Raw genomic sequence first — 57,671 nt, 5'->3', positions numbered from 1 at the left:
GTTGAGTTCGGCAAAGTGCGCAGTGACTGGATCGTCTGTCGCCGCCGGCGCGTTGGACGTAGCTTGCTCCTGCCCCAACAGGCTGCCGAGGCGTTCCTTGAGCTTGTCGACGCCGCCTTCGACCGGCACCCCCTTGGCGGCCAGTTGGCGTTCTTCGGCTTGCAGATCGGTTTCCTTGGCCACCGCCACCAGCAGTTTTTTCAGTGGTGACGTCGGGCCGGAGATCACCCGCAGCACGTCGGCGGCCTGGGCCACGCTGGTGATCGGCACAAAGTCGATGTCCGCCAGCAAGGCGTCCCATTGGCGCTGGTAGTCCTGGAAATACAGGCGCCGCACATCGGCGGCCAGGCTCACCACGTTCTGTTGATCGGCCTGTTCGTGGCCCAGCACCCACTGTTCTTCGGCGAGGGTGCCGGTCTGGTTGAGGCTGCTCAGCAGGAAGGCCTGACGATAACCCTTGGCGGTAAAGAACCCACTCAACGGCTCGCCCAGAGGCTTGCCGCTCTTGCGGCTGAACACCAGCGCGGCATCACGCCCGGCGGCTTCGTTGATGCGAAAGTCCGGGATACCGTCGGGCAGTTTCTGGCGCTTGACCCGGTCATACACACGCTGCGCCACCGGCAGTTGTTGCAATTGACGACGCAGGTCGTCGATCAGGCGCGGGTCCAGGCGTGCGTTCGGCGGATGGCGTTCGAACAGGGCCTGCAAGTGCCCGGTCAGCGCCTGGCGCTGATCGGCCGGCAGGTCCCGTGGCAGGTTGCGGTCCCAGTCCAGGGCAATCCACGCCTTGATGAAGTCCGGGTCGTAGTGCTCGCTGTCGGCGAGCATCAGGTAGGCCTTGAGGCCTTCGTAGAGGAAGTCGGAATTGCCGCCGCCGTGCAGTTGTTCCTCGATGCGCGTCACCAGTCGCGGGGCGAATACGGCAATCAACAATTTGCGGTAGACGCTGGCGGACTCGGCTTCGAGCATGTCGCCCTGATACAGCCCCAGGCCCTCGGACCAACTCGGCGAATCCCCCGCCAGGTTCTTCACCGCATTGAGCAGCGGCAGCACCGCAAGCACATCGCGCTGTGCCGGGCTGAGGTTTTGCACGGTCTGGCCCAAGGGCGCGACCTTCTGGTCGACCTGAGCGATATAAGCCTGGTTGGCGCGATAACTGACCCACCACAGGCCGCTGACCACCACCACCAGGGCCACGGTGGCCGCGAGGACACCGCGCGCGATCCACTTGCGACGCCGCTCGACCTTGGGATTGACGCCCACCAGGCCACGTTCGGCAAAGGCGACGGCGGTGAACAGTTTTTCGATGAAGTAGCTGCGCCCGGTGCCACTCTGGCGCGCCAAGTGCTGGCGGTCCAGGTTCATGCTCTGGGCCATGGCGCCGATCAGGCGGTCGATAGGGCTGCCTTCCTGGGTGCCGCTGGTGAAATACACGCCGCGCAGCAACACACGCTCTTCAAACGCGTTGGGTTTGAACACACCTTCGAGGAAGCTCTGCAGGCAATCCTTCAAGGCCCCGAATTGCTGCGGGAAGCCGTAGATCAGGTCGCGCCGCGCCGGATCGCGCTCCTGTTGCAGGCGTTCCACCAAGCGTTCGTTGAGGCGCTGTTCCAGGCCGGCGAACTCGCTTTGCAGATGCGCCAGCGGGCTGTCGGTGCTTTTGCCGTCGTCCAGGGCAAAGGTCATGCCCCAGACCTGGGCGCGCTCTTCCTTGCTCAGGTTGTCGAAAAACTCCATGAAACCAGGGACCAAATCGAGTTTGGTCAACATCAGGTAGATCGGGAACCGCACGCCCAATTGCGTGTACAGCTCCTGGATCCGCAGGCGAATCGCCGCCGCGTGGGCGGCGCGCTCGGCGTCGGTGCCGAGCAGCAAATCCGAAAGGCTGATCGCAATGAATGCGCCGTCGATGGGGCGGCGCGAGCGTTGTTTTTTCAGCAGGTCGAGAAAGCCCAGCCACGCGGCTTTATCCACCGTCGAGTTGCTGTCCTGGGTGGTGTAGCGGCCGGCGGTGTCGAGCAATACGGCCTGGTCGGTGAACCACCAGTCGCAGTTACGCGTACCGCCGACGCCACGCACCGCCCCGGCGCCCAGCTGCGCGGCCAGCGGAAAGTGCAGGCCGGAGTTGACCAGTGCGGTGGTCTTGCCCGAACCCGGCGGGCCGATGATCACGTACCACGGCAGTTCGTAGAGGTTGCGCCGCTCGTCGCCGCCAAGTTTGGCTTTCTTGAGCAGCGCCAGGGCCTCGTCCATGCGCTGGCGCAGGGTGGCGAGTTCTTCGGCGGTGGCCACGCTGTTGGGGTCCACCGGGGCGTCCGCCGCCAGGCTGCGCATCACTTCGGCGGCCTGACGGCGCGCCTGGATAATGCGGAACACGCGATAGGCGATCCACACCGCGAACATCAGGACGATCAACGCCCAGCGGCGCCCCTGCGGCACCAGCACGTCGAGCAACGGCCCGACAAACCAGATGATCAGACTCAGGGCGATCAGGCCCAGTACCGGGATCACCCAGCGAATCATAAAACTGAAAAACGCCTTCACTCGACGCCCTCCGCCAATACGGTGATTTCAACCCGACGATTGCGGGCACGGCCTTCGGCGGTGGCGTTGGTGGCCACCGGCTCAGTGTCGCTGCGGCCCTCGGCGCTGAAGCGCTCGCCCTGGCCGGTCTTGGCGGCGAGGATCTCCAGTACCGACTTGGCCCGTGCTTCAGACAGCGCCCAGTTGGATGGGAAGCGCAGCGTGGCAATCGGGCGGTTATCGCTGTGCCCGGTCACGCGCACCTGACCCTTGACCTTGCGGATGGCGTCGGCGATGCGCAGCATCAACGGCTGATAGTCATCGACGATGCTGGAACTGGCGGACGCAAAGAGTTCGTCACCACGGATCGTCACCACCGAGCGGTCGACGGCATCTTCCACCGCCACCCGGCCAGCCTTGATGTCGTCCACCAGGAAGCCGGCCAGGCGCGGGCGTTCGATGACCTTGGGCTGCGCCACAGGGCGATCGATGCTCTGCACCGGGATCTCGCCCAGGGCATGGATATTCTTGAACACCGGTTCGGCCTGCCCCGCCAGTAGCATGCGCAAGACGAACAGCAGCGCCAGCAGCAGCGCCAGGCCGATGGCCACGGCGATCCACGGCGGCATAAATTGCGCCAGGCGATCTCGCGCCACGGTCACGCCGCGCCAATGCGGCGACAACTCGCGCTCGTGCTCGCCACGGGCGCTGCGAATCGCCGCAGCGGTGCGCTCGCGCAAGGCTTCCAACTGGCTGCGGCCGTCGTTCATCACGCGGTAGCGACCTTCGAAACCCAGGCACATGCACAGGTACAACAGCTCCAACAGGTACAAGCGTTCCCGTGGGCTTTGCAGGCAATGGTCGAGCAACTGGAAGACCTTTTCGCCGCCCCAGGCTTCGTTATGCACGGTGATCAACAGGCTCTGCTTGCCCCACTCGCTGGTGCTGCCCCACGGCGTGCTCAGCACCGCCTCATCCAGGGCGGTACACAGCGCATAGCGCGCCAGCAGCACTTCGTTGCGCGCCACGCCGGCGGCCTCGGCACGCTCTTCGAACTGGCGCAGGTAGGCCAACAGTTGCGCGCGCAGGCTGGCCGGCGCCGGGTGGGCGATGGTGTTGCGCAGCCGCGTCAGCAATGCCAGCAGCGGGCCGGCGGCGCTTTCCAGCGGGTTGAGGCCCTGGCTCTTGCCGGTGAGCATCGGCGCGGCGGGCACTGACAAAGGCGCGGGCTCTGCACGCGCGGGTTCCGGCGCACGGCCACCCGGGCGCGGCATGAACTGGGTGCGGTCGTCATCATTGGGATGCATCGCGGATTATCCTCGGATCGCCCAGAAGGCCAGGTTCAAGCCCGGGAACTGCCCGGCGATATGGAAGGCAAAACCACCGGAATTGCTCAGTTGCTGCCAGTGCTCGCTGCCCCGGTCCAGTTCGTAGTAGGTCGAGCCTGCGTGGTACGGCAGTTGGCGCGGCGCCACCGGCAACGGCACCAGGCCGATGCCCGGCAGTTGCAGGTTGACCATGTCGCGGATGTGCTCCACCGAACCCACTTTGCTCTGCTGGCCGAAGCGCGCGCGCAGGGTTTCGCCAGGCACATCGGCACGTACCACCAGGATGAAACTGGCGTTGTCGAGCAGGGTCTTGTCGGCCAGCATCGCCACGTGGATGCCGTAGGCTTTTTCCACAATCGGGATCGGCGTGGCTTTGCTGTCGATCAGCATCGACAACGCCTCGCGCAACGCCGCCATCACCGGGGCGAAGCTCACGGCCAGGTCGTCGTGCTGGTACTGCGGGTATTCCTGAGGGCGCCGGCCCGAGGTGGAGAACGTGGAAAACTCCCCGGCCAGGCTTACCAGTTCACTGAAGAAACGCTCCGGGTGCAGCGGGCTCAACTGGCTGAAATGCTGGATCAGCGGCTGGGCGCGGTTGACCAGTTGCAGCAGCATGAAGTCGGCGATTTCCGACGCGCCGCCAGCGCCCGAGGCCACCACGCGGCCGGCCAGAGCTTCGCCACGCTGGTGCAACAGGCCCAGCAGTTCGCTGCGAAATGCCGTAAGCGGTTTGCTTGCGGCCACGTCCAGCACGGGTGGGATGTAGCTGTCGTCGAGCACCAGCGCGCGGTCGGCGCGTTTTTCCTTGATGCGTACCACACCGATGGCCGCGTAATCACTGATGCCATCCTGGGCGGTCAACAGGCGCAAAGCGCGGGAGCCTACGGCCACCGGCGCGCGATTTTCGAACGGCGCGTTGTCGTCGCGCACTTCACGCACTTGGCTCACGTAACGCGCGGCTTCCAGGGCCTCGCCTTCGTCGACGGTGTCGCGCACGCCGGCACGCTTGAGCGGCAGGGCCAGGTACACCAGGCCGTCACGCAGGCTGTCATCGATGTTCAGCGGGCTCGGCGCCAGGTCGTCCTGAGGGATATTGAACGGCGTGCCATCCGGCAACAGGCCCCGCGCCGTGACGATGGCCAGCTTGCCCTGGGCCAACAGGCCCTGGTCGATCAGCAACTCGGAAAAGCCCCAGGCACCGGCGGACAACGGGCGGCTGCGGGCGTCGATCAGGTTTTCCAGGTAACGGTCATGCTGCTGGAAGTGCTGCGTTCCGATGAACATGCCTTCCGACCAGACCACGCGATTGTTCCAGGACATGGGGGCTCCGATTGCTTATTGGGCAGGGCTGGATGGGGTAACCACGACGTCGGCGCGCACCGCACGCACATCGAGGCTGATCTGGTATTCGGTGTACTGACGCGCCGGCACGTTGATCACCGTGCGCCACTGCGCGCGGTCGAGTTCGCGGTAGCCCACCAGCAAACCGATCTGGCGCGTGGACGGGTCGAGGTCGCGCTGAATGCTCAACTGCTGGCCGGGCTGGACCGTCACTTCGTCCTGGTCCAGCAGGTCCAGGCCCAGGGTCGATTGCGCGCGGTCGGCCAGGGAGAAATAGTCGGAACGGGCAAAGGTGGCGGCGTTCTTCAGTTCGAAAATCCGCACCCGTACCGGCGCGGCCTGGCCATTGGCGCTGGGGTTGAGCCCGGCAATCGCATGGAAGTGCAGCTCGACCGCCGCGGTATCGGCGTCAGCCTCGGCGGCGGTGTCGGGTTTGGCGGCATCTTTGGCACACGCCGTCAGCAGCAGCGCGGTGGCGACTGCGAGTAAAAACCTGGGAATCATCCTGCGTCCTCAATGACGTACTTAGCTATCCGTTAATCCGTGGGTGGCGGTCAGCGCCGCTGTCGGGCGCTGTGTTCTTCGTAGGCCCGGCTGAATTCGCGGCCGAACAGGTCCTGGAAATCCTCCTGGGCCTCACGGGAAATATTGCTGTAAAGCTCGGTGAACTGCTGCCAGTACTGGGCCTGGCGCGAACCGCTGAAAATACCCGAGAGCCCGCCGGGCTTGCCCATGCGCTCTTCGAGTTGCGCCGGTTCGAAGCGCTTGAGCAGGTGTTTGATCGCCGCTTCCACACCCGCCATCACCGCCAACTGGTGGGCGCGCAGGTCGTCGAAACTTTCCCGCACGGCGACATCCGGCGCCATAAACGCTTGGTTGCCGTGACGCAGCAACAGCAGTAACGCTTCATCGGCATTCGGTGCGAATTTCAACGGATTGTTTTCAGCCGGCTGGATCATGGTCTGCTGCATGCGGAACTCGCCCTTGAGGCTGGCCCGGGCGCGCAGGACATCGATCAGACCTTCGACCATCAGCCGGTAGCTGCGGCCGATGCTTTCCATCTGCGCGCAAGCGTCGGCCTTGTCCAGGCGCAGCTGGTCCAGGCCAGCGCCACGTAGGAAGGCTTGCAGCAGGTCCGGCTGCCCGGCGCTGGCCACCGGCGGTGCAACGTCGGGCGCAGGGGCGGACGGAGTCAGCGGCGGTGACGGCGGTGGCGGTGGCGGCGATGGGATCGGTGCCGGTGCCGGTGCGCTGATAATCGGCGGCGGCGCGTCGCTGAGCAGGTCCCAGTCTTCGGGGATCACCGAAGCGGACACCAGCGGCGGTTCTGCCACCGGCACACTGACCGGCGTCGGCGGGCGGAAATCGTGTTGTTCGCTGGGGACGTGGTCGGCCACGGTGGGCGGCGGCACGGCGGTGGGGCTGAGGAAGTCAAACAGGTCCGGCAGCGTGTCCATCGACGAGGCGCCCTGGAACTGCGGCGCAATCACCGGCGTCGGCATGGGCGCGGGCACCGAGGGGCTGGCAACGGCCCCCATCAGCGCTTCGAAGCTGTTCGGCGACTCACCGGCAAAGGGTTGGCTTTCAACCGCTTGCACGCTGAAATCAATGCGTGCCTGGATTTCGTAGTCGCCGATGCGGATCAGCTCGCCGTCCTGCAGAGGTTCGCTATTGCCACGGCGCATACGAATACCGGCGTTAACCAACTCCACACCGTTTGTACTGTTATCGGTTAAATAATAACGGCCGTCTTTGTATTGAATAACGCAATGTTGGGAAGACACGAGGCGCTCGGGATCAGGCAATACCCAGTCATTATCCGAGCTGCGGCCGATCGCCATCGAGCCCTTATTCATGGACTTTTCGGGACATTGCCCGGGGGTAATCTTGTGATAACTAGTGATAGTCAAACACAGCGACATCTTGCCTCCTTGCTGATACTTCGCGCGCGGTCGATTCCCGGGCCGAACATTCCCGGGAAATCCCCATCGGGTCGTGCAATCGACCCTTCACAACCCGCAGTTGCCAGCATGATCGCTGATCTTAACTGGGCCGCATGACAAAAATCCTGCCTCGGTACGTGCTTCGACCCGTCAGTCGCACAGGTTGTTAAGCACCGCACATCTGTCACAGAGGGCGAATAGCTTACCTTGACAAGGCATAAGTACTACACCAAAAATGCACAACTTCTTGAACACCAATGATGGCACATTAATACCATCGTGCTTATATGACCAAGAAAACATGCAAAGTTCCTCGCGCAACTAATGCATGAATTGCCCGGCATTTAACGGGCCGATAGGGAGATCGATTTCAGTGGATGTGCCTTTGCTGCTCGCCGCCGTTTCCGCGAACTCGCCATGTGGCGAAGACATGGAATATGACGCGGATTTTCTCCAGCTAGAGCGTGATGCCAAGGGCCAACCCGAGCGCAGCATGGGCGACGCTATTCTGCCCGCCGAACCGCCGGAATGGCGCAGCATCCAGCAGCAGAGCCTCGACTTGCTGCAGCGCAGCAAAGACCTGCGCATCACCCATTTTCTATTGCAAAGCTCCCTGGCCCTGCAGGGCGTGGCCGGTCTGGCCGAAGTTCTCACGCTGATCGACGCACTGCTGCGCGAATACTGGGCCGACCTGCACCCGCGCCTGGACGCCGACGACGATAACGACCCCACCGTGCGCATCAATGCACTGGCCGGCCTGACCAGCGACGCGACCATCCGCCTACTGCGCGAAAGCATCCTGACGCGCTCGCGCACCTTCGGCCCCGTGAGCCTGCGCGCCGCGCTCAATGCCAGCGGCCTGATGCACTTTCCGGATGAACAACTGGGCGCCCAGCAGCTCAACGCGGCGTTCCTCGACAGCGACCCCGACCATCTGCAAGCCACCCGCGACGCCTTGAGCACCGCGCGAGCGGCCTGCGAAGCCATTGAACAGCAGGTCAACGAACAAGTCGGTTCCGCCCAGGGCGTGGACCTGAGCGCATTGAAGCAGCCACTCAAGCAAGCGCTGCAAGTCCTCAATCAGGCGGTACCCGGTACCGACAGCAGCAGCGAACCCGAGGCCGTCAGTGAAGACAGTGCCCCCTCGGTCGACTTCGCCCCTGCTCCAGCGGCGCCACGCCCGGTTGGCGATATAGCCAGCCGCGACGACGTGCTGCGCAGCCTCGACAAAATCCTTGCGTATTACACCCGGCACGAGCCTTCGAGCCCGCTGCCGGTGTTGTTGAACCGGGCCAAAAATCTGGTCCATGCCGATTTCGAAGCGATCGTGCGCAACCTGATCCCCGACGGCATGTCCCAATTTGAAAACCTGCGCGGCCCGGACGGCGAGTAAGCCGCCCGGCTGTGCAGTAACAACACCGTCGCTCAAGCGACCAGGAGCAGCAACGTGGCGAAGCAAAGTTCTCAGAAATTCATCGCGCGCAACCGCGCGCCTCGAGTGCAGATCGAGTACGACGTCGAGCTCTACGGCGCCGAGAAAAAGGTCCAGCTGCCCTTCGTGATGGGTGTGATGGCCGACCTCGCCGGCAAGCCTGCCGAGCCGCTGGCGCCCGTGGCCGACCGCAAGTTCCTTGAAGTGGATGTCGACAACTTCGACTCGCGCCTCAAGGCCATGCAGCCGCGCGTGGCATTCCATGTGCCGAACGAACTGACCGGCGAAGGCAACCTGAGCCTGGACATGACCTTCGAAAGCATGGACGACTTCAGCCCGGCCGCCGTGGCCCGCAAAGTCGACGCGCTGAACCAGTTGCTCGAAGCCCGCACCCAGCTGGCCAATCTGCTGACCTACATGGACGGCAAGACCGGCGCTGAAGAAATCATCATGAAGGCAATCAAGGACCCGGCACTGCTTCAGGCACTTGCCAGCGCGCCGAAGCCTGCAGGGGATCAGTAATCATGACCGACAACACCGCACGCGAAGGCGTCCAGAGCCTGGGCGCCACTGAAGAAACCAGCGAATTCGCATCCTTGCTGATGCAGGAATTCAAGCCCAAGACCGAACGTGCCCGCGAAGCCGTGGAAACCGCCGTGCGCACCTTGGCCGAACAAGCCCTGGCGCAGACCGATCTGGTGTCCAACGACGCGATCAAGTCGATCGAATCGATCATCGCTGCCATCGACGCCAAGTTGACCGCCCAGGTCAACCAGATCATCCACCACCCGGACTTCCAGCAGCTGGAAAGCGCCTGGCGTGGCCTGCACTACTTGGTCAACAACACCGAGACCGATGAGCAGCTCAAGATCCGTGTGCTCAATATCTCCAAGCCGGACCTGCACAAGACCCTGAAGAAATTCAAGGGCACCGCGTGGGACCAGAGCCCGATCTTCAAGAAAATGTACGAAGAAGAATACGGCCAGTTCGGCGGCGAGCCGTACGGCTGCCTGGTGGGCGACTACTACTTCGACCAGTCGCCACCGGACGTCGAGCTGCTGGGCGAGCTGTCGAAAGTCTGCGCCGCCATGCACTCCCCCTTCATCGCTGCGGCATCGCCGACCGTGATGGGCATGGGCTCGTGGCAGGAACTGTCGAACCCGCGCGACCTGACCAAGATCTTCACCACCCCGGAATACGCCGGCTGGCGTTCGTTGCGTGAATCGGAAGACTCGCGCTACATCGGCCTGACCATGCCGCGCTTCCTGGCGCGCCTGCCGTATGGCGCCAAGACCGATCCGGTGGAAGCCTTCGCGTTCGAAGAAAACACCGACGGCGCCGACAGCTCCAAGTACACCTGGGCCAACGCCGCTTACGCCATGGCGGTGAACATCAACCGTTCGTTCAAACACTACGGCTGGTGCTCGCGCATCCGTGGTGTGGAGTCCGGCGGTGAAGTGGAAAACCTGCCGGCCCACACGTTCCCTACCGACGACGGTGGCGTGGACATGAAGTGCCCGACCGAGATCGCCATCAGCGACCGTCGCGAAGCGGAGCTGGCGAAGAACGGTTTCATGCCGCTGCTGCACAAGAAAAACACCGATTTCGCCGCCTTCATCGGCGCGCAATCGTTGCAGAAACCCGCCGAATACGACGATCCGGACGCCACCGCCAACGCCAACCTGGCCGCGCGTCTGCCGTATTTGTTCGCCACCTGCCGTTTCGCCCACTACTTGAAGTGCATCGTGCGCGACAAGATCGGTTCCTTCAAAGAGAAGGACGAGATGCAGCGCTGGTTGCAGGACTGGATCCTCAACTACGTGGACGGCGATCCGGCGCACTCCACCGAAACCACCAAGGCCCAGCACCCGTTGGCGGCCGCCGAGGTGATCGTGGAAGAAGTGGAAGGCAACCCGGGTTACTACAACTCCAAGTTCTACCTGCGCCCGCACTACCAGCTCGAAGGGCTGACCGTGTCGTTGCGCCTGGTGTCGAAGCTGCCTTCGGCGAAAAGCGCCTAACAACAGATGAGCCGGCTCTTGTGCAGGAGTGGGTGTGCCCCCTCCCACACAAAAGCACTGCCCATTTGGAGTGACTCAAATATCAGTGGCAAGCGCCACACAGGGAGAAAACATGGCTGTTGATATTTTCATCAAGATCGGCGACATCAAGGGCGAGTCCATGGACAAAGCCCACAAAGACGAAATCGACGTGCTGAACTGGAGCTGGGGCATGTCCCAGTCCGGCAACATGCACGTTGGCGGTGGCGGCGGTGCGGGCAAGGTGAACATCCAGGACCTGTCGCTGACCAAGTACGTCGACAAAGCGTCGCCTAACCTGATGATGCTGTGCGCCAGCGGCAAGCACATCGACAAGGTCAAGCTGACCGTGCGCAAAGCCGGTGGTGAAAGCCAGGTCGAGTACATGGTGATCAACCTGGAAGAAGTGTTGGTGACGTCGCTGAGCACCGGCGGTTCGGGCACCGATGACCGTCTGACCGAGAACGTCACCCTGAACTTCGCCCAAGTGATGGTGGACTACCAGCCACAGAAAGCCGACGGCACCAAAGACGGCGGCGCGGTCAAGTTTGGCTGGAACATCCGTTCCAACACCAAGCGCTGATAGCCCTGGTGCCGTGGCCCTGCGCCACGGCACTACGGCCTCAAGCGCAGCCTCTTGTTCCTCTCGCAATCCGTCCGTGGAGCTGCTTTGGTGGTAACTGAAATCGCTTCCCGCGACCGTCTGCAACCGTCCCTGTTGGACCGGTTGACCGACGAAGACCCAACCAATCCCAAGGAAAGCGCCGACAAACGCGTGCTGTCCCTGACCCAATTGAAAGCCTCGGTGCTGCGTGACCTGGCGTGGCTGCTCAATACCACGTCGTTGCTCGATGCCGATGCGACGCTGCACACCCCGGCCGGTACGTCGGTGATCAATTACGGCCTGCCGGCGCTGGCGGGCAACAGCGTGTCCAGCGTGGACATCAAAGCGCTGGAGGCCCTGATCTATCAGGCCATCGCCACCTTCGAGCCGCGCATCCTGCGCCACACCCTGCGCGTCAAAGCCCGGGTCGGCCACGGCGAGATGAACCACAACGCCTTGAGCTTCGAGATCGAAGGCGACTTGTGGGCACAGCCGGTGCCGTTGCGCCTGCTGCTGCAAACCGACCTGGACCTGGAATCCGGCCATGTGCGCGTGGTCAACGCTGACCAACGGAGGCGCTTATGAACCCGCGCCTGCTGGAGCTGTACAACCAGGAACTGCACCACGTGCGCGAAAGCGCCGCCGAGTTCGCCAAGGAATACCCGAAGATCGCCAGTCGGCTGACCCTGTCCGGTATGGACTGCGCCGACCCGTACGTCGAACGCCTGCTCGAAGGCTTTGCCTACCTGACCGCCCGCGTGCAGCTCAAGCTCGACGCCGAGTACCCGACCTTCACCCACAATTTGCTGGAAATCGCCTACCCGCATTACCTGGCGCCGACCCCGTCGATGACCGTGGTGCAATTGCAGACCGACCCCGACGAAGGTTCGCTGGTCGGCGGTTTCCCGTTGCCGCGCGACACCGTCCTGCGCGCCGCCCTCGGCCGCGAGACCCAAACCTGCTGCGAGTACCGCACCGCGCACCCGGTGACGCTGTGGCCGCTGCAGGTGAGCAATGCCGAGTACTTCGGCAACCCGGCCACCGTACTCGGGCGCCTGGCCGCCAGCGAACCGAAGGCCAAGGCCGGCCTGCGCCTGACCCTGCGCACCGGCGCCGAGCTGCCATTCAACAGCCTCGATCTTGACAGCCTGCCGCTGTACCTCAGCGGCGCCGACGAGCAACCGTTCCGCCTTTACGAGCAACTGCTGGGCAACGCCTGCGCGGTGTTCGCGCGCAAGCCCGGTGGCGATTGGGTCGAGCGCCTACCGCAAGACGCACTGCGTTCACGCGGGTTCGACGACGCGGACGCGGCCATGCCGGTAGTGGCGCGGGCGTTCCAGGGTTATCGGTTGTTGCAGGAGTACTTCGCCCTGCCCCAGCGGTTCCTGTTCGTGGAGTTCGCCGAGCTGAGCCGGGCGGTCAAGCGCTGCGACGGCCAGGAGCTGGAATTGATCGTGCTGTTCGACCGTCACGAGCCGAGCCTGGAAGGCAGTGTCGGTGCGGCGCAGTTCCTGCCGTTCTGCACCCCGGCGATCAACCTGTTCCCCAAACGCCTGGACCGTATTCACCTGTCCGACCGCGTCAATGAACACCATGTGATCGCCGACCGCACCCGGCCGATGGATTTCGAGGTGCATTCCCTCACCGGCCTGACCGGCCATGGCACCGGACCGGAGCAGCCGTTTCTGCCGTTCTACGCGGTGCGCGACCCGTCGCGCTACGGGCGGGACAAGGCCTACTACACGGTGCGCCGCGAGCCTCGCGTGCTGTCCAGCGACCAACGCCGCAACGGCCCGCGTTCCACCTACGTGGGCAGCGAAACCTTTGTGAGCCTGGTGGACAGCCAGCAAGCGCCGTACCGTCACGACCTGCGCCAACTCGGCGTAACCGCCCTGTGCACCAACCGCGATCTGCCGCTGTTCATGAGCGTGGGCAATGGCAAGACCGACTTCACCCTGGCCGACAGCGCCCCGGTGCTGGCCGTGCGCTGCGTAGCCGGCCCGAGCCGCCCGCGCGCCAGCCATGCCCATGACGCCAAGGCTTGGCGCCTGATCAGCCAGCTGTCGCTCAATTACCTGTCCCTGAGCGAACAGGGCCAGGGCGCCGGCGCCTTGCGCGAGCTGCTGCGGCTGTATGGCGACAGCAACGATGCCGCGCTGCAATTGCAGATCGAGGGCTTGCGCGAAGTCTGCAGTAAAGCCGTGACCCGGCGCCTGCCGATGCCCGGCCCGATCGTGTTTGGCCGGGGCCTGGAAATCACCCTGGAATTCGATGAAAACGCGTTTCGCGGCACCGGCGTGTTCCTGCTCGGTGCGGTGTTGGAACGCTTCCTGGCACGCTACGTGTCGATCAACAGCTTTACCGAGACGGTGATCCGTACCACCGAACGCGGCGAGATCATGCGATGGAAAGCCAAGCCCGGACGTCGTCCGACCCTGTGAGTACCCTGGAAGCGATGCACCAGGAGCCCTGGGAATACGATTTCTTCCAGGCCCTGCGGCGCATCGAATGCGAGTCGCCGCAGCTGCCGCGCCTGGGCCATTCCCTGCGCCTGGCGGACGACCCGTTGCGCCTCGGGCAACAGGCCGACTGCACGTTCGCCCCGGCCACCCTGGCGTCGCTGGAGCCTGGCGGTGACGGCCGGCCGGCGCGGCTGGAGCAATTCTTCTTCGGCCTGGGCGGCCCCAACGGCCCGCTGCCGTTGCACATCACCGAATACGTGCGCGAGCGTCAACGCAACAACGCCGACAGCACCAGCAAACAGTTTCTGGACGTGTTCCACCATCGTCTGCTCAGCCTGTTCTACCGAGCCTGGGCCGAGGCGCGGCCGACGGTCAGCCACGACCGCCCCGACGATGACTACTGGTCCGCGCGCCTCGCCGCGTTGAGCGGTCGCGGCATGCCGAGCCTGCTCAACCAGGGGCTGATTCCCGACACGGCCAAGCTGCATTACAGCGGCCACCTGTCGGCACAGACCCGCTATCCGGACGGTCTCAAAGCCATCCTCAGCGAGTACTTCGGCCTGCCGGTAGAGATCGAGGAATACGTCGGCCAATGGCTCGAACTGCCCGAACGCAGCCGCGTGGGCGTCAACGCCAACCGGCTGGGCGTGGACCTGTGCCTGGGCAGCCATGTGTGGGACCGCCAGCATAAATTCCGTATCCGCCTGGGCCCGCTCACGCTCGATGACTACATGGGCATGCTGCCCGGCCACCAGCCGTTCAACGAACTGGTGGCGTGGGTAGCCGAGTATCTGGGCCACGAATTGGACTGGGACTTGAACCTGGTCCTGCAACAACCCGAAGTACCGGCGCTGCGGCTTAACGGCCAGTTTCGCCTGGGCTTCAACACGTGGCTCGGCCAACCTGCGCACGACGCCAACGACCTAATCCTGGCCCGGCATTACGCCGATCAAGCCACCACCTCAAGGAATCCAGAGCATGGGTGAAATCAGTCGCGCCGCACTGTTCGGCAAACTCAACAGCGTGGCCTACAAAGCCATCGAAGCCGCCACCGTGTTCTGCAAGTTGCGGGGCAATCCTTACGTGGAACTGGCCCACTGGTTCCACCAGTTGCTGCAACTGCAGGACTCGGACCTGCACCGCATCATCCGCCAGTTCAACGTCGAGCCGGCGCGCCTGGCCCGCGACCTGACCGAAGCCTTGGACCGTCTGCCGCGCGGCTCGACTTCCATCACCGACCTGTCGTCCCACGTAGAAGAAGCAGTGGAACGTGGCTGGGTCTACGGCAGCCTGATGTTCGGCGAAAGCCAAGTGCGCACCGGTTACCTGGTGCTGGGCATTCTCAAGACTCCGAGCCTGCGCCATGCGTTGTTAGGCTTGTCCGGCGAGTTCGACAAGATCAAGGCCGAGGCCCTGAGCGAGCGTTTTGACGAATACGTCGGCGACTCGCCGGAAAACGCCTTGACCGCCAGCGACGGTTTCAACGCCGGCGCCGTTCCGGGCGAAGCCAGCGGCGCCATGGCGCCCAGCGCGATGGGCAAGCAGGAAGCCCTCAAGCGCTTCACTGTGGACCTGACCGAACAGGCGCGCAGCGGCAAGCTCGACCCGATCGTGGGGCGTGACGAAGAGATCCGCCAGTTGGTCGATATCCTTATGCGTCGGCGCCAGAACAACCCGATCCTCACCGGTGAAGCCGGGGTGGGTAAAACCGCCGTGGTCGAAGGGTTTGCCCTGCGCATCGTCGCCGGCGATGTGCCGCCGTCGCTCAAGGATGTAGAACTGCGCAGCCTGGATGTGGGCTTGCTGCAAGCCGGCGCCAGCATGAAAGGCGAGTTCGAACAGCGTCTGCGCCAGGTAATTGAAGACGTGCAGGCCTCGCCCAAGCCGATCATCCTGTTTATCGACGAAGCCCATACGCTGGTGGGCGCTGGTGGCGCCGCCGGCACCGGCGATGCGGCCAACCTGCTCAAGCCTGCGCTGGCCCGCGGCACCCTGCGCACCGTGGCCGCCACCACCTGGGCCGAGTACAAGAAGCACATCGAGAAAGACCCGGCCCTGACCCGCCGCTTCCAAGTGGTGCAAGTGGCCGAGCCCTCCGAAGACAAAGCCCTGTTGATGATGCGCGGCGTGGCCTCGACCATGGAACAGCACCACCAGGTGCAGATCCTCGACGAAGCCCTGGAAGCCTCAGTGAAGCTGTCGCACCGCTACATTCCGGCGCGCCAGTTGCCGGACAAATCCGTGAGTCTGCTGGACACCGCCTGCGCCCGCGTGGCCATCAGCCTGCACGCGGTGCCGGCCGAAGTAGACGACAGCCGCCGTCGCATCGAGGCCCTGGGAACCGAGCTGCAGATCATTGCCCGCGAGCATGCCATTGGCATTGACACCGGCGCGCGCCAGAGCAACAGCGAAGCCCTGTTGGCCGCCGAACGCGAGCGCCTGGCCACCCTCGAAAGCCGTTGGGCCGAAGAGAAAGCCCTGGTGGACGAGCTGCTCGCAACCCGTGCCACCCTGCGCGAAAAGGCCGGGGTGGTGGACAGTGGCAACGACGAATTGCGCACTCAATTGGTCGACCTGCAACAACGCCTCACCGCGCTGCAAGGCGAAACCCCGCTGATCCTGCCGACCGTGGATTACCAGGCCGTGGCCTCGGTGGTCGCCGACTGGACCGGCATCCCGGTGGGCCGCATGGCCCGCAACGAATTGGAAACCGTGCTGAACCTGGATCAGCACCTGAAAAAACGCATCATCGGCCAGGACCATGCCTTGCAGATGATCGCCAAGCGCATCCAGACCTCTCGCGCCGGCCTCGACAACCCGAGCAAGCCGATCGGTGTATTCATGCTGGCCGGCACCTCCGGCGTGGGCAAGACCGAAACCGCCCTGGCCCTGGCCGAAGCCATGTACGGCGGTGAGCAGAACGTCATCACCATCAACATGAGCGAGTTCCAGGAAGCCCACACCGTGTCGACCCTCAAGGGCGCGCCACCAGGCTACATCGGCTACGGCGAGGGCGGTGTGCTGACCGAAGCGGTACGGCGCAAGCCCTACAGCGTGGTGCTGCTGGACGAGGTGGAAAAAGCCCACCCGGACGTGCACGAGATTTTCTTCCAAGTGTTCGACAAAGGCGTAATGGAAGACGGCGAAGGCCGGGTGATCGACTTCAAGAACACCTTGATTCTGCTGACCACCAACGCCGGCACCGAGCTGATTTCCCAGGTCTGCAAAGACCCGGCGAACATCCCCGAGCCCGAGGAGATTGCCAAGGCCCTGCGCCAGCCGCTGCTGGAGATCTTCCCACCGGCCCTGCTCGGCCGCCTGGTGACGATCCCTTACTACCCGCTGAGCGACGAGATGCTCAAGGCGATCACCCGCTTGCAGCTCAACCGCATCAAAAAACGTGTGGAGAACACCCACAAGGTCGCCTTCGACTACGACGACGCGGTGGTCGACCTGATCGTCTCGCGTTGCACCGAAACCGAAAGCGGCGGACGCATGATCGACACCATCCTTACCAACAGCCTGCTGCCGGACATGAGCCGTGAATTCCTCACGCGCATGCTTGAGGGCAAGGCGCTGGCGGGTGTGCGGATCAGCAGTCGGGATAATGAGCTGCACTACGACTTCAACGACGCCGAATAACGACTGTTGAAATAAGGTTTAAATGTGGGAGGGGGCTTGCCCCCGATAGCGGTGAATCAGGCACTGCATGCATCAACTGACACACTGCTATCGGGGGCAAGCCCCCTCCCACATTTGGACTGGGTTCCTTCAGTTATTAGGGTACTTCGATGCTATTCAACCAAGCCTCACGCCTGGCCAAAATCACCAGCCCCCTCGGGCCGGATGTGCTGCTGCTCAATGAAATGGGCGGTGGTGAAGAGTTGGGGCGCCTGTTCAATTACGAGCTGCAACTGACGTCCCTGGACGCCAACATCGACCTCAACCAGTTGCTCGGCAAACCCATGAGCGTCGGCCTGCAATTGGCGGACGGCGGCGAGCGGCACTTCCACGGCATCGTCGCGCGGTGCAGCCAGAACATTGATCAAGGCCAGTTCGCCAGTTACCAAGTGACGCTGCGCCCGTGGTTCTGGCTGCTGACTCGGACCTCGGACTGCCGGATTTTCCAGAACCTGAGCATCCCGCAGATCATCAAGCAGGTGTTCCGCGACCTGGGCTTTTCCGACTTCGAAGACGCCCTGAGCCGGCCGTATCGCGAGTGGGAATACTGCGTGCAGTACCGCGAAACCAGCTTCGATTTCGTCAGCCGCTTGATGGAACAGGAAGGCATCTACTACTTCTTCCGCCATGAGCAGGACCGCCATGTGCTGGTACTGGCCGATGCCTATGGCGCCCACACCACCGTGCCGGGCTACGCGTCGGTGCCGTACTACCCCAAGGATGAGCAACAGCGCGAACGCGACCATATGCACAACTGGCATTTGGCGCAGGAGGTGCAGCCGGGCTCCCTGGAACTCAACGACTACGACTTCCAGCGCCCCAGCGCCAGCATCGACGTGCGCTCGGCCATGCCGCGCCCACATACCGCCGGCGACTACCCGCTCTACGACTACCCCGGCACCTATGTGCAAAGCGAAGACGGCGAGCACTACGCGCGCACCCGCATCGAAGCGCTGCAAACCCTGCACGAACAGATCGAGTTTGCCGGCAATGCACGCGGCCTGGGATCGGGCCATCTGTTCAGCCTCACCGGCTTCAGCCGCCAGGACCAGAATCGCGAATACCTGATCGTTGGCATCCGCTACTACATCGTCCAGGAAAACCTCGAAAGCGGCGGCGGTTCGGCCTCGGCGCAGTTCGAAAGCAGCCTGACCTGCATCGACGCACAGCAAAGCTTCCGCCCGTTGGCCACCACTCACCGGCCCATCGTCAAAGGCCCGCAAACCGCACTGGTGGTCGGCCCCAAAGGCGAGGAAATCTGGACCGACCAGTACGGCCGCGTAAAGGTGCATTTCTATTGGGACCGTCACGACCAATCCAACGAAAACAGCTCGTGCTGGATTCGTGTGTCGCAGTCCTGGGCCGGCAAGAACTGGGGCTCGATGCAGATTCCGCGGATCGGCCAGGAGGTGATTGTGAGCTTTCTGGAAGGCGACCCGGACCGACCGATCATCACCGGGCGGGTGTACAACGCCGAGCAGACCGTGCCCTACGACCTGCCCGAGAACGCAACCCAGAGCGGCATGAAAAGCCGCTCCAGCAAGGGCGGCACGCCGGCCAACTTCAATGAAATCCGCATGGAGGACAAGAAGGGCCTGGAGCAGCTGTATATCCATGCCGAGCGCAACCAGGACATCGTGGTGGAGGTGGATGAGAGCCACTCCGTCGGGCACGACCGCAACAAGAGCATTGGCCATAACGAGACGGTAACCATCGGCAACAACCGCCTGCGCATCGTCAAGCAGGAAGACATCCTTTCGGTGGGCCAGCGCAAGACCGACAGCATCAGCCAGAGTTACGTGATCGAAGTGGGCGAAAACCTGCGCCTGGTCTGCGGCGAAAGCATCCTGGAGTTGAATGCCAGCGGGCAGATCAACCTCACCGGCGTAAACATCAGCTTCTATGCCAGCGGCGATGCCGAGATCAATACCAAAGGCGTGCTGCACCTCAATAACGGCGGCGGCCCTGGCGCCACGCCCGATGGACAGGGCCAGAAAACCAGCATCGACGCCAATATCAAAGCCGCGTTCCCCGCGCCGAAAAGCTCCTGACGAGACCCGTTTGCCATGACGTACCGAATCAACGAATTCCAGTTCCAACTGCCGGCGAGCGAGCTGCAGGATGCGACGATCAACATCCTCAAGTTCCCGGAGCTGGGCACATCCCTGATCGTCAGCCGCAGCCAACTGGCCGACGGCGAAACCCTGCACAGCAACTTCAACGACCAGCTCCAGCGCCTGGAAAAACAGGTGCAGGATCTGCGCTATCAACCGGGCGTTGACGTGCGCTTGGGCGCCGCGCAGGAAGTGGAAGGCATCGAGCTGCGCAGCCAGTTCAACAAGGGCAACGACAAGGTGTTCCAATACCAGCTGGCGCTGGTGATACCGGGCACGCGCAAGATGCTCGCCTTGAGTTATGTGAAGGCCGAGAAGCTTGGGGAGGCCGAAGCGGCGCATTGGGCGCTGATCAAGAACTCGCTGTCGTTCGACGCCATTTCCTAATGAGCTGCCTGCATGTCTGACGCGCTTTGGGCGGCCCGCATGGGCGATGCACTCTCCCACACTTCGATGATGGCCGACATCCTCGGCGGTGTGCTGGAAGTGGCGGCCAACATCGCGATCACGGCGGTGGCGACGGCGGCGGTGGTTGCCGCCACCGGGATTACCGTGGCCACTGGCGGGCTCGGTTGCTTCCTGTTGGGCGCCGTGGTGGGCACGGTTGTCGGCCTGGCCATGAGCAAGACCGGCGCGGACAAAGGCTTATCGAATTTATGCGAGAGCTTCAGCAACGCCCTGTTTCCGCCCACGGTGCAGGCGAACATCCTCACCGGTTCCACCAACACCCTGACCAACAACATTCCGGCCGCACGCGCCGCCGGGGCGATCACCTCTCACGTCGCACCCGCCGGCACTGAGCTGGAAGAGCCCGCGCCCGAGCCAGAAGCCAGCTTTCTGGACATGGCCGAGAGTTTCTTCTCGCAGATGTGGCGCCCTACGGTTGCCACGCCCGCCCCCGGCGCCGAACCCAAGCCGCTGGACCTGGTGACGTGCATGAAGCACCCACCGATGCCGCCGCAGTTTCTGGCCGAGGGTTCGGAAAAAGTCACCATCAATGGCCAACCGGCGGTGCGCAGCGGTGACCGCAGCACCTGCGATGCAACGGTGGTGTCGTCGGGGCTGATCTCCTCCAATGTGACCATTGGCGGCGGCTCGGTGGTGGTGCGCGAGATTCGCAGCGGCAAGACACCGGGCGTCGGGCTGGCGGTGACGGCGTTGCTGATGCTCAAGGGCGGCAAGGGCAAGTTCTTCAGCAAGTTGCCCTGCATGTTGATCGGCGGCGCGGCCTCGATGGCCGTTAGCAGTGCGATGGGGGCAATGGCCAACGCGGCGATGGGCTCGTCGAACCCGGTGCACGCGGCCACCGGCGCCAAGGTGCTGGGCGGTGACGAAGAGCTGGATTTCGTCCTGCCCGGCATCCTGCCGATTGATTGGCAGCGGTTCTACAACAGCCGTGACGAACGCACGGGCAGCCTGTTCGGCCCAGGCTGGAGCGTGCCGTATGAAGTCTGCGTCGCCATCCAGCCTCACCCCGACGGCGGTGAAACGCTGATCTACACCGATGAACAGGGCCGGCCTATCGACATGGGCAGCATCCCCCTGGGCGGCGCGGTGTTCAGCGCCGGTGAAGGGCTGGCCGTGCGCCGACACCTCAACGGTGAGCTGCTGATTGAAAGCGATGACGGCCTGTATCGCTTGTTCGAACCCTCCGCCAACCCGGCATTGCTGCGCCTCAGCCAACTCGGCGACCGCAACGACAACCGCATCCATGTCGATTATGACGACGCCGGGCGCCTGGTCCGACTGCGCGATACCTTCGATCTGGTGCAAGTGGAGTTGATCCGTGATCAAGGTCACGTGGTACGACTCGAACGGCTGTACCCCGACCAGCGCCGCGAAGTGCTGGTCAGCTATGGCTATGACGCTATCGGCAACCTGGCTGAGGTCCGCGATGCAACTGGCCAAGTGCAGCGCCGCTTCAGCTACGATGCTGGCCGGCGCATGGTGGAGCACCAGCTACCGACCGGGTTGCGCTGTTTTTACGAGTGGGCCTTGGTTGAAAACGCGGAATGGCGCGTGGTCCGGCACTGGACCGACGAAGGCGACGCCTACCAGTTCGACTATGACTTGCAGGCCGGTATCACGCGGATTACCGACGGCTTGCAACGCGTCAGTACCCGTCACTGGAACACCCAGCACCAGATCGTTCGGTACAGCGACAACCTCGGGCAAACCTGGCTGTTCGAGTGGAACGACGAACGCCAATTGCTCAGCGCCACCGATCCGCTGGGCGGGCGCTATGCGTACAGCTACGACGATGCCGGCAACCTGATCGGCGAGACTGACCCGCTGGGCCGCAGCGACTCGACCTTGTGGCTTGAGCATTGGGCACTGCCGCTGGTGGAGACCGACGCCGCCGACAATAGCTGGGCGTATCGCTACGATCAGCGCGGCAACTGCATCGCCGAAACCGACCCGCTGGGCTATGTCACTCGCTATCGCTATGACGATCACGGCCAGCCCGTAGAAATCATCGACGCCACTGGCAAAAGCAAGAAGCTGCGCTGGAACCCGTTCGGGCAGTTAGTCGAGCATGTGGATTGCTCCGGCTATCCCACCCGCTTCAGCTACGACGAACGCGGCAATTTGCAGGTCATCACCGACGCCCTTGGCGAGCGCACCCTGTTCAGCTATGACGCCCAGGGGCGCCTGCTCAGCAGCCAATTGCCGGACGGGCGCACCGAGCAATACCAACGCAACACCAGCGGCCAACTGGTGGGTTACACCGACCCGGCCGGGCATACCACCCTGTATCAGCACAACCGTCGCGGCCAGGTGCGCCAGCGCATCGACGCCCATGGTCGGCAGGTGCAGTTCGGCTATGACAGCTATGGGCGCCTGCAAGCGCTGATCAACGAAAACGGCGAGCGTTATCGGTTTGCCTGGGACGCCGGCGATCGGTTGACCGAGCAGCAGGACCTGGATGGCAGCGCCAAGCGCTACCGCTACGATCCGCTGGACAATGTGATTGCGGTGAGCGCTGTACCGGCCCCGTATGGCAGTGGCTTGGCCGTCGTCCCCGAGACAGCGCCCGCGCCCATCGTCCATCGATTGGAGCGCGACGCCGTTGGCCGCCTGATCGCCAAGACCACCGACGATGGCCGCACGGACTACAGCTACGACGCCGTGGATCAGCTTACGGCGGTGACGTTCACCGACTTGCACGGCAACACCCAGGCCCTGAGCTTCGCCTACGACGCCCTTGGCCAGTTACTCACCGAACAGAGCTCGGCGGGCAGCCTGCACCACCACTACGACGAACTCGGCAACCTGATCCAGACCCAACTGCCCGACGGCCGCTGGCTCAACCGCCTGTACTACGGCAGCGGCCACCTGCATCAGATCAACCTCGATGGCCAGGTGATCAGCGACTTCGAACGCGACCGCCTGCACCGCGAAGTGCTGCGCACCCAAGGTCAGCTCAGCACCCGCAGCGAATACGACCGCAGCGGCCGCCTGCGCGCACGTCAACGTCGCCTGGCGGGCCAACCATCGCTGTTACCGGCAGCCGCACAAAAACAATTCGAATACGACCCCGCCGACAACCTGATCGGCAAACTCGACCAGCAGCCCGCCACACAACACCGCCAACTGCTGCACTACGACGCCACCGGCCGCATCATCGCCAGCCAGGACAACCTGCACGGCCAACGCGAAACCTTCGCCTACGACGCCGCCGCCAACCTGCTCGACGGCCCGCAACCCGGCGCCGGGCTGGTGGTGCACAACAAGCTGCTGACTTATCAGGACAAGCGTTATCGCTATGACGCCTTCGGCCGCACAATCGAAAAACGCAGCACCGCGCGCGGCCTGCAACGCTTTGCCTACGACGCCGAAAGCCGTCTGATCGAAGTACGCAATGAAAACGGCAGCGTGGTCCGGATGACCTACGACCCGCTGGGCCGACGCATCGCGAAAACCGAGCACGGCGGTGACGGGTATCCGCTGGGGGAAACCCGGTTTATGTGGGATGGCCTGCGGTTGTTACAGGAACACCGCCACAGCCAAACCAGCCTGTACGTCTACGAAAACGAAGGCTACGAACCCCTGGCCCGCATTGACGGCAGCGGGCCTCTGCAAAAAATCCGCTACTACCACAACGACCTGAACGGCTTGCCGGAACAACTCACCGAAGCGGATGGGCACACAGTTTGGCAGGCGACGTATCGGGTGTGGGGCAACACACTGGAAGAGGTGCGCGAGCCTTATTACATTGAAGAGCAGAACCTGAGGTTTCAGGGGCAGTATCTGGATCGGGAGATTGGGCTGCACTACAACACGTTCAGGTTTTATGATCCGGATGTGGGGCGGTTTACTACGCCGGATCCGATTGGGTTGCACGGCGGTTTGAATTTCTACGTCTACGCGAAAAACCCATTTGGGTGGGTCGACCCATTGGGGCTATCTTGCCGCCTGAATTCTGTGGGCAGAACACCAGGCAAAAACAGCCGCACGGGGAAAGCGGTAATCGCACGGATGAGAGCCGAGGGCAAAATCATCGGTACAGGCAAAAATATGAGATTCCAGAGCACCGATAAAAAATGGTACTCGATTAAAGACGCTGATATGGCCCATAAGACCGATGCCGTCAAATACTGGAACAGCAAGGGCGGTTTTCACGGCGCCAAATCAAAAGAGGTCAGAGGATGGATGCGCGACTCTGACAACTATGAGCTGGAATATTATTCTCACAACCGATCAAAAGGCGCTTTACTTACGGATCGATATAAAGATCCCGCCGACTTTATCGGGCCGGCTGAGCAGCCTAAATATTAGTAAGGATTATTGTATGAAAGACTTGGCAGATGAGAATCCCGACCTCGCAGAAAAGATCATGAACATTATGGCGTCAGGTAATGATCTCGATGACCAGAACAAAAAATCTGAAGCCCAGGCTATGTATCAGCAGGCATGGGATTTACTTCCTGAGCCAAAGCTTGAGTGGACGCCTCTGTCATCATGGGTCACAGGTTCTTTTTTCAATCTTTACTTTGACAGCGGTGATTTCACGGCAGCTGAACAGTGGGCGCAGAAAACGTTGGATGGGCGCGAGTCCGATATTGATACGGGTCCATTGATCAATTTGGGAATGGCATTTCTAGAGTTAGAAAGAAAGGCCGATGCATTTAAGTGCTTTGATGAAGCTTATAGCTTTGGTAAAGCACGAGCTTTTCAAGACCGCCCCAAAAAATATCTGAATTTCTATTTGGATGAGAAAAAGAAGGGCCATTGATTTAACCCCACAAAAAATGGGCACCCAACCCCGTCGGCGTGCCCACTTTTCCTATCACCCCGCCTCCCTTCGGACGGTACTGCGCTTACGGGTTGACGCTGTCTTTGAGCGACTTGCCCGGCTTGAACGCAACGGTATTGCTCGCCTTGATCTTCACAGGCTCGCCGGTTTGCGGGTTTTTGCCGGTGCGGGCGCCGCGGTGGCGTTGTAGGAAGGTGCCGAAGCCCACCAGGGTGACGCTGTCCTTGCGGTGCAGGGCGCCGGTGATTTCTTCGAGAATGGCGTTGAGGACGCGGTTGGCCTGCTCTTTGGTGAGATCCGCTTTTTCAGCGATGGCGGCTGCGAGTTCGGGTTTACGCATAAGTGAAGCCTCTTTGACGGTTTTTTGTTGTTATGTCCGTGCCGCTCTCTGACGGAGCGGCGCCCAAAGCGCCGCAGGCTCTACTCTGCGGCAGACGGGAGTGAGGATGGCATGCCCTCGCACGCTCCGCCAGTCTCGCGGCGACCTTTCTAGAGGGAAAAATGTGCTTATTCCGACAGAACGACCGGTATTTACGCCAGCAACGGCGGAAGTTCTTTGTTGAGCGCGAGTTTTTCCATCACGGCGGTGCCCGTCAGCGCATAGCCCAGCAGGCGGCCACTGGCGTCGCGGCACAGCGCCTTGATATCGCCACCCTGCCCTTCGACATTCCAGACCCCTTCGGTGCCGCGTGGCGGTGGGGAAACCACCAACGGGCACACCGGTGTTTTTACGGTGACCGGCATCGGGCCATAGCTGACGGCGGTGGCGTTGCCGGCCAGCGTCTGGGCCAGGGCGCGCGCGCAGGTCATCAGAGGCATGACGTACAACAGATTGAGGCCGTCGACCTCGGCGCAGTCGCCCAGGGCGTAGATGTTGGCGTGGGAGGTCTTGAGGTGGCGGTCCACCATGATTCCACGGTTGACCTGCAGGCCCGCCGCGGCTGCCAGGTCGATGCGCGGGCGCAGACCGATGGCCGAAACCACCAGGTCGCAACGGATCACTTCACCGTCCGACAGATGCGCTTCCAGGCCGTCGGCCGTGCGTTGCAGGCGGTTGAGCACCGGCCCCAGATGGAAGCGTGCGCCAAGGCTTTCCAGGCCGGCTTGCACCGCCGCAGCCGCAGCCGGGTGCAGCAGAGTGGGCATGACTTGCTCGCACGGCGCGACCAGATCGATCTCATAACCACCCAGGATCAGATCATTGGCGAACTCGCAGCCAATAAGGCCGGCGCCGAGCAGCAGTACGCGGCGCTTGCCGGCGGCGGCGGCGCGAAAACGTGCATAGTCTTCCAGGTCGTTGATCGGGAAGATCAGCTCGGCAGCGTCGCCCTCGACCGGTACGCGTACGGTTTCGGCGCCCCAGGCCAGGATCAGGTCACGGTAAGCCACCGCTTCCTCGCCGATCCACAGGCGCTTGTGGCCAGGGTCGATGCCGCTGACGCGGGTGTGGGTGCGCACCTCGGCCTTGAGTTGCTCGGCCATGGCGCCCGGTTCAGCCATGCTCAGGCCATCGGCTTCCTTATTCTTGCCAAAGCCGGTGGAGAGCATGGGCTTGGAGTAGGAGCGCCCGTCATCCGCGGTGATCAGCAGCAATGGGGTTTCGCTGTCGAGCTTGCGAAACTCCCGGGCCACGTTGTAGCCGGCCAATCCTGTGCCGATGATCACGACAGGTGCGTTCATTCCTTTCTCCTTGTAGTACGTTTCTTAAATTTCAGATCAGCCGATTTGGATCATTTCGAAATCCATTTTGCCCACGCCGCAATCCGGGCACAGCCAGTCTTGCGGGACGTCCTCCCAACGCGTGCCCGGCGCGATGCCATCATCAGGCCAGCCGTCTGCTTCGTTGTAGATAAGGCCGCAGACGATACATTGCCACTTCTTCATTACTTACTTCCTCAAGGTCCAGGCAAATTGGCCGGCGGTCGATGGATCCAGCATTGCCACGCGGCTCAGGGCGTTTTGTACTGACCGGGGCGTGCAGATGCAAGCGTCATCGACTCAACGGGCCGGTTGAGCCCGGCAAAAGACCGGGACGCCATGGTAAGCTCGCCGCCTCTTTTACTGCCCATACCGACTCGCCGTGCCGCACTCACTCGCCCGCCCCGCTGCTTGCCAATGGCTGCCCCAGAGCCTTCTGAACCCTGCGCCCGCGCCGTTGACCCTCGACTGGTTGTTCGACGAAGGCTCACTGACGCGGCGACTGACCGAGCTGTCCAACGAGGGCTTCAGCGTCACGCCGCTGTTCGAAGGCTGGCAGCCGCTACGCGAGGATGAGTGTGTTGCGCTGCAGCTGGCGCCGGCCAGTATCGGCTGGGTACGCGAGGTGTATTTGCGCGGGCACGGCCAACCCTGGGTGTTTGCCCGCAGCGTGGCGGCGCGCAGCGCCTTGCAGGGCGATGGGCTGCAGATGGACGAATTGGGCAGCCGTTCGCTGGGTGAGTTGCTGTTCTGCGACCGCGCGTTCACCCGCCAGGCCATTGAAGTGTGCCGCTACCCCCTGCACTGGCTGCCCGCGGCGGATCAGGCCGATGGGTTGTGGGCCCGCCGCTCACGTTTCGACCGCGGCACATTGAGCGTGCTGGTGGCGGAAATCTTCCTGCCGAGCTTCTGGCATGCGCTGCATGATCCTTCGGAGAACCGCTGATGTATCAACGCCTGCTCCAATCCTTCAACCGCCTGAATCCCAGGGCCTGGGACTTCATTCAATTAACCCGCATGGACAAGCCCATCGGCATTTACCTGCTGCTGTGGCCGACGCTATGGGCGCTGTGGATTGCCGGCGAGGGCTCGCCGTCCTTGGCCAATATCGTGATTTTCGTGCTGGGCGTGACGCTGACGCGCGCTGCCGGCTGCGTGATCAATGACTGGGCCGACCGCAAGGTTGACGGGCACGTGAAACGCACCGCGCAACGCCCGTTGGCCAGCGGCAAAATCAGTTCCAAAGAAGCGCTGGTGTTCTTTGCGGTCCTGATGCTGATCAGTTTCCTGCTGGTATTGCTGACCAATGCCACAACCATCTGGCTGTCCCTTGGCGGCCTGGCGCTTGCGGTCAGCTACCCCTTTATGAAGCGTTACACCTATTACCCGCAGGTGGTGCTGGGGGCCGCGTTTTCCTGGGGCATGCCGATGGCATTCACCGCCGAAACCGGCCATCTGCCCGCCACGGCTTGGCTGCTGTATATCGCCAACCTGCTGTGGACGGTGGCCTATGACACTTATTACGCCATGACTGACCGCGATGACGATCTGAAAATCGGCGTTAAATCCACCGCGATTCTGTTTGGCGATGCCGACCGCGTGATCATCCTGACCTTGCAAGGTCTTTCACTGGCGTGCCTGCTGCTGGCCGGCGCGCGCTTCGAATTGGGCGGCTGGTTCCACTTGGGGCTGCTGGCGGCTGCGGGATGTTTTGCCTGGGAGTTCTGGTACACCCGCGATCGCGATCGCCTCAAATGCTTCAAGGCGTTTTTGCACAACCACTGGGCGGGGTTGGCGATTTTTGTCGGGATTGTGGCGGATTACGGGTTTCGCTGAGTTTTTGCAGTGTCTGGCCGGGACTCATCGGGGGCAAGCCCCCTCCCACCTTTTGATGTGTGAATACAGTCAAATGTGGGAGGGGGCTTGCCCCCGATGGCTTGAGCAGCACCCAACGATCAGGGCTTGATCACATGCCACGCGCCACCCTTGCCATCGCCGGTCTTGTCACCGGCCTTTTTGTCATCCTTGTAGGTGTACACCGGCTTGCCTTTGTAGGCCCACTGGCTGGTCTGGTCGTCGCGGGTGATGACCTTCCAATCGCCCGTCGCCGTGTCGGTGGACTCAGCCTTCAGCGGTGGCCAATTGGTCGCGCACGTGTCATTGCACACTGAATTGCCGTCGGCGTCCTTGTCGAAGGTATAGAGAGTCATGCCTTTGTGATCCACCAACATCCCACCTTGGGTCATCGCCGGCTCCGCCGCGAATGCTAGGCCGGGCAGGGTCAACGCCGCCGCTACCAACAGGGCTTTCCAGGAAACAGTGCTGTGAGTCATCGGAACCTTCCTTTTGTGGTTGTCAGGATTCGGACTCAAAGGGTAGTCCAGAGTGCCGTGAATTGCCCAAGCGACTAAATTACTGTCACACGACTGCAATAATTCCGTTATCTAATGCGGCGCAAGACAGTTAAATGACAAGAGGATTTTTGAGCATGGTTGGCAGGAGCATTCTGATTGTTGACGACGAAGCGCCCATTCGCGAAATGATCGCCGTTGCGTTGGAAATGGCCGGCTATGACTGCCTGGAGGCCGAGAACTCCCAGCAGGCCCATGCCATTATCGTCGACCGCAAGCCGGACCTGATCCTGCTCGACTGGATGCTACCCGGCACCTCCGGCATCGAGCTGGCCCGCCGCCTCAAGCGCGATGAGCTGACCGGGGATATCCCGATCATCATGCTTACCGCCAAGGGCGAAGAGGACAACAAGATCCAGGGCCTGGAAGTCGGTGCCGATGACTACATCACCAAACCCTTTTCCCCACGGGAACTGGTCGCCCGACTCAAGGCTGTGTTGCGCCGTGCCGGCCCTACCGACGGCGAAGCGCCTATTGAAGTCGGTGGCCTGCTGCTGGACCCGATCAGCCACCGCGTGACCATCGATGGCAAACCGGCCGAGATGGGCCCTACCGAATACCGTCTGCTGCAATTTTTCATGACTCACCAAGAGCGCGCCTACACCCGCGGCCAACTGTTGGACCAAGTGTGGGGCGGCAACGTATACGTGGAGGAGCGCACCGTGGACGTGCATATCCGCCGCCTGCGCAAAGCCTTGGGCGATGCTTACGAGAATCTGGTACAAACCGTGCGCGGTACCGGCTATCGGTTTTCAACCAAGGGTTGAACCGCAAGCGGTCAGCTACAAGCGGCAAGAGATGCCGCATCGCTCTAACTTGAAGCTTGCAGCTTGAAACTTGAAGCTGCCCCCCAAGGACGTATTTTCAAGTGAATTCGAATTGGCATGGCACCTTGATCCGCCACATGCTCCTGTTGGTCACCGGCTGCCTGTTGGTGGGCCTGATCAGTGGCTATTACGGCTGGAGCCTGGCCATCGGCATCGGCTTGTACTTGGGCTGGACCCTCAAACAACTCCTTCGCCTGCATGAATGGCTGCGCCAGCACAAACCCGACGAAGCGCCACCCGACGGCTATGGCCTGTGGGGCGAGGTGTTCGACAGCATCTACCACCTGCAACGCCGCGACCAGCGGGTGCGCGGGCGTCTGCAAGCGGTGATCGACCGCGTGCAGGAGTCCACCGCCGCGTTGAAAGACGCGGTAATCATGCTCGACAGCGATGGCAACCTGGAATGGTGGAACCGCGCCGCCGAGACCCTGCTGGGCCTCAAGACGCCCCAGGACAGCGGCCAGCCGGTGACCAACCTGGTGCGCCACCCGCGCTTCAAGGAATATTTCGAGCAGGACAATTACGACGAAGCGCTGGAAATCCCCTCGCCCACCAACGACCGGGTGCGCATCCAGCTATACCTGACGCGCTATGGCAACAACGAACACCTGATGCTGGTACGCGATGTCACGCGCATCCATCAGCTGGAACAGATGCGCAAGGACTTCGTCGCCAACGTCTCCCACGAGTTGCGCACACCATTGACGGTGATCTGCGGATACCTGGAGACGCTGTTGGACAACGTCGACGAGATCAATCCGCGCTGGGGCCGCGCCTTGCAACAGATGCAGCAGCAGGGCTCACGCATGCAGACCCTGCTCAACGACCTGCTGCTGCTGGCCAAGTTGGAAGCCACCGATTACCCCTCGGACAACCAGCCCGTGGCGGTCCCGAGCCTGTTGAAAACCATCAAGAATGACGCTCTGGCCCTGTCGGGCGAGCGCGGGCAGCAGATCAGCCTGGAGGCCGACCCGGCGGTGCTGCTCAAGGGCAGCGAGGGCGAGTTGCGCAGCGCGTTCTCCAACCTGGTGTTCAACGCGGTGAAATACACCCAGGACCAGGGCACCATTCGCATCCGTTGGTGGGCCGATGAGCAAGGCGCACACCTGAGCGTGCAGGACTCCGGCATCGGCATCGACGCTAAGCACCTGCCGCGCCTGACCGAACGTTTCTACCGTGTCGACTCCAGCCGCAACTCCAATACCGGCGGCACCGGGCTCGGCCTGGCGATCGTCAAACACGTTCTGCTGCGCCACCGCGCGCGCCTGGAGATCAGCAGCGTGCTGGGGCATGGCAGTACGTTCACCTGCCACTTTCCACCCGCTCAGATGACCCGTTCGCGGGCCATCGGCCTAGATGAATAACCCAAAAACGCCATAAGACTAATGTGGGAGGGGGCTTGCCCCGATGACCACAGGTATCTACACATCTTCGGCGTAAACATAACGCGAGAAAATAAGGTTGTTGTGGTGAGCAGGCTTGCCCTGCGCTGGGCTGCGAAGCAGCCCCATTCCAGGCGATGTGGTTTTATCTGGCAAAGCGAGGCGCCTGGGTTTGGGGCCGCTTCGCAGCCCAGCGCGGGGCAAGCCCGCTCTCCACAGAGTTATCTGTGAGCCTTTTAGATTTGTGTAGATACCTATGCCCCGAGGGCGGGAAGACAGTCAACTTATCCATAACTGATCCACCGCCATCGGGGGCAAGCCCCCTCACACAATGGATCTTCAGTGCCTTGGGAAGTAGATTCCACGCCCCGCCCGGCACCGAGCACTAGGCAAGCGCCCCGTCAGCCGCTACATTGGCCGACTTGCGCCTGCCTTTCAGGCCCGCCTGACACCCCTTACTGAACACACGGAACCTGCACAACTCCATCATGGACCCTTCCCCTGGTATCACCCTCGCGACACTCTTCGCCGATTTCGGCATGATCCTCTTTGCACTGATCCTGGTACTGCTCAACGGTTTCTTCGTTGCGGCCGAGTTCGCCATGGTCAAACTGCGAGCCACCCGGGTCGAGGCCATCGCCCACACGAACGGCTGGCGCGGGCAGATCCTGCGCACCGTACACAGCCAGCTCGACGCGTACCTGTCGGCCTGCCAGCTGGGTATCACCCTCGCCTCCCTGGGCCTGGGCTGGGTCGGTGAGCCGGCGTTTGCGCACATCCTGGAGCCGTTGCTGGGCGCGGTGGGCGTTGAGTCGCCGGAAGTGATCAAGGGCGTGTCGTTCTTTGCGGCATTTTTCGTGATTTCCTACCTGCACATCGTGGTCGGCGAGCTGGCGCCCAAGTCTTGGGCCATTCGCAAGCCCGAGTTGCTGTCGCTGTGGACGGCCGTGCCGCTGTATCTGTTTTACTGGGCCATGTACCCGGCTATCTATCTGCTCAACGCCAGCGCCAACGCGATCCTGCGTATCGCCGGCCAAGGCGAGCCTGGCCCGCACCACGAACACCATTACAGCCGCGAAGAACTCAAGCTGATCCTGCATTCCAGCCGTGGCCAGGACCCGAGCGACCAAGGCATGCGAGTGCTGGCCTCGGCCGTGGAAATGGGCGAGTTGGAAGTGGTGGACTGGGCCAATTCCCGCGAAGACCTGGTGACTCTGGACTTCAACGCGCCGCTCAAGGAAATCCTCGCGCAGTTCCGCCGCCACAAATTCAGCCGCTACCCGGTGTATGACGCCGAGCGCAATGAGTTCGTCGGCCTGCTGCATATCAAGGATCTGCTGCTGGAGCTGGCGGCGCTGGACCATATCCCCGAATCGTTCAACCTGGCCGAGCTGACCCGCCCGCTGGAGCGCGTATCCCGGCACATGCCGCTGTCTCAGTTGCTGGAGCAGTTCCGCAAAGGCGGCGCACACTTTGCGCTGGTGGAAGAAGCCGACGGCAAGGTCATTGGCTACCTGACCATGGAAGACGTGCTGGAAGTGCTGGTCGGCGATATCCAGGACGAACACCGCAAGGCCGAACGCGGCATCCTCGCGTATCAGCCGGGCAAGCTGCTGGTACGCGGCGATACCCCGCTGTTCAAGGTGGAACGCCTGCTGGGCGTGGACCTGGACCACATCGAAGCCGAGACCCTGGCCGGGCTGATCTACGACACGCTCAAGCGCGTGCCGGAGGAAGAGGAAGTGCTGGAGGTCGAAGGGCTGCGGATCATCATCAAGAAGATGAAAGGTCCGAAGATCGTACTGGCCAAGGTGCTGCTGCTGGATTGACCGTCAGTTGCCCAACGCAAAGTTGGGCAACGCGCCCACCGGCTGGTTGAACTCATACGGGATCGACACCAGCCCCGCTTCGGTGGCGCGTTGAACCACAAAATGCAGATGAGGCCCGCTGCTGTTGCCGGTATTGCCGGACAACCCCAGCGGGCTGCCAACCACCACACGCTGACCCACCTTCACACTGACCGAACCCTGCCGTAGATGCAGATAGACACCCTGGGTGCCGTCGTCGTGCTGGACGCGCACGAAATTGCCCGACGCATCACCGCCCCGCCCCGCCTGCTGATTTTCGGTCTTCACCACCACACCGCCCCGCGCGGCAATGATCGGCGTGCCCTCGGGCATGGCGATGTCCATGGCGTAGCGGCTCTTGGGATCGGTATGGCTGAAGCTGCCGTTAGGTCCCTGGGTCAAACGGAACGGCCCGCCACGCCACGGCAACGGGTAGCGATAAGCATGCGGGGTGTCACGAGGTATGGGCTCCTGCGGTAGCGGCCTGTGTACGCGCTCAACGCTGCGCTGCTGAATCACGAACGCCTGGGCGCCGGGGGTATGCCAGTCGCTGTAAATCACCACGCCATTGGCATCGATGGACTTATACAGCGTCATGGCCAGGGTCGACGGCGCGGCCGTTACCAGCGCGCCGCACAACAGCAGGCGAATGAACATGGCGTGCACCTGTCGGGATGACTGAACGGCAGGCTAACAAGGGTTCATGACAATCTTGTAGCCCGCTTACGACAGGTATTGCGCTGGTCCTACGGGTTACGCACCCGGCACAAAGTGCTTCTGCGCCGTGCCCCGTGCGATCAGGCGCGAGATGTAGTCCATCTTCTGCGCGTCCTGATCGATGAAGCGGAAAGTCAGTTGCAGCCAGTCGCTGTCCGGCCTCGGCTCAAAGGCGACGACGGCGTGCAGGTAGCCGTTAAGGCGCGCCACTTCCGCGTTGTCGCCTTGCTCCAGGTCCAGCACCGCGCTTTCCAGCACTTGCGGCAGGACTTCACCACGGCGCACCACCAACAGCGCTTCCTTGATGCTCAGCGCCTTGATGACGCATTGCTGGGTGCCGCTGGACAGCCGCAGCTGGCCCTGGCCACGGCCCGCTTGGGCAGATGCAGATGCAGCCGGGGCTTTTACCGGCTGCGTATTGAGCAGGCCGCGATTGGGCGTCGCAGCGGCCGCGGGGGCAGCCTTGATGGCTTCGGGCTTGCCGCCGGTCAGGGCGCTGAGGGAGTCGTTACCGAAAGCCGAATTCATCTTGGTTGGCGCACTGGCGACCAACGCATCGAGGCGACCGACTTTGTGCAGGGCCTGCTTGACCTTGTTCAGCAACTGCTCGTTGGTGAACGGTTTGCTGACGTACCCGGACACACCGGCCTGGATCGCCTGGACCACGTTTTCCTTATCGCCACGGCTGGTCACCATCACGAACGGCATGGCTTTGAGATGGGTCTGTTCGCGGCACCAGGTCAGCAGCTCCAAGCCGGACATTTCCGGCATTTCCCAGTCGCACAGCACCAGGTCGAAGGTCTCGCGCATCAGAATGGCCTGGGCCTTTTTGCCGTTCACCGCATCTTCAATCTTGATCCCAGGGAAGTAGTTGCGCAGGCACTTCTTCACCAGGTCGCGAATAAACGAGGCGTCATCCACCACCAATACACTGACTTTACTCATCGACCCTTTATCCTATAAAAACCGCGGCACGCAGAACGCCTAACTGATGGCATTTTGCCAAAACTCTGTAGTCACGTCGGGACTTTCTTTCACCCGCCGCGCAAATAATTCAGCTGCCACAAACAAAAACGCCCGACCAAAGGCCGGGCGTTAATTTCTCGGGCAACCTTACTTATCGTCAGTTTCGCCCGGAACATTAGGTATTTGATCGGTTGAGCCTTCAACTTCGGCTTTCATGCGTTTGAGCCCCATGTGCCGCACGTCGGTACCGCGCACCAGGTAAATCACCAGCTCCGAGATGTTGCGCGCGTGGTCGCCGATGCGCTCCAGCGAACGCAGCACCCAGATAATGCTCAAGACCCTCGAGATAGAGCGCGGGTCTTCCATCATGTAGGTGGCCAGCTCACGCAGCGCGGTTTTGTACTCGCGGTCGATGACTTTGTCGTACTGGGCCACGGACAGCGCCAGCTCGGCGTCGAAACGGGCAAAGGCGTCGAGGGCATCACGCACCATGTTGCGCACCTGGTCGCCAATGTGGCGAACTTCCACGTAACCGCGCGGCGCTTCGCCTTCTTCGCAGAGTTGGATGGCACGGCGCGCGATCTTGGTGGCTTCGTCGCCGATCCGCTCAAGATCGATCACGGATTTGGAAATGCTGATGATCAATCGCAGGTCGGATGCCGCCGGCTGTCGACGGGCCAGAATGCGCAGGCATTCTTCGTCGATGTTGCGCTCCATCTGGTTGATCTGGTCGTCGATTTCACGCACTTGCTGGGCCAGGCCCGAGTCGGCCTCGATCAGGGCGGTGACGGCGTCGTTGACTTGCTTCTCCACCAGCCCGCCCATCGCCAGGAGGTGGCTGCGCACTTCCTCAAGCTCGGCGTTGAACTGCGCGGAGATGTGATGGGTAAGGCCTTCTTTGCTAATCATGCGTTTGCTCCGCAAAAGCTGTAAGCCGCAAGCTACAAGCCGCAAGCTGATGTGTGTCGTTCCGTTGAACTGCTTTTACTTGCCGCTTGAAACTGGCGGCTTGCAGCTTCCCCAACTAGCCATAGCGACCGGTGATGTAGTCTTCGGTCTGTTTCTTTGCCGGATTGGTGAACAGGGTATCGGTGTCGCCGAACTCCACCAGCTTGCCCATGTACATGAACGCGGTGTAATCGGAAACCCGCGCCGCCTGCTGCATGTTGTGGGTCACGATGACGATGGTGAACTTGGATTTAAGCTCGTAGATCAGTTCTTCCACTTTCAGCGTCGAGATCGGGTCCAGAGCCGAGCAGGGTTCGTCGAGCAACAACACTTCCGGCTCCACGGCGATGGTCCGCGCGATCACCAGACGTTGTTGCTGGCCGCCGGACAAACCGAGCGCCGAATCGTGCAGGCGGTCCTTGACCTCATCCCACAGCGCCGCGCCCTTGAGTGCCCACTCGACCGCTTCGTCGAGGATGCGCTTCTTGTTGATGCCCTGGATGCGCAGGCCGTAGACCACGTTTTCGTAGATGGTCTTGGGGAACGGGTTGGGCTTCTGGAATACCATGCCCACCCGGCGACGCAGCTCGGCCACGTCCTCGCCCTTGCGGTAGATGTTGCTGCCATAGAGGTTAATGGCACCTTCCACGCGGCAGCCGTCCACCAGGTCGTTCATGCGGTTGAAGGTGCGCAGCAGCGTGGACTTGCCGCAGCCCGACGGGCCGATGAAGGCGGTCACGCGCTGCTTGGGAATGTTCATGCTGACGTCGAACAGCGCCTGCTTTTCACCGTAGTACAGGCTCAGGCCCGGCACTTCGATGGCCACGGTTTCTTGAGCCAGGCTCAGGCTCTGCTTGTCGCGACCCAAGGCAGACATGTTGATGCCGTGGGAATGGGTTTCATGTTGCATGGTCTCACTCCGTTCGAAGCTGCAAGCTTTTAGCTGCAAGCTGCAAGATTTGAGCAAAAGCGGCTTGTAGCTTGCCGCTTGTGGCTAATAGATTCAGCTGTCCAACGCCTTGTACTTCTCGCGCAGGTGGTTACGAATCCACACCGCCGACAGGTTGAGCGTGGCGATCACCAGCACCAGCAGCAGCGCGGTGGCGTACACCAGCGGTCGCGCGGCTTCGACGTTGGGGCTCTGGAAGCCGACGTCATAAATATGGAAGCCCAGGTGCATGATCTTTTGATCCAGGTGCAAGTACGGGTAGTTGCCGTCCAGCGGCAGCGACGGCGCCAGTTTCACCACACCGACCAGCATCAGCGGTGCCACTTCACCGGCGGCACGGGCCACGGCGAGGATCATGCCGGTCATCATGGCCGGGCTGGCCATCGGCAGTACGATTTTCCACAGCGTTTCCGCCTTCGTCGCGCCCAGGGCCAGGGACCCTTCGCGCACTGTCCGCGGGATCCGCGCCAGGCCTTCCTCGGTGGCTACGATCACCACCGGCACCGCCAGCAGCGCCAGGGTCAGCGAGGCCCACAACAGGCCCGGGGTGCCGAAGGTCGGCGCCGGCAGGGCTTCGGCGAAGAACAGCCGGTCAACCGAACCCCCCAATACATACACGAAGAAGCCCAGGCCGAACACGCCGTAGACGATGGCCGGTACACCGGCCAGGTTGTTCACGGCGATCCGGATAATGCGGGTCAGGGTGTTCTGCTTGGCGTACTCGCGCAGATACACCGCTGCCAGCACACCGAACGGGGTCACGATCATCGCCATGATCAGCGTCATCATCACGGTGCCGAAGATAGCCGGGAAGATCCCGCCTTCGGTGTTGGCTTCCCGTGGGTCATCGCTGAGGAATTCCCAGACCTTGCTGAAGTAGAAGCCGATCTTGGTCATGGTGCCCATGGCGTTCGGCTGGTAAGCGTGCACCACTTTGCCGATGCCGATTTCCACTTCCTTGCCGTTGGCGTCACGGGCCGTCAGCGCATCGCGGTTGAACTGGGCGTGCAGGTCGGCCAGGCGTGCTTCGATGTCTTGGTAGCGCGCATTCAGCTCGGCGCGGTCGGCGTCCATGTCGGCCTGGGCGGCGGCGTCGAGCTTGCCTTCCAGTTCCAGTTTACGGCCGTGCAGGCGGATACGTTCCAGGCCGGCGTTGATTGCGCCGATGTCGGTTTTTTCCAGGCTCTTGAGCTGAGCGGCCAGCTTGTTGACGCGGTCGACCCGGGCCTGCAGCTCCGGCCACGCGGCCTCGCCTTCTGCGATGACCTTGCCGTCCTGCTTGACGTTGACCAGGGTGCCGTAGAAGTTGCCCCACTCACGACGCTCAATCGCCATCAGCTCTTTAGGCTTGGTCTGGTCCTTCAACCACTCGCCGACGATCCAGGTGAAGTCGTTGCCGTTCAGGTCGCGGTTACCGACCTTGATCAGCTCGCGGGTCATGAACTCCGGGCCTTCGTCGGGCACCGGCAGACCGGCGCTTTTAAGGCGCTCGCGCGGCACTTCTTCTTTCTGCACCACTTCGCCTATGACGATGTGGTTGGCCTGGCCAGGCACGCTGTAGTTGGCCTGGATCAGGTCGGCCGGCCAGAAGTGGCCCAGGCCCCGCACCGCGATCACGGCCAACAGGCCAATGGTCATGATGACCGCGATGGACACCGCGCCACCGCTGATCCAGACGCCAGGGGCGCCGCTCTTGAACCATCCATTCAGGGAGTTCTGTTTCACAGACTTCTACCTTTCTTAAAGCGACGAGTATTTCTTGCGCAGACGCTGACGAATCAGCTCCGCGAGGGTGTTCATGATGAAGGTGAACAGCAGCAGTACCAGCGCCGAGAGGAACAGCACACGGTAGTGACTGCCGCCCACTTCCGACTCGGGCATTTCCACCGCGACGTTGGCCGCCAGGGTGCGCAGGCCTTCGAACAGGTTCATCTCCATCACCGGGGTGTTGCCGGTGGCCATCAGCACGATCATGGTCTCGCCGACGGCGCGGCCCATGCCGATCATCAGCGCCGAGAAGATGCCCGGGCTAGCGGTGAGGATCACCACGCGAGTCATGGTCTGCCACGGCGTGGCGCCCAGGGCCAGGGAGCCCAGGGTCAGCCCGCGCGGCACGCTGAACACGGCGTCTTCGGCGATGGAGTAGATGTTCGGAATCACCGCAAAACCCATGGCCAAGCCCACCACCAGAGCGTTGCGCTGGTCGTAGGTGATGCCCAGGTCGTGGGAGATCCACATGCGCATGTCGCCGCCGAAGAACCAGGTTTCCAGGTACGGGCTCATGTACAGCGACAGCCAGCCCACGAACAGGATCACCGGGATCAGGATCGCGCTTTCCCAACCATCGGGTACACGCAGACGCAGGGATTCAGGCAGGCGACTGAAGATAAAACCAGCCACCAGGATGCCAATCGGCAACAACATCAGCAGGCTGAAAATCCCCGGTAGATGCCCTTCGACATACGGCGCCAGGAACAGACCGGCGAAGAAGCCCAGGATCACCGTCGGCATTGCTTCCATCAGCTCGATCACCGGCTTGACCTTGCGACGCAGGCTCGGCGCCATGAAGTAGGCGGTGTAGATCGCCGCCGCAACGGCCAGCGGCGCGGCCAGCAGCATGGCGTAGAACGCAGCCTTGAGCGTGCCGAAAGTCAGCGGCGCCAAGCTCATCTTGGGTTCGAAATCGGTGTTGGCGGCGGTCGATTGCCAGACGTACTTAGGCTCGTCGTAGTTCTCGTACCAGACCTTGCTCCACAACGCGCTCCAGGAGACTTCCGGGTGCGGGTTATCCAGCAGCAGCGGTTGCAGCTTGCCGCCGGCTTCCACGATCACGCGGTTGGCCCGTGGCGACATACCGAACAGGCCTTGGCCGTCGACTACCGGGTCCACCAGCAGGGTGCGGTGCGCGGTGCTGTGGAACACACCGAACTTGCCGGAAGCATCCAGGGCGGTGAAGCCCTTACGACGTTCTTCGGCGGTGATTTCCACAATCGGCGCGCTGCCCATCTGGAAGGTACGGATCTGCTTGAAGCGCTGCTCGCCGTCCGGGTCGCGGGCCATGAACCACTGGGCCAGGCCGCCCTTGGAGTTACCGAAGATCAGCGAAATGCCGCCCACCAACTGCGTGCTGGCGGTGATTTCGGCGTTGCCATCTTCCAACAATTTGTATCGACCGTTGAGGCTCTTGTCGCGCAGGCTGAACACGTCGGCCAGGGCGCGGCCGTTGATCACGTACAACCACTGCTGGCGTGGGTCGATAAAGATCGCCTTCACCGGCTCGGTCATTTGCGGCAGCTCGATACGCTTCTGCTCGCTGGTGACTTCACCGGTCATCATGTTTTCTTCGCGGCTCAGGGTCAGCACGTTCAAGTACGAACCGGACGAACCAGCGGCCACCAACGAGGAGTCGGTGGCGTTGAGCGCGACATGCTCCAGTGGGCGACCGGCCTCGTCCAGCACGATCGGAGTTTCACCGTAGGGGTATTCGATCGCGGGGGTGATGGTTTTCTTACCGTCCGGGTAGGACACCTTATAGGTGTGGCGGAACACCATGGCCTGGCCATTGGACAAACCGAGGATCACCAACGGGCTGCCCGGTTGATCCTTACCGATGGACGCCACGCTCACACCGGCCGGCAGCGGCAGGTCGATGCGCTTGAGTTCGGCACCGGTGTCCACTTCAAAGAACAACGCCTGGCCTTTGTCGGAAACCCGCATGGCGACTTGATTCTGTTCTTCCAGAGAGATCAGCAACGGCTTGCCAGCGTCTTGCATCCACGCGGGCGTGAGCGCGTCTTCCTTGGTCAGCGAAGCACCTTGGAACAACGGCGCTACCACGTAGGCCAGGAAGAAGAAGATCAGGGTAATGGCGGCCAGCACGGCAAGGCCGCCGACCAGCACATACCAGCGAGTGAAGCGATCTTTGAGCGCGCGGATGCGGCGCTTGCGTTGCAGCTCAGGCGTATTGAAATCAATGCGCTTGGGAGGAGAAGTCGTCGTCATGGTGGAATTGGCCAGATCATTCATGCGCACACCCTAGCGATCCTGTATGACAGAAAGATGACAATGCAGTGACGCAGGAAATCCGCCGCGTAGCAGTGCTGGCAGCGGACTAGAAATTAGGAGGCGAGGTCCAGCTCCTTCGGACCTGCCCGGGCCTTGAACCCAGCCAAGCGGCGGGTTCAAGGCGATTTGACCGGTGGCTTACTTGCCGCCTTCTTTCAGACCCAGATCAGCCAGTGCCTTGGCGGCAACTTTGGCTGGCAGTGGGATGTAACCGTCTTTGACCACCACTTCCTGGCCCTGCTTGGACAGCACCAGCTTCACGAACTCAGCTTCCAGCGGAGCCAGAGGCTTGTTCGGGGCCTTGTTGACGTACACGTAGAGGAAGCGCGACAGCGGGTATTTGCCGTTCAGGGCGTTTTCTTCGCTGTCTTCGATGAACTCAGTGCTGCCTTTTTTGGCCAACGGTACGGTTTTCACGCTGGCGGTCTTGTAGCCGATGCCCGAGTAACCGATGCCGTTCAGCGAGGAACTGATCGACTGGACAACCGACGCCGAGCCTGGTTGCTCGTTCACGTTAGGCTTGTAGTCGCCTTTGCACAGGGCTTCTTCTTTGAAGTAGCCGTAGGTACCGGATACCGAGTTACGACCGAACAGCTGCACCGGCTTGTTGGCCAGGTCGCCGGTCACACCCAGGTCGCCCCAGGTTTTCACGTCGGCTTTAGCACCGCACAGGCGAGTCGAGGAGAAGATCGCGTCGACTTGTTCCATGGTCAGGTGCTGGATCGGGTTGTCCTTGTGCACGAACACGGCCAGGGCATCCACGGCCACCGGGATAGCGGTTGGCTTGTAGCCGTACTTCTGCTCGAAGGCCGCCAGTTCGGTGTCCTTCATCTTGCGGCTCATCGGGCCCAGGTTGGAGGTGCCTTCAGTCAGCGCAGGTGGCGCAGTGGCGGAACCGGCAGCTTGAATCTGGATGTTGACGTTCGGGTATTCCTTTTTGTAACCCTCAGCCCACAGGGTCATCAGGTTGGCCAGGGTGTCAGAACCGACGCTGGACAAGTTGCCCGACACACCAGTGGTCTTCACATACGCCGGAATTGCCGGGTCAACACCAGCGGCCACCGCGTTGGCGGTCGCAACGCCAGCAGCGACAAACGTCATTGCCGCCATCAAACGTTTCAGTTTCATGCCTTGCTCCTAGCAGATAGGGATAGTTGGATCGGGGCCAAGTATCGGTAGGCCGTGTGAACACTCTATGTCTGGAATGTGACAATTAGATGAAAGGCCAGTATGAAACGAGGAGATCGAGCGCGGCGTGCAGGCCCCCTGAATACGGGGAATGTAAGGCGAGGGGTTAAGCAAGCGGACGGTTTTGAAATACCCTGTAATCGTTGTAACAATCAAACCCTGTGGCGAGCGTGCTCCCTCGCCACAGGTTATCGGTGCATATCAGCAGGGATCAGCGCCCACGCTTCCACAGATACCCACCCACCAAGATCCCCATCACACACAGCACGGCCACGTAGTACGCCGGGCCCATCGGGCTTTCCTTCATCAGCAGCGACACCACCAACGGCGTCAGCCCGCCGAACACTGCGTAGGCCACGTTGTAGGAGAACGACAGGCCGCTGAAGCGCACCACCGGTGGGAACGCTTTGACCATCACGTAAGGCACCACGCCGATGGTGCCGACGAACAGGCCGGTCAGGGCGTACAGCGGGAACAGCCAGTCGGGGTGGTCGAGAAGGCTGTGGTAGAGCGTCCAGGAGTTCGCCAGCAGCAACACGCAACCGGCGGTCAGCACGCGCCCGGCGCCGAAGCGGTCGGCCAGGGCGCCGGAGGCGATGCAGCCCAGGCTCAGGGTCACGATGGCCAGGCTGTTGGCTTGCAGCGCCACGGTGGGGCTGAAGTGATATATGGTCTGCAGCACGGTCGGCGTCATCAGGATGACCACCACCACGCCGGCCGACAGCAGCCAGGTCAGCAGCATCGACAGCACGATGGCGCCACGGTGATCGCGCAGCACCGCGCGCAACGGCAACTCGGCGGCCAGGGTCTTGCGTTGCTGCATCTCGGCAAAAATCGGCGTTTCATGCAACCAGCGACGCAGGTACACCGACAACAGGCCGAACACACCGCCGAGCAGGAACGGGATACGCCAGGCGTAATCCGACACCTGTTCCGGGCTATACAGAGTGTTGATGGCAGTGGCCACCAGCGACCCCAGCAGAATACCGGCGGTCAGGCCGCTGGTCAGGGTGCCGCAGGCATAGCCGATATGCCGTGGCGGCACGTGCTCGGACACAAATACCCATGCTCCCGGCACCTCCCCGCCGATTGCCGCGCCTTGGATGATGCGCATCAGCAGCAACAACAGCGGCGCCCACAAACCGATCTGCGCGTAGGTCGGCAGTAAGCCCATGATCAAGGTCGGCACGGCCATCATGAAGATGCTCAAGGTGAACATCTTCTTGCGCCCCAGCAGGTCGCCGAAGTGCGCCATGATGATGCCCCCCAGCGGACGCGCCAGGTAGCCGGCGGCGAAGATGCCGAAGGTTTGCATCATGCGCAACCATTCGGGCATGTCGACCGGGAAGAAGAGTTTTCCGACCACGGTGGCGAAAAACACAAAAATGATGAAGTCGTAGAACTCCAGCGCCCCGCCCAAGGCGGACAGCGACAGGGTTTTGTAGTCGTTGCGGGTCAGCGGGCGCGAGGGTTGCGCACTGCTTGCGGGCACGGAGGACATGGCAAGGCTTCTCTTATTAGTCAGAACGGCAGAACCCAGGTGCTGGCTGCGCCAGGACGGGTTCGGCAAGATAGCAAATCGCCTGGAAAAGCACACCAGAAGCACAGTTGACGGAAAAAGCCGCATTACAGCCGCTAAATGCCGACCAAATGAGCGCCGGGAGGTCGTCGCGGCGCATGGGTGTCGATATACTCGGCCCTTGCACGCGCCAGACCCGCAGTCTTGAGGGCTGCTGTGCCAAAACGACGTTGGCGCCACCCAGCCGCTTTGGCAGAGTTTCCCTTTAGTACGCCTTACGAGAAACGCATCAGGCGGGGTATGGTGCTGAAACGTTTTTCCAGAAGACGGCTATCCACTTGAAACACCCATGAAGCGTCACGGGTCAGAGGCACCCTCGGCATGATCGAACTCGAACAAGAAGATCCTATCCCGCAAGGCGATCTCGCCCTGCAAATCACTGCGCTCCCGCGTGAAACCAACGGCTTTGGCGACATCTTCGGCGGCTGGCTAGTCGCACAGATGGACCTGGCCGGCACCGCCATGGCCAGCAAGGTCGCTGGCGGGCGTGTGGCCACGGTAGCCATCGATCGTATGGCGTTCCTGGTGCCGGTGGCGGTGGGCGCGCAATTGTCCTTTTACACCCAGGCCCTGGAAATCGGCCGCAGCTCGATACAGATGATGGTCGAAGTGTGGAGCGACGACCCTCTGTCCAGCGAATGGCGCAAGGTGACCGAGGCGGTCTTCGTGTTCGTCGCCATCGACGGCAGCGGCCGCACGCGTTCGGTACCGTCGCGCGCGCGTTAAACCTCATCGGGTTTTGACGGTCAATTGCCCCATTACCTGCCATTGAGAGTGCTTCGTATGCCTACGCCCCACGTTGAAACCGTGACGATCGACGAGCTGGACTGCTGGCGCATCCGCCATAACGGCGCCGAGCTGCAGGTGGCCCGGCAGGGTGCGCATATCTTCAGCTACCAGCGCGATGGTGAGCAGCCGTTGATCTGGCCGAACCCCGAAGCGGTATTCAAGCAGGGCAAAGGCATTCGTACCGGCGTGCCGGTGTGTTGGCCATGGTTTGGCGTTTTCGACCGTAACCCGGACAGCGTCAAAGCGATGCGCCAGAGTGACCAACCGGCCGGCGCTCACGGGTTTGCGCGCACCGCACGCTGGGAGTTGGCCGGAGCCGAGCTTGAAGGCGACGCCTTGCGCATCGACCTGGTGCTACCGGTACCTGCGGGCGGCTTCCCCGGCTGGCCCCATCAGGTCGATCTCACCCTGAGCCTGCTGCTGGACGAGCAACTGCACATCCGCCTGACCAGCCACAACCGTGGCACCGACACCGTGACTCTGAGCCAGGCGCTGCATACCTACTTCGCCGTCAGCGATGTGCGTCAGGTTCAGGTTGAAGGCCTGGACGGCACGACATACATCGACACCGCCGACGGCTGGACCAGTAAGACCCAGTCCGGCCCGCTGCGCTTCAATGCCGAGACCGACCGCATCTACCTCGACACGCCCGCGCAGGTGAGCATCGTCGACAAAGACTGGCAGCGCCGCATCCAACTCACGGCCCAGGGCTCTAAATCGACAGTGATCTGGAACCCCTGGACCGAGCGGGCCAAAGCCTTCGACGATATGGCCGATGACGGCTGGCAAAACATGCTGTGCATCGAGACGGCGAACGTGCGGGACGATGTGGTAACGCTGGCGCCGAACGAACGCCATACCCTGGGCGTAAGCATCACCGGCATCGCCCTGTAGATAAAGAACCCATTGTGGGAGGGGCAAACCCCCTCCCACATTGATTGGTGTTGAGGCTTAGAGATCGGATTCCTTGACTACTCGCACCTTGCCCGCATCCAGCGCATAGGCCGCGTCGGCCAAATCGTTATTCACCGTCTCCACCTTCAACGTGCCGGTCACCCACAGCGGCGTGTAGATGTCGTCCAGCTTCAACCCTTTGGGATAACGCACCAGCACCAGTTGGTTGGGCGGCGGTGGCGGTACGTGAATGCAGGCGCCTGGGTACGGCACCAGAAAGAACAGCGTGCTGCGGCCTTTGGCGTCGGTTTCCAGCGGAACCGGGTAACCGCCGATGCGGATATTCTTGCCGTTCATGGCGGCCACGGTCTTGGTGGAATACATCACCGCCGGCAAGCCTTTGCTCTGCTTCAAGCCGCCTTTGTCGGTAAAGGTGCCCTGGGCTTCGGGGGAGTTGTGATCGATCTCGGGCATGGCCTCAAGGGCCTTTTGGTCCGACAGCGGCATGAGGTCGAGCCAGTCGGTTTCCGGCAGTTCGCCGGCGTGTGCCAGGCCAGTGCCCAGCAGGAGAAAAATCAATAGAAAACGGCGCATGGAGAGGCTCGGCAAGTACAAGTGCCGAGCATTCTAGCCCTCTGCGCCTGCGCAGCGCAGAGGACTTTGTCGGCTGATTACTTCTTTTTGATCAGGCCGTAGATCACCAGCAAGACGATTGCGCCGACCAGCGCACCGATGAAGCCAGCACCTTGACCTGCCTGATAGATACCCAGCGCCTGGCCACCGTAAGTCGCGGCCAGGGAGCCGGCGATACCCAGCAGGATGGTCATGATCCAGCCCATGCTGTCGTCGCCTGGCTTGAGGAAACGCGCGAGCAGACCGACGATCAGGCCGATAAAAATGGTTCCGATGATACCCATGGCATTTCCCTCTGAATGAATGTGTGTCATGGCAAAGCCTAGCCAGGCTTTACCATCCTGCATTCAGAGAGACGGCGGGCCCCAATGGTTCCCGCCGTGCCGAGGCTTATTGCTCGGCGATCAGCGCTTCGACCTTGAGGATCTGCGCCTGCAGCGTCGCGCGGTCCTGGCAACGCAGGTTGGCGTGGCCGACCTTGCGCCCGGCCTTGAAGGCCTTGCCGTAGTGGTGCAGGTGGCAGTCGTCGATCGCAATCACGCGCTCTACCGGCGGGACCACGCCGATGAAATTGAGCATCGCGCTCTCGCCCACCTTGGCCGTGGAGCCCAGCGGCAAGCCCGCTACCGCCCGCAGGTGGTTCTCGAACTGGCTGCACTCGGCGCCTTCGGTGGTCCAGTGCCCGGAGTTGTGAACGCGTGGGGCGATCTCGTTGGCCTTGAGGCCACCGTCGACCTCAAAGAACTCGAACGCCATCACGCCGACGTAATCCAGTTGCTTGAGCACACGGCTGGAATAGTCTTCGGCCAGGGCCTGCAATGGGTGATCGGTGCTGGCTACCGACAGCTTGAGGATGCCGCTGTCGTGGGTGTTATGCACCAGTGGGTAAAAACGGGTTTCGCCATCGCGGGCGCGCACAGCGATCAGCGAGACCTCACCGGTGAAGGGCACAAAGCCTTCCAGCAGGCAGGCAACGCTGCCCAGTTCAGCGAAGGTGCCAACCACATCCGCTTCGGTGCGCAGCACTTTCTGGCCCTTGCCGTCGTAACCCAGGGTGCGGGTTTTCAGCACGGCCGGCAGGCCGATGCGGGCGACGGCGGCTTCCAGGTCCGCTTGGGACTGGATATCGGCGAAGTCCGGGGTCGGGATGCCCAGGTCCTTAAACATGCTTTTCTCGAACCAACGGTCGCGGGCGATGCGCAAGGCTTCGGCGCTCGGGTACACGGGCACGAATTGCGACAGGAAGGCCACGGTTTCAGCCGGGACGCTTTCGAACTCGAAGGTCACCAGGTCCACTTCGTCGGCCAGTTGGCGCAGGTGATCCGGGTCGCTGTAGTCAGCGCGCAGATGCTCACCCAAGGCCGCGGCGCAGGCGTCCGGCGCCGGGTCCAGGAAAGCGAAGTTCATCCCCAGCGGGGTGCCCGCCAGGGCGAGCATGCGGCCCAACTGGCCGCCACCGATTACACCGATCTTCATGGTCTACAACCTCAGGCGATGCGTGGGTCTGGATTGTCCAGCACGCTGTCTGTCTGTTCAGCACGGAATTTTTTCAGCACCGCGTGGAACTGCGGGTGCTTGGCGCCCAGGATGCTGGCAGACAGCAACGCGGCGTTGATCGCGCCGGCTTTGCCGATCGCCAGGGTCGCCACCGGGATGCCGGCCGGCATCTGCACAATGGACAACAGCGAATCCACGCCCGAGAGCATCGACGATTGCACCGGCACGCCGAGCACCGGCAGGTGGGTCTTGGCCGCACACATGCCGGGAAGGTGCGCTGCGCCGCCGGCGCCAGCGATGATCACCTCGATGCCTCGGGATTCTGCTTCATCGGCATACTGGAACAGCAGGTCCGGGGTGCGGTGGGCAGAGACCACCTTCACTTCGTACGGAATGCCGAGTTTTTCCAGCATATCGGCGGTGTGGCTAAGGGTGGACCAATCGGACTTGGAGCCCATGATCACGCCAACCAATGCACTCATCGTCGTGCCTCTTCTCTCTGGGCGCCCGCAGGCGCGTCAAAAAACAACAAGCCACGCGGGAAATCCGGCGTGGCTTGTTGTACGAATGGTGGCCGGTTGGACCGGCCGAAGGCCGCGCAGTATACCGTAATAATTCAGATAAACAGCCCCTGGAACGACCATCTGTCCAGTGGCGCAAACCGGCGATTTTATTGACTTTCAGGTCAGCGAAAACACTACAAACCCTGTGGGAGCCGGCTTGCCTGCGATGGCGGAAGGTCAGTGCCTGAAATGTCGGCTGATACACCACTATCGCAGGCAAGCCAGCTCCCACATTTGATCTGTGTTGGCTCAAGTATTCTGCGCGGCCCCACCTTCCAACTTACGCCACAACAACCGCACATTCGCCTTACGCACTAACGCACAGCGGTACAAACGAATTTCCAGCGGCACATGCCATTGCGGCCCGCCGCAGACCACCAACTCGCCGCGGGCCAGTTCGGCACGCACGCTCAGTTGCGGCACCCACGCAATACCCAAGCCTTCCAGCGCCATGCTTTTGAGGCTGTCGGCCATGGCGGTTTCGTACACAGTGGTAAAGCGCAAAGCGCGCTGGCGCAGCAGCAAATGCACCGAGCGGCCCAGGAAGGCACCGGCGCTGTAGGCCAGCAACGGCACGCTGCCCTCGCCTTCCAGATCGAACAGCGGCTTGCCATCCGCATCGGCGGCGCACACCGGCAGCATTTCGGTGTTGCCCAGGTGCAGGGACGGGAAGATCTCGGCGTCCATCTGCATCGCTGCGTCCGGGTCGTAGAACGCCAGCATCAAATCACAGCCACCTTCACGCAGGGCATGCACGGCATCGCCGACGTTGGTGGCCACCAGCCGCGTGGCGATGTTCAGGCCTTCGTTGCGCAGTTGCGCGATCCAGCGTGGGAAGAACCCCAGCGCCAGGGAGTGGGCGGCCGCCACCTGCATGACTTCGCCCTGCCCGCCTTCCAAGTGATGCAAATGGCGCAGCACTTCGCCGAGTTGCTCGACCACGGTGCGCGCGGTGACCAGGAACAACTGCCCCGCCGCCGTCAGTTCCACGGGGGTGCGCGAGCGGTTGACCAGGGTCAGGCCCAACGCGGCTTCCAGGCTGCGGATGCGTCGGCTGAACGCCGGCTGGGTGACGAAGCGCCGCTCCGCCGCCTGGGAAAAGCTGCGGGTCGCCGCCAGGGCACTGAAGTCTTCCAGCCATTTGCTCTCAAGGTTCATCACTTCCTCCCACGGATATGCACCATTTTGGCACACACGCCCGCCACGTTAGCCGGGTCACACGCTCATTATGCCGTTTGTGCATAGGATAGTGTTTAACAGCATTGGCCCTGAAACGTCCAGAAGCCTAGGATTCACAGCGTTCCGGCTTAGCCCGGGTCCATATCGAGATGATTTCCGTCATGTCCTCCGCTGCATCATTCCGCACAGAAAAAGACCTGCTTGGCGTACTCGAAGTACCCGCTCAAGCGTATTACGGCATCCAGACCCTGCGAGCGGTGAACAACTTCCGCCTCTCGGGCGTTCCGATTTCGCATTACCCGAAATTGGTGGTCGGCCTGGCAATGGTCAAGCAAGCCGCCGCTGATGCCAACCGCGAGTTGGGCCAGCTCAGCGAAGCCAAGCACGCTGCCATCAGCGAAGCCTGTGCCCGTCTGATCCGCGGCGATTTCCACGAAGAATTCGTGGTGGACATGATTCAAGGCGGCGCCGGCACTTCAACCAACATGAATGCCAACGAAGTCATCGCCAACATCGCGCTGGAGGCCATGGGCCACCAGAAGGGCGAATACCAGTACCTGCACCCCAACAACGACGTGAACATGGCGCAGTCGACCAACGACGCCTACCCGACCGCGATCCGCCTGGGTCTGCTGCTGGGCCATGACGCGCTGCTGGCCAGCCTCGACAGCCTGATTCAGGCGTTCGCCGCCAAGGGCGAAGAGTTCAGCCACGTACTGAAAATGGGCCGCACCCAACTGCAAGACGCCGTGCCGATGACCCTCGGCCAGGAATTCCGCGCCTTCGCCACCACCCTCGGTGAAGACCTGGCCCGCCTGAAAACCCTGGCGCCAGAGTTGCTGACCGAAGTGAACCTGGGCGGCACCGCCATCGGCACCGGCATCAACGCCGACCCGCGCTACCAGGCCCTGGCCGTACAGCGCCTGGCCGTCATCAGCGGCCAGCCCGTGGTTCCAGCGGCCGACCTGATCGAAGCCACTTCCGACATGGGCGCCTTCGTGCTGTTCTCCGGCATGCTCAAGCGTACCGCGGTGAAGCTGTCGAAGATCTGCAACGACCTGCGTCTGCTGTCCAGCGGCCCACGCACCGGCATCAACGAGATCAACCTGCCGGCACGCCAGCCAGGCAGCTCGATCATGCCCGGCAAGGTCAACCCGGTGATTCCGGAAGCGGTCAACCAGGTGGCGTTCCAAGTCATCGGCAACGACCTGGCCCTGACCATGGCGGCCGAAGGCGGCCAGCTGCAACTGAACGTGATGGAGCCGCTGATCGCTTTCAAGATCTTCGACTCGATCCGCCTGCTGCAACGCGCCATGGACATGCTGCGCGAGCACTGCATCGTCGGCATCACTGCTAACGAAGCACGCTGCCGCGAACTGGTGGAGCACTCCATCGGCCTGGTCACCGCGCTGAACCCGTACATCGGCTACGAAAACGCCACCCGCATTGCGCGTATCGCCCTGGAAAGCGGCCGCGGTGTGCTGGAACTGGTGCGCGAAGAAGGCTTGCTCGACGACGCCATGCTCGACGACATCCTGCGCCCCGAAAACATGATTGCCCCACGCTTGGTCCCGCTGAAGGCCTAAGCGTCAGATGCACCGCTCACCAGGTTGAGGGACTAGACACCTCTCACCTTTTGAGGGCCTGAAGGCTCGTTCTTCAGGCCCTTTTTTTTGCCTCAAGGTTGTGAAATGAAGCCCATAAAAAATCCAATATCGCCCTGCAAACTCACCTTGCCTGCAACAGCTTGGCTGAAACCTTTAATCAGGCCGAGCAGACGGATCACGTTCGCCTAGGTATAGTGCCGCCCCTCTTCGCATCTGCGGCTGTCGGTAACGACGCCCGGAAATCCGCGAAACCGCATGAATAACAACCCGCAAAAGGATTGGGGTCGAACCGTCGCGCACTGCCTGGTGCGATGCGACGTCTTTGAGCCGTCCTGCGTTTGCCATTAGAAAAATCAGCGAGGAACACTCCATGCTCGAAGTCATCAACGACTTCCTCTCAGGGAAAGTACTGATCGTGCTCATTGTCGGGCTCGGCGGTTATTTCACGATCCGCTCGCGTTTCGTACAACTGCGCCACTTTTTCCACATGTTTTCGGTGTTTCGCGACAGCCTCAAGAGCAGCGCCGGCCAGCTCAGCTCGTTCCAGGCGCTGATGCTCAGCCTCGCCGGGCGCGTGGGTGCCGGCAACATCGCCGGTGTCGGCATTGCCGTTACCCTCGGCGGCCCGGGTGCCGTGTTTTGGATGTGGGTCACCGCATTGGTGGGCATGTCTTCGAGCTTTATCGAGTGCTCCCTCGGCCAGTTGTACAAGCGTACCGACGCGGAAGGCACCTTCCGTGGCGGCCCGGCTTATTACATCCAGCACGGTCTGCACAAACGCTGGCTGGGCATGGTCATGGCGTTCCTGTTGTTGGTGACCTTCGGTTTTGCCTTCAACGGCCTGCAAGCCCATGCCGTGACCCACTCGCTGAACAACGCCTTCGGCCTGGACACCACCTACACCGGCCTGGCGCTGGCGGTATTGCTGGGCCTGGTGTTTATCGGCGGGATCAAGCGCATCGCGTCGATCGCCGACCTGCTGGTGCCGGTCAAGACCCTGGTCTACATCGCCGTGACTCTGTACGTGATCGTGCTGCAATTCGATCACGTACCGGCCATGCTCGCGACCATCGTCAAGAGCGCCTTCGGCCTCGACCAAGCCTTCGGCGGCCTGGTGGGCAGCGCGATCATCATGGGTGTGAAACGCGGCGTGTTCGCCAACGAAGCCGGTTTGGGCAGTGCGCCTAACGTGGCGGCAGTTGCCTCGGTCGAGCACCCGATCGCCCAAGGCGTGGTTCAGGCGTTCAGCGTGTTCCTCGACACTTTCGTGATCTGCACCTGCACCGCGCTGCTGATCCTGCTCTCCGGTTTCTACACCCCAGGCTTTGAAGGCGACGGCATTGCCCTGACCCAGAACTCCCTGGCGGCAGTGGTCGGCGATTGGGGCCGCATGTTCATCTCGGTGGCCCTGGCGTTGTTCGTGTTCACCTCGATCATGTACAACTACTACCTCGGCGAGAGCAACCTGCGCTTCCTGGTGGGCAACAACCGCAAAGTGCTGATGGGCTACCGCACTTTGGTACTGGTGCTGATTTTCTGGGGTTCGATCGAGAACCTGAGCACCGTGTTCGCCTTCGCTGACATCACCATGACCATGCTGGCGTTCGTCAACCTGTTCGCCCTGGCGTTCCTGTTCAAGATCGCCATGCGCATCCTCAAGGACTACGACGACCAGCGCGCAGCGGGCATCAAGACCCCGGTGTTCGACTCCAGCCAGTTCCCGGACCTGGACCTGGACCGCAAGGCCTGGCCGGCCAACCCGGTCAAGTCCGAGCCAGCCGCTCAAGCGAGCGCTGAACTGAACGCTCAAACGCAACGTTGAGCGTAGGTAGATGACACGCCGCCCGGCCTTGGGCATGCTCGGGGCCCGGCGGCGTTTTTCGTTCAGGAGAATTCTCGATGTCCCCAGCCAACAACATCATGGTGCTCTACACCGGCGGCACCATCGGCATGCAGGCCAGCGCCAACGGCCTGGCGCCCGCGTCGGGTTTCGAAGCGCGCATGCGCGAACAGTTTGCCGATGTGAAGGTGCCCACCTGGCGTTTCCGTGAAATGTCCCCGCTGATCGACAGCGCCAACATGACCCCGACCTACTGGCAGCACCTGCGCTGCGCCGTGGTCGAGGCCGTGGACGACGGCTGCGACGCGGTGCTGATCCTGCACGGCACCGACACCCTGGCCTACAGCGCGGCGGCCATGGCGTTCCAACTGCTGGGCCTGCCGGCGCCGGTGGTGTTCACCGGTTCCATGCTGCCGGCGGGCGTGCCCGACAGCGATGCCTGGGAAAACGTCCGCGGCGCCCTGCTGGCGCTGGGCGCGGGCCTGGCACCGGGCGTGCATTTGTACTTCCACGGCGCGCTGATGGCGCCGACCCGCTGCGCGAAAATCCGCAGCTTCGGCCGTCACCCTTTCGCCGCGCTACAGCGTCAGGGCGGCGCAGCCAAGGTCGATGCCATTGCCGATACCTTGGGCTATCGCCAGCCCAAGGCGCTGGCGAACGTCGGCGTGCTGCCTCTGGTGCCCGGTCTTTCGGCGGCGCTGCTCGACAGCCTGATCGACAGCGGCATCCAAGCGCTGATCCTGGAATGCTACGGCAGCGGCACCGGGCCCAGCGACAATCCGGCCTTCCTCGCCAGCCTGCAGCGCGCACAGAATCAAGGCGTGGTGGTGGTGGCCATCACCCAATGCCATGAAGGCGGCGTAGAACTGGACGTGTATGAAGCTGGCAGCCGCTTGCGCGGCGTCGGTGTGCTGTCCGGTGGCGGCATGACCCGTGAGGCGGCGTTCGGCAAGCTCAACGCCCTGCTCGGGGCGAGGCTGCCCACTGCCGAGGTCCGTCGTCTGGTCGAACTGGACCTGTGCGGCGAACTGAGCTGACGTCCGATACATAGTCACTCCCGCCGCTGACCTGGCGGTGCCTAGCATGGAAAACCCGAGCCCTCGCTCGGGTTTTTTCCATCAGCCGGCACCACAGGAATGCCCCCATGACCTCTTCAACCTCCACTTCCACGCAACAGCCCACGGGCAATGACCCCAGCCTGGAGCTGATCGCGCAGTTCTACGCAGGCCCCTCCTTCCGCGAAGCCGCCACCGCAACGTTGCGCCAGGCGCTGAACGAACACTATCCGAACCTGAACATCGACCCCGGCAGCACCCTGATGGGGTCGCCAACCTGGACCCTGGTAGGCGATGAACTTGTGGCCGGGCCGCCCGACTATCACGCGCTGAGCGATCTGCTGGCGCGCCAGGCAGTGCTTGCCGTACCGGCGCAGTGTATCGAGGGCGAACATTTTCTCACCCGCCAACCGGTGACCGACCCGCCGGTGCATTTGCCCGTGCGCATGACCGACATCGCAAAAATCCTCAACACCCGCGCCCCGGTGATGCTCAGTGTGTTTCAGGAATACCTGGTCGAGTACTGGAACGAGAGCAATACCCTGGGCCCGCGCTGGCAGGAACTGTCCAGCACCCTGCGCAATGGCTGGAACGTGCAAGACGTCGAAGGCTGGGACGAGACCGACCACGCCATGGCACGTCGGCTGTTCCGCTTGCCCGAGCGCGCCACTCGGCAGGTCGACGACCCGTACACCAGCACCGCCAGCATCGTGGAGGTCCAGCAGTTGCATGGCGAATCGGCACAGGGGTTCGCTCCGCTGATGTTCGCGGTGCTGTCGGGGCAGGTTCAAGGGCGCCCGGTCATCCTCAGTTACTCCCTGCTCAAGGGCTATGAGAAGTTCGACTCTTTGCAGCAGTTAGGCCAGTCATTGGCCGATCACGTTGGGCCACAGGCGCAGCTGTCAGGGTTGCAATGGCGCCTGTATGAGCCCGACGGTCACTTTTTCGATTACCTGGCCTGCACCTTCATCGCTCAACAGGTGGACGCCGTTGGCGCGATGGATTTCTCCGATCTGCGCCAGGGCAGCCCCAGCCGGATCAACAGCGCGTTGAACTCAACCCCTGGCGCGGATGATGCGGCGGCGCAGAAAGGCCCAGGCTTGGAGTGGTATCGCGATGCCCTGCCCGACTGGCTGAGCGCCGGCTCCACCGCAGACTTGAACAACTACGCGCGGCACCTCAAAGACCTCGCGGCCCTTAATAGCCAGCATGCCGGCCAGTCCTACCTCGATGGCATCCCCGGCATCGAGGAGTACGCCCTGGCCCAGCTCAAGCAACAGGTGCTGATCGACCACCCGGACGCCCAGCATCTGCCCTTGGACAAAGTCGTGGTGAGGGTGCAAAGCGTCGTCACCTGGGGCACGTTCATCGTGCCCGGCGCCACCGAGACCACCACCTTTACCCTGGTGGAGCTGGCGCTGCAGAACTTGATCGCACTGCCCCTGGGCACCAAGACGGTTCAACTGCCCAACGGCGCACAGCTGCCCGCCTGGCTGACCGTCGATTACGTGGAGCAACTGATCCAAGAGGTGGATATCGGCAAGAACTACCCCGAGCTGATCAAAGCCCAATTGGTGGATATTCGCCAGGAAGCCACGAGGCGCAGGAATCTGTACACCGAACAGGTGCGTATCCAACTGCCGCTGATGGCGCTGCAAAGCAAACTTCGCCAACAGAACGGAATCGACGAGCAAGGCTACCGTTACATCGCCGCGCTGATGAATGCCGAGGCCCACGAGCGCAAAGTCGATAACCAGACGATTGTCATGCGCCCGTTGGCGTTCGCGCCCAAACGCCGCTCGGATGGCGCGTATGACACGGTGGAAAACATGTACGTGATCGGCCCGCAAAGCCTCACGGCCGGACCCTGCCTGCTGTATCGCCCACTATTCGACCCACCGCTGGTTCAATACGCCTCGCCCGCCAACCTGATCTATGCGATCGCGCAATCGGAATCGCTGCGCAACTCGGTCCTGGCCTGGCTGCCCGACGCGGTGCGCGAGGACTACGCCAACTACGTATTCCCAGGGGACCTGCCGTCGCCGTGGGCGGTTGCCGAGTACCTGGTCGAGCCCGATAAACTCTGGACCCTGAGCGGCCCTATGACCCTGGCCAACACCGTGTTGGACGGCGACCTGCTGGGGACGTTGTTCAATGCCAACGCGCAGGCACTGATCGCCCTGGCGGACCGCACGTCGGTGTCCAACGCCGAAAGCCGCTGGGCAACGTTCAAGCAGGCCGGCTGGACCCTGCTCAATGCCGTGCTGCCCTTTCTCAGCCCGACGCTTGGCACCGCGGCGTGGATTTGGCAGATCCTCGATCAACTCAAGCAATTGGCCGAGGCCGAACAGCAACACGACACCGCGACGCAACAAGCCACCCTCACCGATGTGCTGCTCAACCTCGGCCTGGCGATTACCCTGCACATCGCCACACGCCATTCGCGTACAGGCCCGACGCTGGCAGCGCGCCGGGGGCCGGAGGCGGAACCGCCAGTCAAGAAACTCGTCATCCAACAAGTGCTTGCCACCCCGACGAGCGACCCGTTGACCGAACGTGGATCCCCGCTGAACATCCTCGGCGCCGTCAATCGCCTGCCCGAAAAACTCGGCACCGTCCTGGACCGCTTCAAAGTGGATAAGCCCTCAGACCTGAATGCTCCCATCACCGAAGCCGGTACGTATCAGCACCTCTACCGTTCAGGGCAGCACTATTACGTGCCCGTGGGCGCACGCTGGTTTCAGGTCTCGGCTCAACCGGACGAGCCGGTGCACATCATCGATCCGAAACAACCGGAACGTAGTGGGCCGATGCTGGTGCACAATGCCGCCGGCCAATGGTTTATCGATACCCGCTTGCGCCTGCGCGGTGGTGGCCCCAAACGGGCGATCAAGCGAGCCAGCCTTGAAGCCGCGGTAAGAGCCAAGCAACTGCGCGACAAACTGCAAGCCTTCGAGAAAGCCAAAAAAACCGCACAGGTGCAATTGCAGCAAGCGCACACAGCCATGACCGATGCCCCCGGCACCTCGACCGAGGCCAAGCGCCAGCTTTACCTGCAAAAGCTCGCCAGCCAGCGCGTGGACTATGAAACCGCACTGCAACAGCTCAAAGAACTGAACGTGTTTGACCCCTTGCCCGATTACCAGCCCAGGGCCATGGCCTACCTCAAGGCACAGCTGGATTTATCCGAAGCCAGCATCAGCGAGACCCAGCGCAGCTTTACCCCGGTGTTCCGCCGCGTGTTGGACCAGATCGAACAGCAGGCTCATGCACCCCAAGAGCGGCATATCGAAGACGCTCGAACCCTCACCGAAATGAACCGAGACATGATCGAACGCCTGGACTACGTGCAGTCGCGCTTCGAACAGTTACGCCAATTGCCCTCCGAAGGGCTGCGCCAGATCCAGGAACGGAAAAAACGCCTGCCCGCCTACAACAGCAGCGATCTACGGGCCATGCAAGTGACCATGGCGCGCAACCTGTGCATGCGTGAAGCCTCGCTAAGCAGCGCGCCCGATGCGTGGGAGGCCTTGGACCAGATCGTCAATGCCGCCGATATCGCGATCCAGGCCCTGCGCGACACCTTGCACGAACGCAGCGAAACACGCCTGGATGAGCGCATCGAGGCGCTGGGGAGTCTGATTGAACAATTTGCCGTGATCGATGAACGCCTCGAAGACCTACCGCAAGATTTTGCCGACGCCATCATTCCCGAGCAGTTGGCCAGTTTGCGCAGCAAAATACGCCAATACTCACAAGACACGCAGGTGCAACTGGCCCTCCTGCACCTGGACCGCGATGCCCTCAGGAGCCGCCCCACGCCGCCGCCCACGCCGCCCAAGCCCAAGATGAAATTCATCCACACCCGCTACAACGGCGTATTGATCGGCGAACCGCGCTTGACGCCGGTCGGGCTGGAAACCGGCCTGGTGGATATCAAGTCGCCGATCACACAGCAGGTGATCGCGACCTATCACCAGAAAGGTCAGGATGTGTACGTGCAGCGCATCAGCACACCGACGCCAACGCTGCCCGCCGTGCCGGATATCCAGGTTGCCCTCGATAAAGCCAAGGGGTTTCTCGACGATTTGCACAGCTTCAAGACCCTCGCCGACGAACAGGCGGCCAAGCCCACCCGCACCGCAATGGGCATTGAGTACCTGTACCACCAGCACGCCCTGCGGCTGGAAGAGACCGACCAGGCCATCGAGCATGGCTTGGCGTCGGCCAGCCTTACCGCCGACCAGCACCGCGCCGCCGCGATTCTCAGCCGCAAACTCAAAGAGGCCACCGCCGAACTCTACCAAGAGGCC

At 62.2% G+C, this 57,671-nt stretch carries 45 protein-coding genes (2 of these 45 cut by a window edge); 23 read left to right on the top strand and 22 right to left on the bottom strand.

The features are described 5' to 3' along the window. The 5 genes in view from tssM to tagH are tightly spaced (at most 50 nt apart) and all read right to left on the bottom strand, a layout consistent with a single transcriptional unit that may run on beyond the window. Window positions 1-2,544, bottom strand: partial view of a type VI secretion system membrane subunit TssM gene (gene tssM, locus K1567_RS16675; RefSeq protein ID WP_220698659.1) — the 5' portion only. It extends 957 nt beyond the left edge of the window; 2,544 of the gene's 3,501 nt are visible here — the first part of the coding sequence; it begins with the start codon at window positions 2,542-2,544; its stop codon lies off the left edge, out of view. Next, window positions 2,541-3,830, bottom strand: coding sequence for a DotU family type VI secretion system protein (locus K1567_RS16670; protein ID WP_034101501.1), 1,290 nt, complete (start codon window positions 3,828-3,830; stop codon window positions 2,541-2,543). The genes tssM and K1567_RS16670 overlap by 4 nt, the downstream gene beginning before the upstream one ends. Window positions 3,831-3,836: 6 nt before the next feature. Next, the gene (gene tssK, locus K1567_RS16665) at window positions 3,837-5,171 is read right to left on the bottom strand and encodes a type VI secretion system baseplate subunit TssK (RefSeq protein WP_034101502.1); all 1,335 of its coding nucleotides are present in this window, start codon (window positions 5,169-5,171) and stop codon (window positions 3,837-3,839) included. Window positions 5,172-5,186: 15 nt separating this feature from the next. Next, window positions 5,187-5,696, bottom strand: coding sequence for a type VI secretion system lipoprotein TssJ (gene tssJ / locus K1567_RS16660; RefSeq protein ID WP_047881779.1), 510 nt, complete (start codon window positions 5,694-5,696; stop codon window positions 5,187-5,189). Between the two features lie 50 nt (window positions 5,697-5,746). Then, a complete protein-coding gene (gene tagH, locus K1567_RS16655) occupies window positions 5,747-7,114 on the bottom strand; it encodes a type VI secretion system-associated FHA domain protein TagH (RefSeq protein WP_169867637.1) in 1,368 nt (455 codons plus the stop codon). 394 nt (window positions 7,115-7,508) lie between these two features. Between tagH and tssA the strand changes: the two genes are divergently transcribed. From tssA to K1567_RS16595, 12 genes are all read left to right on the top strand, one after another. Then, window positions 7,509-8,528, top strand: a complete 1,020-nt coding sequence (gene tssA, locus K1567_RS16650; protein WP_034101505.1) for a type VI secretion system protein TssA — start codon at window positions 7,509-7,511, stop codon at window positions 8,526-8,528. Between the two features lie 54 nt (window positions 8,529-8,582). Further along, window positions 8,583-9,089 (top strand): type VI secretion system contractile sheath small subunit, encoded by a 507-nt coding sequence (gene tssB, locus K1567_RS16645; protein WP_034101506.1) that lies wholly within the window; start codon window positions 8,583-8,585, stop codon window positions 9,087-9,089. A gap of 2 nt (window positions 9,090-9,091) precedes the next feature. Further along, window positions 9,092-10,588, top strand: coding sequence for a type VI secretion system contractile sheath large subunit (gene tssC / locus K1567_RS16640; protein WP_034101507.1), 1,497 nt, complete (start codon window positions 9,092-9,094; stop codon window positions 10,586-10,588). A 112-nt stretch (window positions 10,589-10,700) separates the two neighbouring features. Next, window positions 10,701-11,189, top strand: coding sequence for a type VI secretion system tube protein Hcp (locus K1567_RS16635; RefSeq protein WP_017526783.1), 489 nt, complete (start codon window positions 10,701-10,703; stop codon window positions 11,187-11,189). Window positions 11,190-11,279: 90 nt separating this feature from the next. Then, window positions 11,280-11,795 (top strand): type VI secretion system baseplate subunit TssE, encoded by a 516-nt coding sequence (tssE, locus tag K1567_RS16630; protein ID WP_034101768.1) that lies wholly within the window; start codon window positions 11,280-11,282, stop codon window positions 11,793-11,795. Further along, window positions 11,792-13,651 (top strand): type VI secretion system baseplate subunit TssF, encoded by a 1,860-nt coding sequence (gene tssF / locus K1567_RS16625; protein WP_047881781.1) that lies wholly within the window; start codon window positions 11,792-11,794, stop codon window positions 13,649-13,651. Before tssE ends, tssF begins: the two co-directional genes overlap by 4 nt. Beyond that, window positions 13,615-14,658 (top strand): type VI secretion system baseplate subunit TssG, encoded by a 1,044-nt coding sequence (gene tssG, locus K1567_RS16620; RefSeq protein ID WP_034101509.1) that lies wholly within the window; start codon window positions 13,615-13,617, stop codon window positions 14,656-14,658. Before tssF ends, tssG begins: the two co-directional genes overlap by 37 nt. Continuing rightward, entirely contained in the window at window positions 14,651-17,314 is a 2,664-nt protein-coding gene (gene tssH / locus K1567_RS16615; protein WP_047881782.1) for a type VI secretion system ATPase TssH, read from the top strand. The genes tssG and tssH overlap by 8 nt, the downstream gene beginning before the upstream one ends. A 149-nt stretch (window positions 17,315-17,463) precedes the next feature. Further along, window positions 17,464-19,404, top strand: coding sequence for a type VI secretion system Vgr family protein (locus K1567_RS16610; protein WP_034101511.1), 1,941 nt, complete (start codon window positions 17,464-17,466; stop codon window positions 19,402-19,404). A 15-nt stretch (window positions 19,405-19,419) separates the two neighbouring features. Continuing rightward, complete coding sequence (locus K1567_RS16605) at window positions 19,420-19,854, top strand: DcrB-related protein (protein WP_034101512.1); 435 nt, start codon at window positions 19,420-19,422, stop codon at window positions 19,852-19,854. Between the two features lie 12 nt (window positions 19,855-19,866). Beyond that, on the top strand, window positions 19,867-24,246 hold the full coding sequence (locus K1567_RS16600) for an RHS repeat-associated core domain-containing protein (protein WP_220698658.1): 4,380 nt from the start codon (window positions 19,867-19,869) through the stop codon (window positions 24,244-24,246). A 13-nt stretch (window positions 24,247-24,259) separates the two neighbouring features. Then, the gene (locus tag K1567_RS16595; protein WP_169867639.1) at window positions 24,260-24,703 is read left to right on the top strand and encodes a hypothetical protein; all 444 of its coding nucleotides are present in this window, start codon (window positions 24,260-24,262) and stop codon (window positions 24,701-24,703) included. 85 nt (window positions 24,704-24,788) lie between these two features. Here the strand turns inward: K1567_RS16595 and K1567_RS16590 are convergent, their stop codons facing one another. The 3 genes from K1567_RS16590 to K1567_RS16580 form a co-directional block, all read right to left on the bottom strand. Beyond that, window positions 24,789-25,064 (bottom strand): HU family DNA-binding protein, encoded by a 276-nt coding sequence (locus tag K1567_RS16590; RefSeq protein WP_011064269.1) that lies wholly within the window; start codon window positions 25,062-25,064, stop codon window positions 24,789-24,791. Between the two features lie 191 nt (window positions 25,065-25,255). Beyond that, window positions 25,256-26,404: an NAD(P)/FAD-dependent oxidoreductase gene (locus K1567_RS16585; RefSeq protein WP_040266718.1), complete on the bottom strand. Its 1,149-nt coding sequence runs from the start codon at window positions 26,402-26,404 to the stop codon at window positions 25,256-25,258. A gap of 36 nt (window positions 26,405-26,440) precedes the next feature. Continuing rightward, window positions 26,441-26,608: a rubredoxin gene (locus K1567_RS16580; protein WP_034101514.1), complete on the bottom strand. Its 168-nt coding sequence runs from the start codon at window positions 26,606-26,608 to the stop codon at window positions 26,441-26,443. A gap of 196 nt (window positions 26,609-26,804) precedes the next feature. On the opposite strand from K1567_RS16580, the gene K1567_RS16575 reads away from it, so the two are divergent. Both K1567_RS16575 and ubiA read left to right on the top strand, forming a co-directional pair. Further along, window positions 26,805-27,368 carry a chorismate lyase gene (locus K1567_RS16575; RefSeq protein WP_169867640.1) on the top strand — a complete coding sequence of 188 codons (564 nt, stop codon included), beginning with the start codon at window positions 26,805-26,807 and terminating at the stop codon, window positions 27,366-27,368. Next, window positions 27,368-28,258, top strand: a complete 891-nt coding sequence (gene ubiA / locus K1567_RS16570) for a 4-hydroxybenzoate octaprenyltransferase (protein ID WP_034139842.1) — start codon at window positions 27,368-27,370, stop codon at window positions 28,256-28,258. Before K1567_RS16575 ends, ubiA begins: the two co-directional genes overlap by 1 nt. A 119-nt stretch (window positions 28,259-28,377) precedes the next feature. On the opposite strand, the gene K1567_RS16565 is transcribed toward ubiA, so the two are convergent. Next, a complete protein-coding gene (locus tag K1567_RS16565; protein WP_040266711.1) occupies window positions 28,378-28,755 on the bottom strand; it encodes a hypothetical protein in 378 nt (125 codons plus the stop codon). Between the two features lie 155 nt (window positions 28,756-28,910). Between K1567_RS16565 and phoB the strand changes: the two genes are divergently transcribed. The 3 genes from phoB to K1567_RS16550 all read left to right on the top strand — a co-directional run bounded on the left by phoB (window position 28,911) and on the right by K1567_RS16550 (window position 32,871). Next, on the top strand, window positions 28,911-29,600 hold the full coding sequence (gene phoB / locus K1567_RS16560; RefSeq protein WP_003176964.1) for a phosphate regulon transcriptional regulator PhoB: 690 nt from the start codon (window positions 28,911-28,913) through the stop codon (window positions 29,598-29,600). 137 nt (window positions 29,601-29,737) lie between these two features. Continuing rightward, complete coding sequence (gene phoR / locus K1567_RS16555) at window positions 29,738-31,024, top strand: phosphate regulon sensor histidine kinase PhoR (RefSeq protein ID WP_187696792.1); 1,287 nt, start codon at window positions 29,738-29,740, stop codon at window positions 31,022-31,024. 506 nt (window positions 31,025-31,530) lie between these two features. Further along, on the top strand, window positions 31,531-32,871 hold the full coding sequence (locus tag K1567_RS16550) for a hemolysin family protein (protein WP_034101519.1): 1,341 nt from the start codon (window positions 31,531-31,533) through the stop codon (window positions 32,869-32,871). Window positions 32,872-32,874: 3 nt separating this feature from the next. On the opposite strand, the gene K1567_RS16545 is transcribed toward K1567_RS16550, so the two are convergent. The 8 genes from K1567_RS16545 to K1567_RS16510 form a co-directional block, all read right to left on the bottom strand. Continuing rightward, on the bottom strand, window positions 32,875-33,546 hold the full coding sequence (locus tag K1567_RS16545) for a peptidoglycan DD-metalloendopeptidase family protein (protein ID WP_099312933.1): 672 nt from the start codon (window positions 33,544-33,546) through the stop codon (window positions 32,875-32,877). Window positions 33,547-33,642: 96 nt separating this feature from the next. Then, complete coding sequence (locus tag K1567_RS16540) at window positions 33,643-34,551, bottom strand: response regulator (RefSeq protein ID WP_047882276.1); 909 nt, start codon at window positions 34,549-34,551, stop codon at window positions 33,643-33,645. Between the two features lie 168 nt (window positions 34,552-34,719). After that, entirely contained in the window at window positions 34,720-35,481 is a 762-nt protein-coding gene (phoU, locus tag K1567_RS16535; RefSeq protein ID WP_034115469.1) for a phosphate signaling complex protein PhoU, read from the bottom strand. A gap of 115 nt (window positions 35,482-35,596) precedes the next feature. Beyond that, window positions 35,597-36,430, bottom strand: a complete 834-nt coding sequence (gene pstB / locus K1567_RS16530) for a phosphate ABC transporter ATP-binding protein PstB (protein ID WP_016971675.1) — start codon at window positions 36,428-36,430, stop codon at window positions 35,597-35,599. Between the two features lie 93 nt (window positions 36,431-36,523). Further along, window positions 36,524-38,194 (bottom strand): phosphate ABC transporter permease PstA, encoded by a 1,671-nt coding sequence (pstA, locus tag K1567_RS16525; RefSeq protein ID WP_034101523.1) that lies wholly within the window; start codon window positions 38,192-38,194, stop codon window positions 36,524-36,526. Between the two features lie 15 nt (window positions 38,195-38,209). Then, window positions 38,210-40,243 (bottom strand): ABC transporter permease subunit, encoded by a 2,034-nt coding sequence (locus K1567_RS16520; RefSeq protein WP_169867694.1) that lies wholly within the window; start codon window positions 40,241-40,243, stop codon window positions 38,210-38,212. A 429-nt stretch (window positions 40,244-40,672) separates the two neighbouring features. Beyond that, on the bottom strand, window positions 40,673-41,662 hold the full coding sequence (locus K1567_RS16515) for a phosphate ABC transporter substrate-binding protein PstS (RefSeq protein WP_034101525.1): 990 nt from the start codon (window positions 41,660-41,662) through the stop codon (window positions 40,673-40,675). Window positions 41,663-41,933: 271 nt separating this feature from the next. Then, window positions 41,934-43,223 carry an MFS transporter gene (locus tag K1567_RS16510; RefSeq protein WP_220698657.1) on the bottom strand — a complete coding sequence of 430 codons (1,290 nt, stop codon included), beginning with the start codon at window positions 43,221-43,223 and terminating at the stop codon, window positions 41,934-41,936. Window positions 43,224-43,622: 399 nt separating this feature from the next. Between K1567_RS16510 and K1567_RS16505 the strand changes: the two genes are divergently transcribed. Further along, the gene (locus K1567_RS16505) at window positions 43,623-44,027 is read left to right on the top strand and encodes an acyl-CoA thioesterase (protein ID WP_003176975.1); all 405 of its coding nucleotides are present in this window, start codon (window positions 43,623-43,625) and stop codon (window positions 44,025-44,027) included. A gap of 57 nt (window positions 44,028-44,084) precedes the next feature. Continuing rightward, window positions 44,085-44,984, top strand: a complete 900-nt coding sequence (locus K1567_RS16500; RefSeq protein WP_220698656.1) for a D-hexose-6-phosphate mutarotase — start codon at window positions 44,085-44,087, stop codon at window positions 44,982-44,984. Between the two features lie 57 nt (window positions 44,985-45,041). Here K1567_RS16500 and K1567_RS16495 read toward each other — a convergent pair whose 3' ends face one another. From K1567_RS16495 to K1567_RS16475, 5 genes are all read right to left on the bottom strand, one after another. Further along, the gene (locus K1567_RS16495) at window positions 45,042-45,578 is read right to left on the bottom strand and encodes a DUF3299 domain-containing protein (protein ID WP_034101528.1); all 537 of its coding nucleotides are present in this window, start codon (window positions 45,576-45,578) and stop codon (window positions 45,042-45,044) included. 77 nt (window positions 45,579-45,655) lie between these two features. Further along, window positions 45,656-45,901: a GlsB/YeaQ/YmgE family stress response membrane protein gene (locus K1567_RS16490; protein WP_005792540.1), complete on the bottom strand. Its 246-nt coding sequence runs from the start codon at window positions 45,899-45,901 to the stop codon at window positions 45,656-45,658. A gap of 106 nt (window positions 45,902-46,007) precedes the next feature. Next, window positions 46,008-47,093 (bottom strand): 5-(carboxyamino)imidazole ribonucleotide synthase, encoded by a 1,086-nt coding sequence (locus K1567_RS16485; RefSeq protein WP_034101529.1) that lies wholly within the window; start codon window positions 47,091-47,093, stop codon window positions 46,008-46,010. Between the two features lie 11 nt (window positions 47,094-47,104). Continuing rightward, complete coding sequence (purE, locus tag K1567_RS16480) at window positions 47,105-47,596, bottom strand: 5-(carboxyamino)imidazole ribonucleotide mutase (RefSeq protein ID WP_003195648.1); 492 nt, start codon at window positions 47,594-47,596, stop codon at window positions 47,105-47,107. A 330-nt stretch (window positions 47,597-47,926) separates the two neighbouring features. Then, a complete protein-coding gene (locus K1567_RS16475; RefSeq protein ID WP_010566930.1) occupies window positions 47,927-48,835 on the bottom strand; it encodes a LysR substrate-binding domain-containing protein in 909 nt (302 codons plus the stop codon). Between the two features lie 182 nt (window positions 48,836-49,017). Here K1567_RS16475 and aspA point away from each other — a divergent pair, with 182 nt between their 5' ends. The 4 genes from aspA to K1567_RS16455 form a co-directional block, all read left to right on the top strand. Next, window positions 49,018-50,442, top strand: coding sequence for an aspartate ammonia-lyase (aspA, locus tag K1567_RS16470; protein ID WP_034101530.1), 1,425 nt, complete (start codon window positions 49,018-49,020; stop codon window positions 50,440-50,442). Between the two features lie 391 nt (window positions 50,443-50,833). Continuing rightward, the gene (locus K1567_RS16465) at window positions 50,834-52,285 is read left to right on the top strand and encodes a sodium:alanine symporter family protein (RefSeq protein WP_034101531.1); all 1,452 of its coding nucleotides are present in this window, start codon (window positions 50,834-50,836) and stop codon (window positions 52,283-52,285) included. Between the two features lie 77 nt (window positions 52,286-52,362). Then, the gene (locus K1567_RS16460; protein ID WP_034101532.1) at window positions 52,363-53,340 is read left to right on the top strand and encodes an asparaginase; all 978 of its coding nucleotides are present in this window, start codon (window positions 52,363-52,365) and stop codon (window positions 53,338-53,340) included. A gap of 107 nt (window positions 53,341-53,447) precedes the next feature. Further along, window positions 53,448-57,671, top strand: the 5' portion of a protein-coding gene (locus K1567_RS16455) for a hypothetical protein (protein WP_220698655.1). The gene runs 378 nt beyond the window's last position; 4,224 of the gene's 4,602 nt are visible here — the first part of the coding sequence; the start codon lies at window positions 53,448-53,450; the stop codon falls past the right edge of the window.

The sequence above is a fragment of the Pseudomonas sp. S5F11 genome, assembly GCF_019641515.1.
GTDB classification, from domain to species: domain Bacteria; phylum Pseudomonadota; class Gammaproteobacteria; order Pseudomonadales; family Pseudomonadaceae; genus Aquipseudomonas; species Aquipseudomonas rhodesiae.
This window is presented reverse-complemented; position numbering and strand designations above follow the sequence as displayed.

Excerpts from the sequence above, each read along its gene's own strand:
- K1567_RS16545 (WP_099312933.1), bottom strand. The coding sequence starts at position 33,546 with ATGTTCATTCGCCTGCTGTTGTGCGGCGCGCTGGTAACGGCCGCGCCG.
- K1567_RS16500 (WP_220698656.1), top strand. The coding sequence starts at position 44,085 with ATGCCTACGCCCCACGTTGAAACCGTGACGATCGACGAGCTGGACTGC.
- K1567_RS16670 (WP_034101501.1), bottom strand. The coding sequence starts at position 3,830 with ATGCATCCCAATGATGACGACCGCACCCAGTTCATGCCGCGCCCGGGT.
- aspA (WP_034101530.1), top strand. The coding sequence starts at position 49,018 with ATGTCCTCCGCTGCATCATTCCGCACAGAAAAAGACCTGCTTGGCGTA.
- K1567_RS16610 (WP_034101511.1), top strand. The coding sequence starts at position 17,464 with ATGCTATTCAACCAAGCCTCACGCCTGGCCAAAATCACCAGCCCCCTC.
- phoR (WP_187696792.1), top strand. The coding sequence starts at position 29,738 with ATGCTCCTGTTGGTCACCGGCTGCCTGTTGGTGGGCCTGATCAGTGGC.
- K1567_RS16520 (WP_169867694.1), bottom strand. The coding sequence starts at position 40,243 with ATGCAAGACGCTGGCAAGCCGTTGCTGATCTCTCTGGAAGAACAGAAT.
- K1567_RS16565 (WP_040266711.1), bottom strand. The coding sequence starts at position 28,755 with ATGACTCACAGCACTGTTTCCTGGAAAGCCCTGTTGGTAGCGGCGGCG.
- tssF (WP_047881781.1), top strand. The coding sequence starts at position 11,792 with ATGAACCCGCGCCTGCTGGAGCTGTACAACCAGGAACTGCACCACGTG.
- K1567_RS16550 (WP_034101519.1), top strand. The coding sequence starts at position 31,531 with ATGGACCCTTCCCCTGGTATCACCCTCGCGACACTCTTCGCCGATTTC.
- K1567_RS16595 (WP_169867639.1), top strand. The coding sequence starts at position 24,260 with ATGAAAGACTTGGCAGATGAGAATCCCGACCTCGCAGAAAAGATCATG.
- purE (WP_003195648.1), bottom strand. The coding sequence starts at position 47,596 with ATGAGTGCATTGGTTGGCGTGATCATGGGCTCCAAGTCCGATTGGTCC.
- K1567_RS16490 (WP_005792540.1), bottom strand. The coding sequence starts at position 45,901 with ATGGGTATCATCGGAACCATTTTTATCGGCCTGATCGTCGGTCTGCTC.
- pstB (WP_016971675.1), bottom strand. The coding sequence starts at position 36,430 with ATGCAACATGAAACCCATTCCCACGGCATCAACATGTCTGCCTTGGGT.
- tssH (WP_047881782.1), top strand. The coding sequence starts at position 14,651 with ATGGGTGAAATCAGTCGCGCCGCACTGTTCGGCAAACTCAACAGCGTG.
- K1567_RS16605 (WP_034101512.1), top strand. The coding sequence starts at position 19,420 with ATGACGTACCGAATCAACGAATTCCAGTTCCAACTGCCGGCGAGCGAG.
- K1567_RS16460 (WP_034101532.1), top strand. The coding sequence starts at position 52,363 with ATGTCCCCAGCCAACAACATCATGGTGCTCTACACCGGCGGCACCATC.
- K1567_RS16600 (WP_220698658.1), top strand. The coding sequence starts at position 19,867 with ATGTCTGACGCGCTTTGGGCGGCCCGCATGGGCGATGCACTCTCCCAC.
- tssG (WP_034101509.1), top strand. The coding sequence starts at position 13,615 with ATGGAAAGCCAAGCCCGGACGTCGTCCGACCCTGTGAGTACCCTGGAA.
- tagH (WP_169867637.1), bottom strand. The coding sequence starts at position 7,114 with ATGTCGCTGTGTTTGACTATCACTAGTTATCACAAGATTACCCCCGGG.
- K1567_RS16585 (WP_040266718.1), bottom strand. The coding sequence starts at position 26,404 with ATGAACGCACCTGTCGTGATCATCGGCACAGGATTGGCCGGCTACAAC.
- K1567_RS16495 (WP_034101528.1), bottom strand. The coding sequence starts at position 45,578 with ATGCGCCGTTTTCTATTGATTTTTCTCCTGCTGGGCACTGGCCTGGCA.
- K1567_RS16505 (WP_003176975.1), top strand. The coding sequence starts at position 43,623 with ATGATCGAACTCGAACAAGAAGATCCTATCCCGCAAGGCGATCTCGCC.
- K1567_RS16580 (WP_034101514.1), bottom strand. The coding sequence starts at position 26,608 with ATGAAGAAGTGGCAATGTATCGTCTGCGGCCTTATCTACAACGAAGCA.
- phoU (WP_034115469.1), bottom strand. The coding sequence starts at position 35,481 with ATGATTAGCAAAGAAGGCCTTACCCATCACATCTCCGCGCAGTTCAAC.
- ubiA (WP_034139842.1), top strand. The coding sequence starts at position 27,368 with ATGTATCAACGCCTGCTCCAATCCTTCAACCGCCTGAATCCCAGGGCC.
- K1567_RS16510 (WP_220698657.1), bottom strand. The coding sequence starts at position 43,223 with ATGTCCTCCGTGCCCGCAAGCAGTGCGCAACCCTCGCGCCCGCTGACC.
- K1567_RS16540 (WP_047882276.1), bottom strand. The coding sequence starts at position 34,551 with ATGAGTAAAGTCAGTGTATTGGTGGTGGATGACGCCTCGTTTATTCGC.
- phoB (WP_003176964.1), top strand. The coding sequence starts at position 28,911 with ATGGTTGGCAGGAGCATTCTGATTGTTGACGACGAAGCGCCCATTCGC.
- K1567_RS16635 (WP_017526783.1), top strand. The coding sequence starts at position 10,701 with ATGGCTGTTGATATTTTCATCAAGATCGGCGACATCAAGGGCGAGTCC.
- tssJ (WP_047881779.1), bottom strand. The coding sequence starts at position 5,696 with ATGATTCCCAGGTTTTTACTCGCAGTCGCCACCGCGCTGCTGCTGACG.
- K1567_RS16515 (WP_034101525.1), bottom strand. The coding sequence starts at position 41,662 with ATGAAACTGAAACGTTTGATGGCGGCAATGACGTTTGTCGCTGCTGGC.
- tssC (WP_034101507.1), top strand. The coding sequence starts at position 9,092 with ATGACCGACAACACCGCACGCGAAGGCGTCCAGAGCCTGGGCGCCACT.
- tssK (WP_034101502.1), bottom strand. The coding sequence starts at position 5,171 with ATGTCCTGGAACAATCGCGTGGTCTGGTCGGAAGGCATGTTCATCGGA.
- K1567_RS16475 (WP_010566930.1), bottom strand. The coding sequence starts at position 48,835 with ATGAACCTTGAGAGCAAATGGCTGGAAGACTTCAGTGCCCTGGCGGCG.
- K1567_RS16465 (WP_034101531.1), top strand. The coding sequence starts at position 50,834 with ATGCTCGAAGTCATCAACGACTTCCTCTCAGGGAAAGTACTGATCGTG.
- K1567_RS16485 (WP_034101529.1), bottom strand. The coding sequence starts at position 47,093 with ATGAAGATCGGTGTAATCGGTGGCGGCCAGTTGGGCCGCATGCTCGCC.
- K1567_RS16590 (WP_011064269.1), bottom strand. The coding sequence starts at position 25,064 with ATGCGTAAACCCGAACTCGCAGCCGCCATCGCTGAAAAAGCGGATCTC.